We start from the raw sequence: 56,266 nt of genomic DNA on the forward strand, positions 1-56,266 counted from the left end.
CCGAGGTGACGAGGGTCGTCCGAGCTACAGTGGGATGATCGCCACGACGTCGCACGCGATCCCCTGAATCCTCGACTGTCGGTTCCTCGGTGCTGCCCCACTTCCACCCGCTGAGCGAAGGTTTCACGTGAAACGATCCGACCCCGCCGGACTGACCGGAGGTTTCGACGCCTCGACCCCGCTCGCCCGCGAGATCGCGGACATGACGCGTCGGCGCGCGCTGCTCAACGCGCAGCCGCTGCCGAAGCCGGAGACGACCCGCGTCATCACGATCTCCAACCAGAAGGGCGGCGTCGGCAAGACCACGACCACCGTCAATCTCGCCGCGGGGCTCGCTCGGGGCGACGCGAAGGTCCTGGTCATCGACCTGGACCCGCAGGGCAATGCCTCGACGGCGCTCGGGATCGAGCACCGGGCCGAGACGGCGAGCGTCTACGACGTGATCGTGAACGACACGCCCCTCGCGGACGTCGTGCAGAAGAGCCCGGAGTTCGCCTCGCTCTACGGGGTTCCGGCAACGATTCACCTGGCCGGCGCCGAGATCGAGCTGGTCTCCCTCGTCGCGCGCGAGCAGCGGCTCCGCAGGGCGCTGGACCGGATGCTCAAGGGGATGGACGAGCCGTTCGACTACGTCTTCATCGACTGTCCGCCGTCGCTCGGGCTGCTGACGATCAACGCCTTCGTCGCCGCGCGCGAGGTGCTGATTCCGATCCAGTGCGAGTACTACGCGCTCGAGGGTCTCAGCCAGCTTCTGAAGAACATCGACCTGATCGAGCGGCACCTCAATCCGAACCTGGCGGTCTCGACGATCCTGCTGACGATGTTCGACGGGCGGACGAACCTGTCCAACCAGGTCGCGGCGGATGTGCGCGAGCACTTCCCGAAGGAGGTGCTGCGCGCCGTGATCCCGCGCAACGTGCGGATCTCGGAGGCGCCGTCCTACGGGCAGAGCGTGATCAGCTACGACCCGCAGTCGTCCGGCTCGCTTGCGTATCTCGAGGCGGCGGCGGAGATCGCCCGCCGCGGCGTACCCAAGACCCCGGCGGCGACGCCCGATGGAGAGGACCGCTGATGGCGACCAAGCGCACAGGACTCGGCCGGGGCATCGGCGCCCTGATCCCGGTCAGCGACGACACCCGCTCGCGGCCCGTCGACGTCTTCTTCCCGGATCAGGTCGGAGCGGCGAACGCCGAGGACGAGCTGCTGGAGGTTCCCGGCGCACGACTCGCGCAGCTGTCGCTGTCGGAGATCGTGCCGAACGCGGCGCAGCCCCGGTCGGTCTTCGATCAGGACGAGCTGGCCGAGCTGGTGCACAGCATCCGCGAGTTCGGCGTGCTGCAGCCGATCGTGGTGCGGCCTGTCACCGGGCGCAAGGGCGCGAAGTACGAGCTGGTGATGGGGGAGCGGCGCTTCCGCGCCTCCAAGGCCGCCGGCCTGAAGACCATCCCCGCGGTGGTCAAGGACACGGCCGATGAGAACATGCTCCGGGACGCGCTACTGGAGAACCTGCACCGGGCCGAGCTGAACCCGCTCGAGGAGGCGTCGGCGTACCAGCAGCTGCTGAGCGACTTCGGCATCACCCAGGAGGCACTGGCGACGCGCCTCGGGCGATCACGTCCGCAGATCTCGAACACGCTGCGGCTGCTGCGGCTTCCCGCCGATGTGCAGGCTCGAGTGGCGGCCGGCGTGCTCAGTGCGGGGCACGCGCGTGCGGTGCTGTCCGTGGAGACGTCGGAGCTCATGCGCCGGCTGGCGGACAAGATCGTCAACGAGGACCTGTCGGTGCGTGCCGCTGAGGCAGCTGCCGCGCAGATGAAGGCTCCGAAGACCACCGCGCGCGAGCCGGAAGAGGAGCAGGGCGGTCATGCCGGGCACCTCAGCACGGTGGCGGACCACCTCGGCGACCGGTTGAACACGCGGGTGAAGGTGACGCTGGGAGCCCGCAAGGGACAGGTGGTCATCGACTTCGCGACGATCCACGATCTGAACCGCATCCTGGCCGAGATCGGTGAGCCGACCGAGGTGTCGCTGGCGCCGTGAGGTGCGCGGCCGTTTCACGTGAAACGGCGTGAGTACGGGGTCGGGTCTCGATACGCCGCTGGCGCGGCTACTCGACCAGCATGGTGGTAGGACGCACATGCGAGGAGCGCTGACCTCTCCCTCAATCGGTTGCCCGAGAGCATGCACATGCTGGTCGAGCAGGCGCGTAGCGACCTATCGAGACCGAGCTATCAGTTGGAGCGGATGTTGCTGCTCGGCGGGAGGGTCTCGATACGCCGCCGGTGGCGGCTACTCGACCAGCATGTTGTTGCCGCCCGTGCTCGGGTGATCAGGACGCTCGGTCGGCGGAAGTCCGGGCAGGAGCCTGTCTGCTGGCGGATCACCGCGATCAGCGACATGTTGGTCGAGTAGGCGCAGCGCCGTATCGAGACCGAGCCCGCCGATGCTGGCGAACGTCGGACTCATGAACGGGGTCTCGATACGCCGCCGTGGCCGGCTACTCGACCAGCATGTTCGGGGCGGACGTCGCTGGTCAGGTGTTGGCGGGTCCAACCACCGCCTAAGGCGCTGGTAGCCACATGGTGGTCGAGTAGGCGCGGAGCGCCGTATCGAGGCCACACCCTCCGATGCTGGCCGTCATTGCACTGATGATCCTGGGTCTCGATACGCCGCCAAAGGCGGCTACTCGACCATCAAGCAGCGTTTCACGTGAAACGGCGGTGTGACCGATAGCCCGCGTATGACCGGAGCGGCGGGCACGGATGTTTCACGTGAAACGGAGGTCAGTGGGTGAGGGCCCGGCGGGCGAGGGTGGAGTAGACGTCGCCGAGGTAGCGGCCGGATGCCTCGATGGCCTGGGGGACGAGGGAGGTCTCAGTCATGCCGGGGAGGACGTTGGCGTCGAAGAACCAGGGGAGGCCGTCGGGGTCGACGATGAAGTCGATGCGGGACAGGTGGCGGAGGCCGAGCAGGTCGTGGACGGCGACCGCGACACGGGAGACCTCGGCGAGGGCCTCGTCCGGGAGGCGGGCCGGGGTGTAGAAGCGGGTCTCGCCCGCGTTGTAGCGGGCCTCGAAGGTGTACCGACCCGCGACCGGGGCGATCTCGACCGGGGGGAGGGCGAAGGGGCCGTCACCGAGGTCGAGGACACCGACGGAGACCTCAGTGCCGATGATCTGCTGCTCGATGAGCGCGACCTCGCCGTAGGTGTAGGCGTCGACCATCGCACGCGGAAGCTCGTCGGTCTCCGACACGATGCTCACGCCCTGGGCGGAGCCGCCCTGCGCCGGCTTGACGACGAGCGGGCCGGGGAGGTGCGCGCGGACCTGATCGAGGATGCCTGCGGCGCCGAGCTCGCGGAACGTCTCGCGGGGGAGGGTGATCGAGCGAGGAGTGGCGATGCCGGCCCGCGCGACGAGCGTCTTCGCCGTCGGCTTGAACCACGCGAGGCGGGCGGCGTCCGTGCGCGAGCCCACGTAGGGGAAGCCGGCCGCCTCGAGCAGGCCGAGCAGCGCGCCGTCCTCGCCGCTCGCTCCGTGGACCGCGGGCCAGATCACGTCGGGACGCTGGTCGAGCAGCGCCGTCAGGAGACCGGCATCCGGTTCGCGGTGGGTGACGCGGTGCCCCATGGCCGAGAGGCGGTCGGCGACGCGACGACCGGAGCGCAGTGAGACGTCGCGCTCGTGGCTGATACCGCCGCTGATCACGACGATGTCGAGGGTGCGGTCGAGGGTGGAGAAATCGGTCATGACCGGGCCTTCTGTCGTTCGTGGATCGCGGAGTCAGGAGATCTGGGGCGGGAGGACGGCGTCGCGTTGATCGACGCCGGAGCTTCTCCGCACTCGGGCGTCGGCGAAGGTGGAGAGCAGGTCGAGTTCGCCGTTGATGACCGTCGCGAGACGGCGGATGCCGTCGCCGATGCGCTCGGGAGTCGGGTAGCAGAAGGACAGCCGGATGTTCTGCCGGCCGTCGCCGTTGCCGAAGAAGGCCGTGCCGGGCGTGTAGGCGACCAGCTCCTTCACCGCGCGGGGGAGCATCGCCTTCGAGTCGAGCTCCTCGGGGAGGGTGACCCAGACGTAGAAGCCGCCGTTCGGATTCGTCCAGGTGAGACCGGGGAGGTGCGTCTCGAGCCCGCGGATCATCGCCTCCTTGCGCTCGCGGTAGACACCACGGAAGGTGTCGATCTGCGCGCGCCAGTCCGCCGTCGCCAGATACTGCGAGATCACGAGCTGGCTGAAGGACGACGGGCTGAGCACCGCTGCCTCGTTCGCGAGGATCAGCCGTTCGCGGATGGCGTGCGGCGCCAGCGCCCAGCCGATGCGGAAGCCGGGCGCCAGAGTCTTCGAGAAGGTGCCGAGGTAGATCACGCCGTCCTCCTCGAGGGAGCGCATCGCCTTCGGCGGCACGTCCTCGAAGTAGAGCAGACCGTAGGGGTTGTCCTCGAGCACGAGGATGCCCTCGCTCTTGCAGATCTCGAGGATCTCGACCCGCCGGTCCCAGCTCAGCGTGACTCCCGCCGGGTTGTGGAAGGTGGGGATCGTGTAGAGGAACTTGATCCGCTTGCCGGCGGCGCGCACGTGGGCGATGTGCTCGCGAAGCGCCTCGGGGATCAGTCCGTGCTCGTCCATCGCCACGTGCTCGATCTCGGCCTGGTACGAGCGGAAGATCACCATGGCGGTGACGTAGCTCGGGCCCTCGGAGAGGACGACGTCGCCCGGGTCGAGGAACAGCTTCGAGACGAGCTCGAGGGCGTGCTGCGAGCCGGTGGTCACCACGACGTCGTCCGCGCTGGCCGAGATGCCCTCGAGCGCCATCACCTCGAGGATCTGCTCGCGCAGCACCGGCACGCCCTGACCGGAGCCGTACTGCAGCGCGACGGGTCCCTGCTCGCGCATCACGGTCGCCATCGCGTCGGTGACGAGGTCCTGGGGGAGGGCGGAGACGAACGGCATGCCGCCGGCGAGCGAGACCACCTCGGGGCGGGAGGCGACGGCGAACAGTGCTCGGACCTCGCTGGCCGCGAGGCCGGCCGTGCGCTCAGCGTAGGAGTCGTACCAGGGGTCGAGGTTGGTGCCGGCGTTGATCACGGTGATGTCGCTCCGCTCGATGGACAGGGTCTCCGACCGTCAGCCGGATCGATCCAGACTACTCGGCGGGGTCCGGGAGGACCGGGGGAGCGGGACGCCACTGCGCGGCCCGTGGCCTGCCTTCTGCGGCCGTTTCACGTGAAACATGAGGAGCGGCCAGTAACGACGAAGCCCCCGCGCCACAGGGGCGCAGGGGCTTCGTCAGACGGTCGAACCGTCGGGAGTCGAACTCAGAGGAACGCGGCCAGGTCGGCCTCGAGGGCGGGCTTCGGCTTGGCGCCGATGACGGTCTTGACGACCTCGCCCTTCTGGTAGACCTTCATCGCCGGGATCGAGGTGATCTGGTACTTCGCGGCGATCTGCGGGTTCTCGTCGACGTTCAGCTTGACGATCTCGATCTTGTCGCCGTGCTCGGCCGAGATCTGGTCGAGGATCGGGGCGACCATGCGGCAGGGGCCGCACCACTCGGCCCAGAAGTCGACCAGGACGGTCTTCTCGGAGTCGAGGACATCGGCCTGGAACGATGCGTCGGTGACGCTCTTCGCGGTGGACATGACGATTTTCTCCTTCGTGAGCCGGCGGCGCCGACTCGAGTGCGGGTGGTGGGAGGGCTAGAGGGTGAGGAGCTCGGCGGCCGGGGTGCCCTCGGTGCTGGCGATGCCATCGGTGAGGGCGGCGAGGTAGTGCTCGGCGTCGAGGGCGGCGACGGTGCCCGACGCGGCGGCGGTGACGGCCTGACGGTAGGTCGGGTCGATCACGTCGCCGGCGGCGAAGACGCCCGCCACGGAGGTCTGCGACGAGCGGCCGGTGACGGCGATCGTGCCGTCGGTTGTCAGGTCGAGCTTGCCGTGGACGATGTGGGTGCGCGGGTCGTTGCCGATCGCGATGAACAGGCCGTCGAGCTCGAGCTTCGACTCGGTGCCGTCCACCGTGTTGCGCAGCTTGACGCCGTTCACGTGGTTCTCACCGGTGATGCCGGTGACCTCGGTGTTCCAGACGAACTCGATCTTCTCGTTGTCGCGGGCGCGCTTCTGCATGACCTTGGAGGCGCGGAGCGAGTCCTTGCGGTGGATGACGTAGACCTTCTCGGCGAACTTGGTGAGGAAGGTCGCCTCCTCCATCGCGGAGTCGCCGCCGCCGACGACGGCGATGGTCTTGCCCTTGAAGAAGAAGCCGTCGCAGGTGGCGCACCATGAGACACCGTGTCCCGAAAGGCGGTCCTCGTCGTGCAGGCCGAGCTTGCGGTACGCGGAGCCGGTGGCGACGACGACGGTCTTCGCCTCGATGCTCTCGCCGGAGCCGAGGTGGATCGTCTTGGTCTCTCCCTCGAGGTCGAGGGAGACGACGTCGTCGTAGAAGGTGTCCGCGCCGAACTTCTCGGCCTGCTTCTGCATGGCCGTCATCAGCTCCGGGCCGAGGACTCCGTCCGGGAAGCCGGGGAAGTTCTCGACGTCGGTGGTGTTCATCAGGTCGCCGCCGATCTCGACGGACGAGGCGACGACCACCGGGTGCAGATCGGCGCGCGCCGCGTAGATGGCGGCCGTCCAGCCTGCGGGGCCGGATCCGATGATGACGATGTCGCGCACGGCAACTCCTCGAGGTCTCTGCTGAGCGGGGCTGGACCGGCGGTCCGCCGGAGGGGGTGGTCTGCCCGGATCCGGTGCTGGGAGCGGATCCGCGGAGCCGGTCCCGCTCGCTCTGTCGTTCCCGGGCTCCAGGGGCTACAACACATCCTAGGCGGGGGCTATTCCGTGGCGTCCGGGGCACTCGGCCCGCGGTCAGGGTCGCCGATCGAGTCCCCGCGGTGCGGCTCAGAAAGCCGCGTTGACCGGCTCTTTCTCCGCCGAGCCTGCGGGAGTGCCGCGCTGCCCGATCGACCGGCGCGAGATCAGGACCGTCAGCCAGCCGGCCGAGGCGAAGACCGCCGTCATCGCGACGACGTAGAACACCACCGCGATCATCCCACCGGGGACGATCGGCGGGTCCGCCAGGCGCGGATCGAGGAAGGGGTACGGGTACCAGACCTGCTCGTGCTTCATCTGGTCGTAGACGAGGGGCGCCCGGATGATCGTGTAGACGAACCAGGCGACCGGGAAGGCGAGCAGCGCGGGGACCACGGCCCAGGAGAGGCGGCGCCGGCCGGGCGCGAAGAGCCAGTCGAGGATCAGCGCGAGCGGCGCCACGACGTGCATGACCTCGTTGGTCCAGTCCTGGCCGGCACCGGCGCCGGTGACCACCGTGCCGCGCAGGAGGAGGTTGTAGACCACTCCGATCACGACCATGTAGGTGACGACTCCGGCCCGCAGCCAGGCGAACCAGCGCGGTTCCGGCAGGGCGCCGCGAGCGAGGACGACGGCGCCGATCAGCAGGACGACGACTGCGAGCAGGCAGACCTCGACGGTGATGTAGCTGAAGAAGTTGGCGGCGAGGGTCGCGCGGTCGCGGAACCGGGCCTCGACCCAGAAGGCGTGGGAGTCGAGGAAGCTCACCGTGGTCGCGGTGAGGACGGCGGCCGCGACGAGCACGCGGAGGAGGACGAAGGTGGAGCGCATCGCGCCTTCCGGATCGGCGGGAGGGGGGAGGGGGGAGGCGGCTCTGCCGGAGGACGCCCCCACCTTTCCACGTCGCGCCCGGGGGCGCACCACCGGTCCGGTGACGTCCCAGTGTCGCGACGGGGGCTCTCAGGAACGCTCGGGCGTCCCGTGCGGCGTCAGCGCCCGAGGCGGCGGAGGAGCGGCGCGGCCATCGCGCGCAGCTCCGGGACGCGGAGGAGCCAGAGCACGCCGAAGTAGACGAGGGCCATGACGACGCCGGTGAGCACCATCGAGATGAGGGCCTGCGGCCAGCCCGCGGCCGGGTAGTCGTCAGCCTGGGCGAGGACGAACATCACCAGGACGCCGGCGCCGATCGAGGGGAGGGTCGCGGCGGCGTAGGTGGCGAAGCGGAGCACGATGCGCGTCCCTCCCCAGCCGCCGAGCTTCTTCCGGAGCATCAGGCACGCCATCAGCGCCTGGACGGCGACGCCCGCCGAGATCGAGAGCGCGACGAAGAACGCGGTCGAGTCGTCGGGGAGGAGGAAGGCGATCCCGCAGCCGACGACGATGATCGCGGTCTGCACCAGCGTGTAGAGGAACGGCGAGCGGCCGTCGTTGAGGGCGTAGAACCCGCGCTGCACGATCGCGAGCGTCGAGAACAGCGGCAGCACGATGACGTAGGCGGTGATGATCATGGCCATCTGCCCGGCGGCGACGGGATCGGTCGGCGCGAAGATCGTCGCGAAGGAGCGGGCGCAGACCACGAGGGCCGCCGTGGCGAAGAACAGGAAGAGCCCGACCACCCGGATCGAGGTGGAGATGTCGCTCCGGAAGTCCTTCATCTCGTTGCGCGAGGCGTGGCCGCTCATCTTCGTGTAGTACGCGGTGGCGATCGAGACGGCGATCACCGAGTGCGGGAGCATGAAGACGAGCCAGGCCTTCTGCAGCGCCGTGGCGGAGGCGTCCTCGCCCGAGGAGGCGCTCACGGTGTTGTTCTCGATGAAGCCTGCAGCGACCGTCAGGAGCAGGGTCGCGAAGGTCCAGACGGCGATCCTCCCGGCGCGGCCGAGGCCGACCCCGCGGACGCTGAAATCGGGTCGGTAGCGCAGACCGACCCGCTTCCAGAAGAAGACGAGCAGCATCGCCTGCAGTGCCACTCCGAGGGTCGCCGAGCCCGCCAGCACCGCGATCATCTCGGGCGACCACTCCGTCGCGGTACGGAGACCCTTGCCGTCGGAGCCGAAGAGCTGCTGGAAGGCGAGGAGCCCGCCGATGGCGACGACGTTGTTCACGACCGGGGTCCAGGTGAACGGACCGAAGGAGCCGCGCGCGTTGAGCACCTCGCCGAGGATCGTGTACAGCCCGTAGAAGAAGACCTGCGGCAGGCACCAGTAGGCGAAGGTGACGGCGAGGCGGGTCTGCTCCGGTCCGTACTGCGAGGCGTTCAGCTGGATCAGCAGGGGTGCGGCGAGCGTCGCGATCACGGCGGCGCCGAGGAGGACGAGGAGCGCGAGGGTCAGCAGCTTGTTGATGTAGCGCTGACCGCCGTCGGCCTGGAGACCGGCGCGCACGATCTGCGGCACGAGGACCGCGTTGAGCGCACCGCCCGCGATGATCGCGTAGATCGTGTTCGGGAGGCCGTTGGCGACGGTGAAGGCGTCGGCGCCCTGGCCGACGAGGCCGATCGTCTGGGTGAAGACCAGCGACATCACGAAGCCGAGGACCCGCGAGACCATCGTGCCGGAGGCGAGGACGGCGCTCGCGCGACCGAGGGAGAAGCTAGCCACGGGGATCCGTTCGGTCGTCGTCGAGGCCCGGCTGGACGGCGAGCGGGGCGTTGGGGTCCTCCTCGTCCTCCTCGGGGGTGTCGCCGCGGCGGCGCCGGCGGATGTTGCGGAGGATGCCCGCGCCGAAGACGAGGACGAGGAGGATGCCGACGCCCAGGGTGCCGACGGTCTCCCAATCGGCGCGGACGTTGGTGACGATGCCGGTGGGAGCGCCGATGGGCGTGCCGTCCTGGGACGTCAGCTGCATCCGGAGCTCGGTCTCGCCGTTGCCGACGCGTGCCTTCACGGGAATGAGGACGCGGCCCTGCGAGCGGGCGTCGATCGCCGTCGGCTCGACCGAGGACTCGTCGATGTCGAGGACGGCGTTCGAGGTCGAGGCCTGGATCCGGACCGTCACGGGCCACGGCAGGTCGTTGCGGACGTAGACCGGGATGCTGGAGTCGCGGGAGAGCTGGGTGACGCTGTCGGAGCTCTCGATGGCGACGGAGGAGAGCGTGGTGTCGGCCTGCTCGCGGCTGGCGGTGACCGCCTCCTGCCAGCCCGCCGTGTCCTCGCGCCAGGTCACGGCGAGCAGGGCGAGGAGGTCGTTGCGGCGCTTGCCGCTGAGCAGCTCCGGCTCGGTGAGCACGGCCGAGAACGACTCGACGCGGGCGGCCGCGGTCAGCAGGTCGGACACACCCTCGAGGCGCTGGTCCGACTCCGGGCTGTCGACGATCGTCGCGTCCTCGGTCGCCGGCGAGGTGAGGGCGGAGGCGAGGGACGAGCCCTCGGCCCAGGGCAGGGCGTCGACGGCGTCGAGCGTCTGCGCGAGGCGGACGCCGTCGATCGCTGCGCCGCGGTCGAGCGCGAGGACCACGGAGGGCGACTCGTCCTCCCGCTGCACCTGCGCGAGGTCGGCGGTGAGGTCGGCCGTGCTCGCGCGCCACTCCGAGTCGGTGCTCGCGCTGACGGCGGCGTCGAAGGCGGCGGAGAGGGCACTGTCGGCGACGATGACGTCGTGGTCGTCGATGGCCGCTCGGGTCGTCGTGGTGACGCCGTCCGGCAGCTCGAGATTGTCGGAGGAGACGACCGTGCGGGTCATGCCGCCGGTGGCATACACGCCGAGATCCGCCGCGCGGACGGTGCCGTCGTCCGGCCAGGCGATGCGGCCGACCGTCGGCGACCAGTCGAACGCGAGGAGCGACTCGGTCGTCGGGCGCTCGGGGAGGTCCTGGGCGGTCGAGTCGCCGGGAACCGCCGTCGGGGTCGGCGTCCCCGAGCTCGTCGGCGCGAACAGGGCGGGATCGAGCGCGTACTCGAACGAGGTCGGCGCCAGGAGCGTGGACAGGCCGGACTGCGCCTGGGCGGCGACGTCCGCATCCGCGTAGGGCAGGGCGAAGACCTCGTTCGGCACCGACTCGAGCCGGTCCAGCCAGGCGGTCGCCGACTCCGGTGCCGTGTCGCCGAGGACCCGGATCGACGCGAGGATGCGCGGATCCACTCCGATGGTCACGGCGCGGCCGTCGACGGTGTCGAGCTGGCGCGAGAGCGTGCCGGTGGTCTGGGTGTAGTCCTGCAGCGTCTCGGCGGAGAGCAGGCCGTCTGCGGTGTCGGGAACAGTGAGCGGCACGAGGACGCTGACGCCGGTCTCCTGCTCGCTGGGGAAGCCGGTCGAGAGCTCGACGACGCCTCGGGCGGTCGCGACGGTGCCACCGGGGCTGGTGACGGTCACCGAGATCGCGTGGGTGCCGAACGCCTCCGGGTCGCGGATCGAGTCCGTGGAGAAGGGGAGCGAGGCCGCGGGGACGGTGACGCCGACCTGGGCGGAGCTGGAGGGGAGCAGTCGCACGTCGGCGCCGTCGCCGGTGCTCGTGCCCTCGTCCTCGGACTCGCCGTCGAGCCACTCGGCGAGCTCGGCCCGGGAGTCGAGGGTGTCCTCGTCGATCGCGACCTCGACGCGCGCGCCGTCGATCGACTCGGTGGTGCCGTTGCGCACGGAGATCGCGAGCTGGAGGTCGTCGCCGGGGAGGAGGACGCCGTCGTTCGCCGCGCCGACCGTCGCCGTGACGGTGGCCTGCCCGGACTCGAGGGCCGTGCGCTCAGCGGCGTCCGCCGCCGCGGGGAGGGCGCCGCCGAGGAGCGCGATCGACAGCGCAGCGGCACCGGCGGAGCGGAGCAGCTGCGGGACCGCTCGCCGAGGGCGGGGGCGATCGGAGGGGGTGAGGTCGCGCCGACGCATCGAACTCACTCGGCCTCCATGGGGGTGATTCTACGGGCAGGCCCTCGGGCGGCCGTCTGCCGGGCCGCGTGATGCGCTGCGGAGTCGCTCAGGAGCCGTAACCGGTCGAGGCGGTTGCACTCCGGCGCGCACCGCGGCCCGGTCACGCCTCCCCGGTAGGATCTGCCGGATGCACAGCGTCCAGACCGCCCTCGAGACCCTCCGAGCTCTCGCGGCGACACCGACGGTGGCCCGGCTCGCGGAGGCGTTCGCCGCGCAGGGCCACGAGCTCGCGCTGGTCGGCGGCCCCGTCCGCGACGCCTTCCTGGGCCACGGCGTGCACGACCTCGACTTCACCACCTCGGCGCGGCCGGACGACATCGTGCGGATCGTCGCTCCGATCGCCGAGGCGCACTGGGACATCGGCCGGGCGTTCGGCACGATCGGCGCGCGGATCGCCGGCGAGACGGTGGAGATCACCACCTACCGCAGCGACAGCTACGACGGGGTCAGCCGCAAGCCCGAGGTCGAGTTCGGCGACAGCCTCGAGGGCGACCTCGTGCGCCGCGACTTCACCGTCAACGCGATGGCGCTGCGGCTGCCCGAGATCGTGCTGGTCGACCCGGCCGGGGGAGTGGAGGACCTGCTCGCCGGCCGGCTGCGCACTCCGGCCGCCGCCGACCTCTCCTTCGGCGACGACCCGCTGCGGATGCTGCGCGCCGCGCGGTTCACCTCGCAGCTCGGCTTCCGGACGACCGACGAGGTCGAGTGGGCGATGGCCGAGCTGGCCCCGCGGATCGAGGACGTCTCCGCGGAGCGGATCCAGGAGGAGCTGCGGAAGCTCCTCGCGACCGCCTCGCCGCGGGCCGGGCTCGAGCTGCTCGTCGACACCGGTCTGGCCGGTTACTTCCTCCCCGAGCTGCCGGCCCTGCGCCTGGAGCAGGACGAGCACCACCACCACAAGGACGTCTACGTGCACAGCCTCACGGTGCTGGAGCAGGCGATCGCGCTGGAGGGGCAGCGGAACCCCGGCGCGGCGCCGGACGTCACCCTCCGCATCGCGGCGCTGCTGCACGACATCGGCAAGCCGGCGACGCGGCGGCTGGAGCCGGGCGGAGCGGTCAGCTTCTACCACCACGACCTCGTCGGCTCGAAGCTGGCGATCAAGCGGCTGCGCTCGCTGAAGTTCGACAAGCAGACCATCGCGGACGTCGCCCGGTTGATCGAGCTGCACCTGCGCTTCTTCGGCTACACCGAGGGCGCCTGGACCGACTCGGCCGTCCGCCGCTACGTCACCGACGCCGGCCCGCTGCTCGAGCGGCTGCACATCCTGACCCGGGCCGACGTGACGACCCGCAACACCCGCAAGGCCGACCGGCTCGCGCACGCCTACGACGACCTGGAGCAGCGGATCGCGGAGCTCGCCGAGAAGGAGGAGCTCGCCTCGAAGCGGCCCGACCTCGACGGCACGCAGATCATGGCGATCCTGGAGCTGCCGCCGGGGCGCGAGGTGGGGCTGGCGTACAAGTTCCTGCTCGAGCTGCGACTCGAGGAGGGACCGCTCGGCGAGGAGGAGGCCGCCCGGCGGCTGAAGGAGTGGTGGGCGGCGCGCTGAGCGTCGTCGCGCGGGATCGGGAGCCGATCAGTCCCGGTCCGTGAGAACGGACTGCCAGTCGCGCGGCACCCGGTCCGCCGGTCCGGGCGTCGACTGGTCGGCGGGGTGGCTCTGCGGGTCGGCGAGACGCGGGCCGTCGGCGTAGTCGTCCGTCCGGTAGTCCCAGAACCACTCCTCGCCGGGCTCGAAGCTCCGGATGACCGAGTGGCCGGTCTCGTGGAAGTGCGCGGTCGCGTGCCGGTTCAGCGAGTCGTCGCAGCAGCCGATGTGCCCGCAGAGCGCGCAGCGGCGCAGGTGCAGCCACCACGAGCCGGACTGCTCGCACTCGACGCAGCCGCGGCCGCTCGGTGGGACGGAGGGGTCGATCGTCTGCTGCGTCGTCATGCGCTCAGCTTGTCCCTCCGCGCCGTCCGGCACCAGATCCGTCCCGTCCTCCGGACGACCGTCTGAACGGTTCTCGAACTTCGGAGCGATCCCTCCGTGTCGCGACGCGGCGGGCCTATCGTGGAGCCACTTCTCCCCTGCTTCGGGGAGGAGCGCACGCTGACGTCGACTCGGGCGTGCCCCGGGCCGACCCGAGCACGGAGGTACGACCATGCCGTATGTGACCACGGACGACGACGTCGAGATCTACTACAAGGACTGGGGATCCGCGGACGCGCAGCCGATCGTGTTCCACCACGGCTGGCCGCTGTCCTCGGACGACTGGGACGCGCAGCTCCTCTTCTTCCACGCGCACGGCTACCGCGTGATCGCGACCGACCGCCGGGGCCACGGGCGGTCGGCCCAGGTCGGCACCGGACACGACATGGACCACTACGCCAGCGACGTCGACGCCGTGGTGCGGCACCTCGACCTGCACGACGCGGTCCACATCGGCCACTCCACCGGCGGCGGCCAGGTCGCGCGCTACGTCGCGCAGTACGGCCAGCCGCAGGGCCGCGTGGCGAAGGCGGTCCTCGTCTCCTCCGTGCCGCCGCTGATGGTGCAGACGGAGGCGAACCCCGAGGGCACACCGATGAGCGTCTTCGACGGGTTCCGCGAGGCGCTCGCCGCGAACCGCGCCGAGTTCTTCCAGGCCGTCGCGTCGGGTCCGTTCTACGGCTTCAACCGCGACGGCGCGGAGGTCTCGCAGCCGGTGATCGACAACTGGTGGCGCCAGGGGATGACGGGCAGTGCGCTCGCGCACTACGAGGGCATCACGGCGTTCTCGGAGACGGACCAGACGGAGGACCTGAAGGCGATCACCGTCCCGGTCCTCGTGCTGCAGGGCGACGACGACCAGGTCGTGCCGTACCAGGACGCGGCGCTGAAGCAGCACGAGCTGCTGCAGGACTCGACGCTGAAGATCTACGAGGGCTACCCGCACGGCATGCTGACCACCCACGCCGACGTGCTCAACCCGGACCTGCTGGCGTTCATCCAGCGGTAGCGCGTCCCGGTGACGGCGGGATCCGGCGGGCGACCGCGGATCCCGCCGGATCGGCCCTGGGCTCGGAGCCCCGCGGATGGTAGGGTCGTCAGGTTGTCCATGACCAGACGCACTCGCGTCCGCGGGAGTGGGCAGATGCTACATACCCTCCTGTCACGGAAATACCGTGGCCGTTCAGTCCGAAGGAGGTGGGTTAGTGACGCATCAGTACGAACTCATGGTCATCCTGGATCCCGAGATCGATGAGCGCACCGTCGCTCCGAGTCTCGACAAGTTCCTCAACGTCATCCGCACCGATGGTGGATCCATCGACAAGGTCGACGTCTGGGGCCGCCGTCGTCTGGCGTACGAGATCAACAAGAAGTCCGAGGGCATCTACGCCATCGTCGACTTCACGTCGACCTCGGCCGCCGCGAACGAGCTCGACCGTCAGCTGAAGCTGTCGGAGGCCGTCATGCGCACCAAGGTGCTCCGCGCCGAAGAGGGCATCGCCCAGGTCGCCGCCGCCAAGAAGCTCGCCGACGAGAAGGCCGCCCGCAAGGCTGCCAAGGCTCCGGCCGCTCCCAAGGCGTAACGCTGATGGCCGGCGAGACGATCATCACCGTGGTGGGGAACCTCACCGCCGACCCCGAGCTGCGCTACACGCAGGGCGGGCTCGCGGTCGCGAACTTCACCATCGCCTCCACGCCGCGCACCTTCGACCGTCAGGCGAACGACTGGAAGGACGGCGAAGCGCTGTTCCTCCGGGCCTCCGTCTGGCGCGAGTTCGCCGAGAACGTCGCGGGGACGCTGACCAAGGGAAGCCGTGTCGTCGCGACCGGCCGCCTGAAGCAGCGCTCCTACGAGACGAAGGAAGGCGAGAAGCGCACCAGCATCGAGCTCGAGATCGACGAGATCGGCCCCTCGCTGCGCTACGCGACCGCTCAGGTCACGCGCGCGGCCGGTGGCGGCGGTGGACGCGGTCAGGTCGGCGGCGGCGGTGGCAACCAGGGCGCGAGCCAGGGCGGCTTCGGCGGCGGCAACGGCGGCAACCAGGGGGGCTCCGGCGGAAACGGCGGCGGCAACCGCGGTGGCGGCCAGGCCGAGGAGCCGTGGGCGCCCAGCGCTCCGGCCGGTGGCGACGTGTGGAGCACGCCGGGCAGCTACAACGACGAGACGCCGTTCTGAGCCTCCGGCTCGAGCGCGCCCTCACCTGAATCACGCGTCCCCGCCCCGAGAGGGGTGCCGACGGACGCGAACCAGAATCTAAGGAAACCACTATGGCTGGAAAGAGCAGCGGCGACCGCCGCAAGCCGATCCGCGGCAAGGGCGCGAAGAACGCGGCCCCCGCGAAGTCGGTCCGCGTGGGCGTCATCGACTACAAGGACGTCCCGACCCTTCGCAAGTTCATCTCCGAGCGCGGCAAGATCCGCGCCCGTCGCATCACCGGCGTCTCCGTCCAGGAGCAGCGCCTCATCGCCCGCGCCGTCAAGAACGCCCGCGAGATGGCGCTCCTGCCCTACGCCGGCAGCGGAAGGTAGGTAGAAGATGTCCAAGGTCATCCTGACCCACGAGGTCGACGGGCTCGGCTCCGCCGGCGACGTCGTCGACGTGAAGAACGGGTTCGCCCGCAACTACCTCATCCCGCAGGGCTTCGGCGTCGCGTGGACCCGCGGTGGCGAGAAGCAGGTCGAGCAGATCAAGTCGGCGCGAGCCGCTCGTGAGCACAAGACCATCGAGGAGGCTCAGCACACGAAGCAGGTCCTCGAGGCCAACCGCGTGAAGCTGACCGTCAAGGCCGGCAAGGACGGGCGCCTCTTCGGCTCCGTCAAGACCTCCGACATCGCGACTGCGGTGGCGGCGGCCGGCTACGGCGAGCTCGACAAGCGCAAGATCGTGATCTCGAACGCGATCAAGAACGTCGGCGAGCACGAGGCCGTGGTGCGTCTGCGCGACGACATCCAGGCCACCGTGAAGCTGCAGGTGGTCGCGGCCAAGTAAGGCCGCGAGAACGCCGCGGAGGGCGGTGCGACGGGACTTCACGGTCCCCTCGCACCGCCCTTCGTCGTTGCGGTTCTCCACAGCTCCATCCACATACACCCTCGCGGGAGGGCAACCTTCAATGTGGTCTGGAGACTCTTTTCCCCACACACCTGTGGAAAGAAGGAAAAGCCTGGTCAGGACGCCGAAAAAACTTGTCCGACAGTCGAGTTCCCACAGGGTTCTCCACATGTTGCCCACAGCGGCCGCGGCGTTTCCCGCTCGTTCTCCACAGTTCTCTCCACAGGGTGGTTTGACCCCGGCGGCGGGCGGTCCGTAGTGTGGCGCAGCGCCCCGCGAGGGGAGCGGGGCGGGCGCCGAGCGTCCGCTGTCGGAGGTCGGGCGTAGACCTGTTCCCGGCACTCGCGACAGACGGCTCGACCGTGTCGCCACCCGTTCCGCGAGGCACCCGACAGGAGGAGGCGAAGGCATGACGATCGCGCACCTGGCGGTTCCCGGCTCGGACGGACGAGACGGGCGGGACTCCCGAGGGGACTCCCCGCGCAGCAACGAGCGCACGCCCCCGCACGACCTGCTCGCGGAGCAGTCGGCGCTCGGCGGCATGCTGCTCTCGAAGGACGCCGTCGCCGACGTGGTGGAGAGCGTCAAGGCGACCGACTTCTACATCCCCAAGCACGAGATCGTCTTCGAGGCGATCCTGGCGCTCTACTCGCACGGCGAGCCGACCGACGTCATCGCCGTCACCGACGAGCTGACCAAGCAGGGCGAGCTGCAGCGCGCCGGCGGCGCCGACTACCTGCACTCGCTCACCGCGATGGTGCCGACCGCGGCGAACGCGGGCTACTACGCGTCGATCGTGGCCGAGCGCGCGCTGCTGCGCCGCCTGGTCGAGGCGGGCACCCGCATCGCGCAGATGGGCTACCAGGGCGAGGGCGAGGTGCTCGACCTCGTCAACACGGCGCAGGCCGAGATCTACAACGTCACCGGGTCCGAGACGGCGGAGGACTACGTCCCGCTGACCGACGCGGTGACCGTCGCCATCGACGAGATCGAGGCCGCGGCGCACAAGGACGGCGCCTTCACCGGTGTGCCGACCGGCTTCGCCGACCTGGACGACCTCACCAACGGCTTCCACCCCGGCCAGATGATCATCGTCGCGGCGCGACCGGCGCTGGGCAAGTCGACGCTCGCGCTCGACTTCGCCCGCGCCGCCGCGATCAAGCACAACATGGCGACCATCTTCTTCTCGCTCGAGATGGGGCGCAGCGAGATCGCGATGCGCCTGCTCTCGGCCGAGGCGTCCGTTCCGCTGCAGCACATGCGCAAGGGCACGGTCGACCAGCGCGATTGGACGACCATCGCCTCCACCCGTGGCCGCATCAACGACGCTCCGCTCTACATCGACGACTCGCCGAACCTCACGCTCGTCGAGATCCGCGCGAAGTGCCGGCGGCTCAAGCAGCGCATCGGCCTGAAGATGGTCGTCATCGACTACCTCCAGCTGATGACCTCGGGCAAGAAGGTCGAGAGCCGCCAGCAGGAGGTCTCCGAGTTCTCGCGTGCACTGAAGCTGCTCGCGAAGGAGCTGCAGGTGCCGGTCATCGCGCTGTCGCAGCTGAACCGTGGACCGGAGCAGCGCGCCGACAAGCTGCCCGCCATCTCCGACCTCCGCGAGTCCGGCTCGATCGAGCAGGACGCCGACATGGTGATCCTGCTGCACCGCGAGAGCGCCTACGAGAAGGACAACCCGCGCGCGGGCGAGGCCGATCTCATCGTCGCCAAGCACCGCAACGGTCCGACCCGGACGGTGACCGTGGGCTTCCACGGCCACTTCTCCCGCTTCGCGGACATCCCGGCGGTCTGACGCTCGTGGCTGCACAGGATCCGGTCGAGGAGGTCGCGCTCGACGGGGAGAGCATCCGGCTCGGGCAGTTCCTGAAGTTCGCGGGGATCCTCGACTCCGGGGGCGAGGTGAAGGAGGCCGTCGCGGACGGCTTCGTCAGCGTGAACGGCGAGGTGGACCGGCGGCGGGGGCGGCAGCTGGTGGTCGGCGACGTCGTGGAGTTCGGCGGGCGCCGGTTCCGCGTCGGGGCGTAGGACTCGTCCGGACGTCTCCTCGTCCGGACGTCTCCTCTTCCGGGCGCCGCGGGTGCGTGGCTAGCATCGGGGCGTGCGACGCCGGAGTCGCACTGGTCAGGAGGCTCCGATGGGGTTCGTCAGCTACGGGATGCTCGTGTCGATCGACGGGTTCGTCGCGGCGGCGGACGGCGACATCTCCGGGTTCCCCGCGCCCGGGCCCGCGCTGCACCGGGTCTTCAACGAGGGGCAGCGGGCCGCCGCGCTGTCGGTCTACGGCAGCCGGATGTGGCGGATGATGGCGTACTGGGGCCGCCCCGATCCGGAGTGGGACGAGGTCGCCGAGGACTTCGCGCAGGCGTGGATCGAGACTCCGAAGGTCGTCTTCTCGTCGACGGTGACGGAGGTGCCCGAGGGCGTGACGCTGATCGCCTCCGACGCGGTCGACGCGTTCCGGCGGATCAAGGCCGAGACCGACGGTGCGATCGAGGTGAGCGGGCCGACGCTGGCCGCCTCGCTCGGCGCGGCCGGGCTGATCGACGAGTACCGGCTCTACGTGCAGCCGTTCGTGCTGGGCGGCGGGACGCCGTACTTCGCTGCGGGGTTCCGACCGGAGCTGCGCTTCCTCGGCAGCGAGCCGCTGCCGGAGGGCGCGGTGCTGACGCGCTACGCGCCGCGTTGACGGGCAGCGGCAGCATCTTGCTGCGTCGGACGCCAAGGACTCGACGTTCCGCGCCGGTACCGGTCCGACAGTCCGCGCCGCGTGGGCACCTGGTAAAGTCGAACCAATCGACCCCCTCCCAAGCCTCTCCTTGAAGCTCAAATGGGAGGGGCCTTTTTTATGGGTATCGGGGTACTGCAGTGGCTCTGAAGCCGAGCCTTTCGTGGGCGCAGCAGGTTCAGTTGCTTCGCCAGCGCGACCTCGCCATCGGTGACCCAGCGGCCTGCGAGAGATTCCTAGCGGCGCAGAACTACTACCGGTTCTCCGGCTATGCAAGGTATTTTCAGCGCGCCCCACAGGACGGCGACGACATGTTCGTCCAGGACACCTCCTTCGAAGGGATCCGGAGGATCTACGACGCAGACGAAGAGCTGAGGCAGTCGCTCAGCGCGCAGCTCGCGCACGCCGAGATCCTCCTCCGCAGCCACACCGCTCATGTCATCGCCGATCGACACGGCCCCTACAGGTCGTATCTCTCGGCCGCTTTCTACTCGGATGCTCCCTCTGTGGAGCCGACCGCGGAGGCGTGCCTCCGAGACGTCGAACGCAGTCGGGAGAGGCATATTCTGCGGTTCACAGCGAACACTCGCGAGGTGGGGACTGCACGCTTCGATGCGCTGCCGATCTGGTCCGCAGTCGACGCTTGGTCGTTCGGCACGCTGTCGAAGTGCATCGAACGCGGTGATTCCGGGTCGTTGGCCGGCGCAGTCGCCTCGAGCCTCGGCGTCGCTCAGGCGGGATTCGCGTACCGAGTGCGGGCGCTCGTGTATCTCCGCAACAGGTGTGCTCACCACAGTCGGCTGTGGAACCACTCGATCATCGACGCCGGACCGACGCCGAACAACGTCCGGACGAAGGCGAAGCGTCTGGCCGGGCAGTTCGATCCGAGATCCGTGCTCGACGTCGTCGCGTCGCTTGATGACATCCTCCTTCGAGGTGCAGGCGCCGTAGCCATCCTTCCGTCGCTCTTCGTCGAGCACTCACCACACGAGCCCTTCTGGCGGGGACTCCGCGCGCCGCAGACCACTCACGATCAGCACGACCACATCCCCTGAGGAGACGGGTCGAAGCGCAGCGCCGATGGCCCGTCGGAAGACACGGCGTCTAGCCGAGGGTCGGACGTGCGGTCTCGCCGGCGCGGGGGTCCGCGTCGATCAGCTCTCCGTAGCGCTCGAGCTCGATCTGCTGCAGGGTCTTCCCCCGGGTCTGCGGGGCCCAGATCGCACCGACGGCGAGGGCGATCAGCAGCAGCGCGATCATGACGAGACCGACCACCGGGACGCCGCGGGCGGCGAGCACCGTCGGGAAGTAGGAGCTGAGCATCCCGACAGCGACGCGGGCGGCGAAGAACAGGACCCCCTGCGCGCTCGCGCGGTACGGGGTGGCGAACAGCTCGCTCGCCCACAGGCTGTAGAACGCCTGCGCGCCGATGCCCGCGGAGACTCCCCAGCAGACCGCGAACAGCAGGAGGACCGGGAGCGTGACCTCGGCGAACACGAGCAGGACCCACGCGACGATCCCCAGGGCCGCACCGGCGGTGTAGAGCAGCCTGCGGCTCACCCGGTCTCCGAATCGCATGAAGCCCAGCCAGGTCGCGAGGACGGTGAAGCTCCAGAGCAGCACCTGGAGCAGGTTCTGGGCGACGGGGTCGGCGACTCCCGCCGTGGCGTAGACCCGGGGCATGAAGATCCCCATCTGACCGGCGCACACCCCCCAGAATCCGTAGATCCCGAAGAGGAAGACCAGGGCCCTGACGTTCGTCGGCCTCGAGAGCAGCTCCCGGAGGCCGCGACGCGGTGCGCGGGTCCGCAGTGCGCTGCTGTTCGACTCCTTCCAGAGGACCGACTCGTGGAGTCCCTGGCGGATCCACCAGACGACGAACGCGACAAGGAACAGGTGGACGAAGACGAGTCGACTGCCCAGCAGGCCCAGGGGTGCGAGCACGGTCGCCAGCGTGAAGCCGACGACCGGCCCCATCGACCAGGCCAGCTGCGCCGTGCCGACGTGCTTCGCGCGCCGGCCGGCCGGTGCCTCCTCAGCGATGTACGTCCAGGACGCCGGGACGCCGGCGCCGACCGCGATCCCCGTGAGGACGAAGGCGGCTCCCAGTATCCAGACGTCGAAGGCGAACGCCGCCAGCAGGATCCCGACCATGTAGAGGATCAGGTCGTAGGTGTAGATGAACTTGCGGCCGTAGCGGTCGCAGAGCGGTCCGCCGATCAGAGCGCCGACCGCGGCTCCGAACGCGTTCGCGCTGACGGCCGCGAGCAGGCCGACGGCCGTGTCGTCGATGCCGAACTCCGCCTGCCAGAAACCGAGGCTGGTGGCGATCGCGATGATCGAGCCGGCCTCGATGTAGTTCGACATCGCCACCGAGACGGTGGCCTTCCAGCCGGTGGTGGAGGTCGCTCCGAGACGTGCCATTGGACTGTTCTCCCTTGAACGAGGTGGTCGTGCGGTGTGGATGGACTCCGAGGTCAGAGCCGGACCCGGCGGAAGGCCACGCCGAGGATGTCGGCGGCGGCCTGGAGGTCGCGTGCGCGGTGGCCGATGCACAGCGCCCAGTGGTGGTCGACGCCCGAAGCGCTCCACTCGTCGACCCAGAGCCCCGGATCGCCGCCGAAGTCGACGCGGGACGTGGTGTTGCCGATCCGCAGCAGGGGGCCGGGCACCACGGTGCCCTCGGAGGCGACGAAGACGTACGAGCCGTCGCGCTCCTGACCGAGGCCGAAGACGGTCACCGGGCCGGGGCGGACGTCGAGCTCGACCGAGACGCCCCAGCCGCGCTTGCCGTGGAAGACGCCGAGGCCGCGCAGCAGCGGTTCGCCGGACGAGATCGCGAGGTGCGCGGGTCCGTCGTGGCCCATCTCGACCACGCCGTCGAGGAAGTTCAGGCCCTGGATCTCGGTGAAGGAGCCGCCGGCTCCGAGGCGCTGGGCGATCAGCATCGCGAGCGACGCGCGGAGCTCGTACTCGCCCGCGACCGGGACACCGCGGGCCGTGAGCAGCGATGCGCCCAGGATCATGCCGGCGCCGAGTCGCTCGTGCTGCTCGCCGTTCAGGCCGCGGTGATAGTAGGCGAGCGAGTCGAGCCGGAAGTCCTCGATCAGCCGGTCGAGGCCCACTGAGACCTTCGCGGCCCAGGAGAAGTCCTCCTCGTCGACGGTGTCGTCGACCGTGAAGACGCGCTGTGCCAGCTGCAGGCGCTCCTCCACCTCGGTGTCGGTCACCGCTTCGACACGGACGCGCAGGTCGTCGAACTCGAGGACCTCGACGTGCGAGCCGAAGGTCGTCGAGACCGTGGTGAGGTCGGTCGAGACGTCGAGCATCCCCGGATAGAGGTGCCCCATGAGGCCGTGCCTGCCGTGGCGCAGCGCGGCGCGCACGTGAGCGGCGCCGATCCAGCGGCCGATGCGCTCCCACGCGCTCTCGTCGCGCAGGTGGCCGGAGACGGAGCGGAACGGGATGCCGGCGCGGCGGAACACGTTGCCCATCTCGGGTACGGAGCACTGCCCGCAGTAGGCGAGCCACTCCCCGGTGCCGAAGCTCTCGTGGTCCATCGCCGCCGTGGGCTGGAGGTCGATGATCAGGACGGGAGCGCCGGACCGCTGCGCGATCGGCAGGACCATCGACGCGGTGAGGTAGGTGGTGAGGAAGACCACGAGGAGATCGGGATCAGCCCGGCGCAGCGCCTCCGCCGCCGAGGCCGCGCCGTGGGCGTCGCTGATGAAGCCGGCGTCGGTCACCTCGACGTCGAGCTCCGCCAGGCGGTCGGAGACGTAGCGGGCCGACTCCTGCAGCTGGGGCAGGAGGGCGGGGAACTGGGGCCAGTAGGCCCCCAGCCCGCCGGCGACGAGTCCGACGCGGGTCCGCCGACGGACGGTCTCGGGAAGCAGCTCTGCGACTCGCGCGCGCTCTGCGGACATGGTGCGAACTCCTGTGGTCGACGTGGAACGGACGGGTGGGCGGCGGCCGGGCCTTGCTTCTGCGGGTGCGGAGCGGGCTCTTCGTGGAACGTTTCACCACGGTAGGGGCCCAGTGCTCTGCTGGAGCGACCGTCACCGCCGGGTGGCGCGTTCCGACCACTGCGTGGATGGGAGTCCGCGGAGTGCGGGGCCGACCGGCGGCGGCGCGTGGGAGGCTCGGATCGAGTCATCAGCAGGGGAGCGGGCGTGGAGACGGCGGAGTCCCGCCGGGCACCATCCGCCTCCGAGGAGTCAGGAGCGCGCGCATGCAGGTCGGAACGCACGTCGAGTCGGTTCAAAGGTCGCCTCGCGACGGGACGGAGGGGCTCGCATGAAGGTGGGAGTTCATTTCATGAACTTCACGCTGCCGGGGGGCAGTGCCGGGATCGCGCCGATCCTCGGGGCCACGGCGCGGACGGCGGAGGACGTCGGCTGCGAATGGTTCACGCTGATGGACCACTACTTCCAGATGGAGCAGTTCGCGACGAGCGAGGATCCGATGCTCGAGGGGTACACCTCGCTCGGATTCGTCGCAGGGCGGACGGAGCGGCTGCGGCTGGGGCTGCTCGTGACGGGCGTGACCTACCGGCACCCGGGACTGCTGGCGAAGATCGTGACGACGCTCGACGTGCTGTCGGGCGGGCGGGCGATGCTCGGGATCGGCGCGGCCTGGTACGAGCGGGAGCACCTCGGGCTCGGCGTGCCGTACCCGGCGCTGAAGGAGCGGTTCGAGCGGCTCGAGGAGACGCTGCAGATCTGCAAGCAGATGTGGAGCGAGAACGACGGGCCGTACACGGGGAAGCACTTCCAGCTGGCGGAGACGCTGAACCACCCGGAGCCGATCCAGCGGCCGGGTCCGCCGATCCTGATCGGGGGCAGCGGAGAGAAGAAGACGCTGCGTCTGGTCGCGGAGTACGGCGACGCCTGCAACCTGTTCGCGATCGGCGCGGAGGGGATCGCCCACAAGCTCGACGTGCTGCGTCGCCACTGCGACGACCTCGGGCGCGACTACGACGCGATCACGAAGACGATCATCGGCGGCGGCGACCCGGTCGGCGACCCGGACGGGTTCGTGCGGGCGATGGAGGAGTACGCGGCGCTCGGGATCTCGCTGGTCGAGCTCGCGCCGCAGGGGCCGGACCCGGAGGCGTACGTGGCGCGGCTGGGCGAGGGCGTCGTGGGGCGGCTGGCGGCGATCGGCTGAGGGCGCGGGGTGGGTCTCGATACGCCGCTGCGCGGCTACTCGACCAGCATGAAGGGGCGCCGCGCGGCTGGTCGACCGGCATGAAAGGGGCGCTGCGCGGTCGGTCGACCGGCAGGGAGGGGAGCTGCTCGCACAACATCAGCTGAGAGCACCCGGCCTCCGCTGTCAGCGGAGGGACCCCTGTCTCAGCTGATGTTGTGCGCGTCGGCGGCGGCAGAACGTCAGCCGAGGACGTGCGTCGTCGCCGAGGGGCGCTGAGAGTTACTCCCGGCTGATGTTCTGCGTCCGGATCGGGTGCATGGTCTGCAGGTCCGAACTGTCGGGCACGCCCCATGCTGATCGAGTAGCCCGTGGAGCGGGCGTATCGAGAGCCGGCAGCGCCAGAAGGACGAGTCTGCAGACCTGGCCTTCATTGGACGGTGGGTCTCGATACGCCGCTGCGCGGCTACTCGACCAGCATGAAGGGGCCGCTGCGCAGCTGCTCGACCAGCAGGTCTGCGGGCGACTCTTCCCAGTGGATCCGGTGTCAGGGGGCGGGGGTGCAGCCGCAGGTCTCGCCGAGGACGAGGGTGGTCGGCAGGCGGACGTGGCGGACGGGGGCGTCGGCGAGGGTCTCGTCGAGGAGCTCGAAGGCGATGCGGGCCATCTCGCGGACGGGGACGGCGACGGTGGTGACGCGGACGCCGCCGAGCAGTGCCTCGCGGATGCCGTCGAAGCCGACGATCGCGAGCTCGGCCGGGACGCGGATCCCCTCCTGGGAGGCGGCGCGGAGGAGGGCGAGGGCGTGCTCGTCGGTGGTGGCGAAGACAGCCCGCGGGCGCTCGGTGCGCAGGATCGTGCGGAGGGCGGCCTCGGCCGAGACGCGGTCCATCGGCACGCGGTGCAGGCGGCCTGCGGCGCCTCCCCTCGCCTCTGCCCAGAAGCGGGCGCGGAGGCCCGAGGGGCCGAAGTCGTCGGGGCCGGTGACGCAGTGCACGTCCGCGTGGCCGTGGGAGAGCAGGTGCTCGACCGCGGCTCGCACGCCCTGCTCGTCGTCGAAGACGACGCTCGGCTCGGTGTCGGTGGGAGCCGCGGAGTGCAGGAAGACGCGCGGGGCGGTGTCGGCGGTGCTGGCGGGATCGATGGTGATCAGGAGGATGCCGGCGGTGCGCAGGTCGGCGAAGGTGCGCTCGTAGCCGCGCTCCACCTCCGGGTCGTACTCGGTGTTGCCGAGGAGGGTCAGCAGCGAGCGGCGGCGGGCCTCGTGCTCGATCTCGCGCGCCAGCTCGCCGAAGAAGGCGTTGGAGGAGTCGGGGACGAGCAGGCCGACCAGATTCGAGCGGCCGACGCTGAGCGCCTCGGCGAGGGTGTTGCGGCGGAAGCCGAGCTCGGTGATGGCGGTCTCGACGCGGGCGCGGAGCTCGGGGGAGACGGGGCGCGGGCCGTTGTTGACGACGTAGCTGACGACGGTGGCGGAGGTGCCGGCCGAGCGGGCCACATCGGCGAGGGTGGGGCGCCGGGGGCGGGCTGACATCCGGTCAGCTTATGGGAGGGGGGTGGGGGGATCTCGATACGCCCGCTGCGCGGGCTACTCGATCAGCATGATGTGCGCGTGATGCTCGGTCGGGATGAGGGGCGGGCTGCTCGGTCGGGATGAGGGGGCGGCTGCTCGGTCGGGATGAGGGGTGGGGCGTTCTTGGTGGTCGAGTAGCGCGGAGCGCGTATCGAGACCGGGGGTCTGCAGAGGGGCGGATCTCGATACGCCCGCTGCGCGGGCTACTCGATCAGCATGAAGGGGGCCGCTGGGCGGGTGGTGCGATCGGCAGGGGAGGGGCGCCCGCTGCGCGGGTGCTCAATCGGTGGGGGCGCCCGCAGCGCGGGTGCTCGATGGCGAGGAGCGGGCGGGGCGGCCTGGAATGTTTCACATGGGCGTAATAAACGGGCGGGTGGAGGAAACAGGGCGCGACTATGGTCACGCTAACCGCTTAGAATCGCCGACTCCCCTGGAGCGTCATGCACGCCACCCTCACCCCGTTGCGCCGCGCCGCGCTGCCCGCGACGGCGGCCGACGCGTCCGGTGACTCCCGGGTCGTCCGAGCGCTGACCCGCACCGCGTGGGCGCAGGCCGTGCTCCGCGCGGTCGCCGCGGCCTCCAACCTCTCGTTCGCGCACACCCGGGTCGCCGTGCTCGGGACCGGGCCGCTCGCCGTCGAGCTGGCGACCAGGACCGCCGCGACGGGTGCTCGCGTGATCGTCGTCGGCGACGACCCGATCGCGCTGGTCGAGATCACCCAGCTCGGGCTGACGGTGCAGACGGCGGACTCGGCGGACCTGCGGGATGCGACGATCGCCTTCGCGACGGGCGAGCTCCGCGCGCCGGTCGCCCCGGCGCTGCTCGGCACCGGCGGTCCGCTGCTCCTGGTCGACGCGGGGGAGGAGCGGCCGGCCGTGACCGCGGTCACCGACCCCTCCTCCGGCCGCCCCGGGATCGACCGGATCGCGGACGCCGGGCGCGAGCTCTTCCTACTCGTGGCGCGCGACGTCGCCGACGGCTCGGCCCGCCGCACCCGGGAGCAGCTGTCCGCGCGCTTCGCGGCCGCTGTCGAGGCCGCCCGTGAGCAGGACCCGTCGCCCGACCTGCACGAGCGCGCCGACCGTGCCCTCGCGCTGGAGCTGCTCCGATGACCGCGCCGATCCGGGACCCCTCGCTCTGGCGGCAGGGGCAGGACAAGATCGACTGGGCCGCGCGCTTCATGCCGGTGACCCGCGGGATCGCCGGACAGCTCCGCGAGAGCGGCACCGTGCGGGGCCTGCGGATCGGGCTGGTGCTCGTGCTCGAGCCCAAGACGGCGACGCTCGCGCTCGAGCTGGCGGCGGCCGGCGCCGACGTCAGCGTGATGTGCGGCGCCTCCAACACCCACGACGACACCGCGGCCGCCCTGCAGCACGCGGGGATCGCGGTCTTCGCCCGCTCGGACGCGAGCGCCGCCGACGACCGGGCGTTCGCGCTCGGACTGCTCGACCGGCGCCCGGACATCCTGGTCGACGACGGCTCGTCGGTCACCCGGCTCGCGCACACCGACCGGCCCGCGGTCTTCGAGACCCTGCGCGGCGCGACGGAGGAGACCACGAGCGGCCTGCGCCCGCTCCGGGTGATGGAGCGCGAGGGCGCGCTGCGGATCCCGGTGCTCGCGGTCAACGACGCGCGCTGCAAGACGCTCTTCGACAACCGGCACGGCACCGGGCAGTCGACGCTGCTGACCATGCTCGACCTGCTCGCGACTCCGCTCGACCGCGCGCACGTCGTCGTCGCCGGCTTCGGGCCGGTCGGCCGCGGGGTCGCCCAGCACGCCCGCGCGCTCGGCGCCCGCGTGACGATCGCGGAGGTCGACCCGGTCCGCGCGCTCGAGGCGGTCTTCGCCGGCTACGACGTCGACGCGCTGGAGTCGGCGGCCGGCAGCGCCGACCTGCTGATCTCGGCGACGGGCATCGCGCACACCATCGACGTGGAGCACCTGCTCGCCCTGCCGGAGGGGGCGGCCGTGGCCGTCTCGGGCGGCGTCGCGCAGGAGATCGCGATCGACGCGGCGCTCGCCGCGGGCGCGACCCGGCGGAGCATCGGCCACGCGCTGGAGAGCTTCACGCTGCCCAACGGCCGCTCGATCGTCGTGCTCGACGACGGCGGCTGCATCAACTGCACCGCCGGTGAGGGGAACCCGATCGAGATCATGGACCTGTCCTTCGGCGTCCAGGTGGCCGCCGTCGACCTGCTCGCGCGGGAGGCGGGGAGCCTCGCTCCCGCTGTGCACCTGCTCCCGCCCGAGGTCGACGACCGGGTCGCCCGCGCCAAGCTCGACGCGCTCGGTCTGCGGATCGACGCGCCGAGCAGCGCCCAGCGCGACTTCCTCGGCAGCTGGACCTCGACCGGCCGCCGGGCCGCGCCGCAGCGGGACGGAGCGCGCTCGTGACCGAGCTGCTGCGCCTCGAGGGCGTCGGAGTGACCTACCGCAATGCGGAGCAGCCCTCGCTGGTCGACGCGAGCTTCTCGGTGTCGAGCGGCGAGGTCGTGCTGGTCGCGGGTCCGTCCGGCTGCGGCAAGAGCACGCTGCTGCGGGTGCTGAACGGACTGGTGCCGCGCTCCTACCGCGCCGAGGTGACCGGGCGGATCGAGGTCGAGGGGCGGGACGCGACTCCGCTGGCCCTGCGCGACATCTCGGAGGTCGTCGGCACGCTGCTGCAGGATCCGGGCAAGCAGGTGGTCGGGCACAGCGTGCTCGCCGAGATCGCCTTCGGGCTGGAGAACCGCGGGACGCCTCCCGCCGAGATCCGTGAGCGCGCGCACCGGGTCGCCGAGCGACTCGGGCTGACCGCGCTGCTCTCGACGCCGCCGCACGAGCTCTCCGGCGGGCAGCTGCAGCTCGTCGCCTTCGCGGGGATCCTCGTGCTCGACCCACGGGTCATCGTCATCGACGAGCCGCTGGCCAACCTCGATCCCGACGCGGCGGACGTGCTGCTGCGGGCGGTGCGCGCCTACGTCGACGGCGGCGGGGCTGCCGTGATCGTCGAGCACCGCGTCGACGAGGTGCTCGCGCTCGAGCCGGACCGCGTCGTCTACCTGGAGGAGGGGCGGGTCGTCTACTCGGGCGGTGTCGCCGGCTTCCTCGAGGTCGCGTCGCCGGAGTCGGTGAAGCTGCCGTTCGAGGCGCTGCTCGCCGGCGCCGCGGGGGAGGAGTCGCCCGAGGAGGAGGCGCGTCCGGCCCCGGCCGGTGCCGCCCGCCTGCACTTCGACGGCGCCGAGCTCGGCTACGGCGCGCGGACGATCGTGGCCGCCGTGGACCGCCGCTTCCACGCGGGCGAGCGGGTGGCGATCCTCGGCCGGAACGGCGCCGGCAAGTCGACGCTGATGCGCGCGGCGGTCGGCCTGGTCGCGCCGACCCGCGGCCGCGTCCTGCTCGACGACCGGCCGGTGCACGAGCTGACCGCGGCCGAGCTCGTCTCGACCTGCGGCTACCTCTTCCAGAACCCGGGCCAGGCGCTCTTCAGCGAGACGGTCGAGGCGGAGCTGGCCTTCGGGCCGCGCAATCTCGGGGTGCCGGCGGAGGAGATCCCCGCGATCGCCGACGCCGCGCTGCGCGCCGTGTCGCTCGACGACGTGCCGGGGATCCTGCAGCGGCCGCCGCGCACGCTCTCCTTCGGGCAGCAGCGCCGGCTCGCGGTCGCGCTCGCCCTCACGCTGCGGCCGCGGACGCTGATCCTCGACGAGCCGACGGCGGGGCAGGACGAGCGCTCCTCCCGCCACTTCCTCGACGCGGTCTGGGCGATCGACGGGATCGACAGCGTGTACTTCATCACCCACGACGTCGACATGGCGCTCGCCCGAGCCGACCGCGTGGTGGTCGTCGACGGCGGCGGGATCGTCGCCGACGCCAGCCCCGCCGAGGTCGTGCACGACGCGGCGCTCTGGCACGGCCCGGGCGTCGACCCCGGCCACTCCCGCGCGGTGCTGCGCGAGACCGACTTCGTGCGCGCCGCCCGGCGCCACGGACCCGCGAGCGGCCGCCTCCCGCGCCCGCTCGACCTCGCCCGGCGCCTCCGCCGTGCGCAGCAAGGCCCCGGCAGCACCCCCGACGCCGGACGCACCGCCGATCCCCGCAGCTCCTCTCCCTCCCTCGAAAGGACACACCCGTGACCGCCACCACCTCCACCGCCGCGAAGACCGGCCCCTGGGCCGTCTCCTCCCGCACGATCGTCTTCGGCGCCGTCGGCGCCGCCCTCTACGGCGCGCTCGGCGCCCTGAGCTTCGTGATCCCCGGGACGATGATCTCGATCCGCCCCGCGATCGCGATCATCCCCTTCGTGGGCCTGCGCTTCGGACCGGTCGCCGGCTTCTTCACCGGCGCCGTCGGCAACGCGATCGTCGACCAGATCATGGGCTACGGCTTCCTCACCTACTGGAACTGGAGCATCGCGAACGGCCTCGTCGGCCTGCTCGCCGGACTGATCGGCTACTACGCGAAGGAGCCGCGCACCACCGGCCGCCAGCTCGTCTGGGCCGCCGCCATCGCGGTCGCCGCGGTCGTCGTCGGACTGCTCTTCACCGCCACCGACTTCCTGTTCCTCGGCCAGACCTTCCAGTACTGGTTCTTCGGCTCCTACCTCCTGGCGATCCTCGCCACCGGCATCACCGCGGTGATCCTGGTGCCCGTGCTCGACCGGGTCTGGAAGCCGCTGCAGAACCTCGCCGGACGCTGACGGGCGCCCGGGATGGAGGTCTCGCCTCGATACCTCGGCGGTGACTCCTTCCTCGGCCGCCGGGATCCGCGCGTGCTGATCCTGGTGCCGGTGATGTTCGTCGTCACGGCCAGCCAGGTGCGCGATCTGCGCTGCATGGCGGCGCTTGCCGTGGTCGCCTTCGCGTACTACCTCAGCGCGCGGATCCCGTTCCGCGAGGTCCGCTCGAACTGGGCCGTCGTGGCCGTGTTCGTGCTGGTCTTCGCGGGGATCAACGGGCTCATCGTCGGCGCGACCGGCAGCGGCGAGCCGGAGGCCGGCGCGACGCTGTTCACGGTGCCGGTCGTCGGGCTGGCGATCACGGAGGGGGCGGTGTCGTACGCGGTCAACCTGCTGCTGCGCTTCCTCACGCTGGTCGCGGTCGGGTTCCCGCTCGCGTTCGCCATCCGCCCGGGAGACCTCGCGGTCGCGTTCGCGCGGCTCGGGGTACCGGCGCGCTTCGCCTACGGGATCGACCTGACCTTCAAGTTCCTGCCCAGCGCGGCCTCGAACCTGCAGGAGACGGCCGCGGCCCAGCGGCTGCGCGGCTACGAGCGGACGCAGACCCGCAATCCGATCCGGCGCCTGCGCGAGGTGGCGCCGCTGATGGTGCCGGTCACCATCACCTCGTTCGTGGACGCGGAGGACACGGTGGACGCCCTCGATCTGCGCGGCTTCGGGACGCGCAAGCGCACCTGGCTGCGGGAGATCCGGTACACGCCGGTCGACTGGGCGGTGACGGGCGGCGCGGTGCTGCTGGCGGTCGCGGCGAGCACGGCGAGTCTCTCGGGACTGATGCCGTCGGCGTGGATCCCGTGAGCGGCGCGGTGTCGCTCGGGCGCGAGAGCGCCGGGAGCTCGACCTCGGTGCTCACCGTGCACAGCTCGCCGTGGGTGCTGCCCGTGGCGGGCGAGCCGGTGCGCGACGGGGCGGTCGCCGTGCGCGGCGAGCGGATCGTGGCGGTCGGGGCGCGGGACGAGGTGCTGGAGGGGCTCCGCGACGAGTCGCCCGCAGTGCGGGAGTGGCCGGGCGCGATCGTCCCGGGCCTCGTCAACGCGCACTCGCACCTGCAGTACACCTGCATGTCCGCGGTCGGCCGGGGCCGGTACGCCGGCTTCGAGGACTGGTCGCGCGCCTTCCAGGAGGTCTACGAGCAGCCGCACGACTGGGGCGCCTCGGCGGCCGCCGGGCTCGAGATCGCGGTCTCGACCGGGACGACGGCGATCGCCGACATCGTCACCGACCTCGACGCGCTGCGCGTGCTCGAGGACGGCCGGGTGCACGGGATCGCCTACTGGGAGCTGATGAGCCTCCTCGAGGACGACTGGCGCGGCAGCGGGCGGGCGATCACCGCCGAGCTGGTGCGCACCTCCGGCGTGACGCGGATCGGGCTCTCGCCGCACGCGCCGTACTCGCTGGACACCCCGGTGCTGAGCGACCTGACCGGGCTCTCGCAGGAGCTCGGCGTGCGCCGGCACCTGCACCTGGCCGAGTCGGCCTGGGAGGCGGAGTACACGATGCACGGCCGCGGCGACCTGGCGGAGCAGTGGCGCCGCTGGGGCTACGACGGCTTCCACCTGCTGCGCAACGGCGGCAGCGCGCTGCGGCCGGTGGCGTACGCGGAGACGATCGGGGCGCTCGGCGACGACGTGCACATCGCGCACGGGATCTACGTGGACGCGGACGATCGCGCGACGCTGCGGCGCACCGGCACCTCCGTCGCGCTGTGTCCGCGCTCGAACGCGGTGATCGGGCTCGACGAGGCGCCGGTCGCGGACTACCTGCGCGAGGGGAACGCGATCGCGGTCGGGACGGACTCGCTGTCGTCGACGCCGTCGCTGGACCTGCTCGGGGACGTGGCCGAGCTGTGCCGGATCGCGCGGGCGCAGGGGTACGCGGGGCGGGATCTGCACGCGCGGCTGCTGGCCGCCGCCACGCTCGGCGGCGCGGTGGCGATGGGGGCGGCGGAGTCGTTCGGCACGCTGGTGCCGGGGGCGCTCGCCGACCTCGCGGTCCTGGGCGTGTCGGGCTCTTCTTCCGACGACGTGCTCGCCGCCGTCGTCGAAGCCGGCGAGGGGACCGCCCTCGCCACGATCATCTCCGGGGAGGTCCGATGGCAGGCGCGGAGCTGAGCGGGTTCGTCGACCGGCTGAGCGTCGACGGGCGGGTGCTCGAGCGGGTGCGGCGGCCGGCGCTCGCCGAGTCGCTGGGGCTGGAGCCGCATCCCGAGGGCGGCTGGTACCGGCGGACGTGGGAGTCGCCCGAGCGGCTGACGCTCGTCGGCGCGGACGGCTCGGTGCGGGAGCGGCCGGCGGCGACGCTGATCGTCTTCCTGCTGCCGGCGGGCGAGGCGTCGGCCTGGCACCGGGTGTCGTCGGCGGAGACCTGGATCTGGAACGGGCCCGGCCGGGTGGCGCTGCAGTACGGCGGGCTCGGCGAGGAGCCGGAGGACGGCGAGACGGTCGTACTCGGCTCCGCGTTCGAGGGGCTGCCGGTGCAGGCGCTGGTGCCGGCCGACGTCTGGCAGCGGACGCTGCCGTCGGCGGAGGACGCGGTGGTGAGCTGCCTGGTGTCGCCGGGCTTCGACTTCGCGGACTTCTCGATGCCGGAGTAGCGGCGGGCGGGTCTCGAGAGGCCGCCGGAGGCGGCTACTCGACCAGCACGGAAGGGGGCACTGCGGGGCTGCTCGACCAGCATGGGCGTGCGCATCCGCGGCTGGACTGCTCGACACGTCGGGAGGCATCGATTCCGTCAGCAGTGACGTGAACGCGTCATCGTTGTGCTTCAAGCGCCCGGAATTTCGCTGCGCGAAGTGGGGGCACCACCGTGGTGTGCAGGTACGCCGATGCCGACTGCGGCGGCGGTCGTACCTCGACACCACGGGAGATGCACATATGACGAACGACGACTCCCTCCCACAGACGCCCAGCGGTGAGGGCGCGGTGCACCGGCGGGCGCTCGTCGCCGGAGGGATCTGGACGGTGCCCGTCATCGCCCTGGCGACGGCGGCTCCGGCCGCATCGGCGTCTCCTGCGCCCTGCCCGTCGGTCACCGATCCTGCTCAGTGGCGGCGCTACGACAACGGCTACGGCTATCACGGGGCGTCCGGCATCGAGGAGAAGAACGGCGCCGTCTTCTTCTACCAGCAGGCGGACGATTCGGGCTCCGCCGAGGGGTTCAACCTGGAGGTCTGGTGGGGAGCCAGGCTGCCGGTCGTCGCGGGGACCACCTACACCTTCCTCTACCGGGCCGGTGGCTCGTACGCACAGACCGGCGACGACAGGACTCGCGGTCCGCAGTACGCCCGGCTCGAGATCGACGACGTGCCCATCTCGCCGAACTACAGCACCGACACGAGTCAGTACGGCGACGTGCAGCTGACCAAGGACTTCTCGTTCGTCGACTACTCCACCCGGTGGACGGCGAACACCACGGGATCGGTCCAGCTCATGTGGCACTTCATCGTTCCCGGACGAAAAGGAGTGAGGACCGACGCGAACGACGACATCCGCATCACGCTGCCGATGATCGCCTGCTCGTAGAGGCGCCGAGCAGCCCGTGGGGCGGGCCCCTCCATGCTGATCGAGTAGCCCGTGCAGCGGGCGTATCGAGATCCACCGCGGCCTGGAGGGTGGGTCTCGATACGCCGCGTTCCGCGGCTACTCGACCAGCATGAGGCGCGCGGCCTGCGGCTGATCGACCGGCATGAAGCGCGCGGCCTGCGGCCGGTCGGCGGGGATGGAGCGCGCGTTCCGTGGCTGGTCGACCAGCAGGGGTGCGCGGAGCGGGCGGGTATCGTGAGCCGCATCATGCCCGTCGACTCCGCCCTTGAGGCCTCCGGCTCCGGCAGACGCCTGCAGCGCCGGGTCGCCGAGGGGCTCGGGCGGGAGATCGCGTCGGGGGTCCGGGCGGCGGACTCGCAGATCGTGCCCGAGGAGATCGGCCGCCGGTACGACGTGTCGCGCACGGTGGTGCGCGAGGCCTTCCGTGCTCTCGAGGCCCGCGGGATGATCCGCGCTCGCCCGCGCGCGGGGACGCAGGTCCAGCCGGAGAGCTCGTGGAACCTCCTCGATCCGGATGTGATCCAGTGGCGGGCGGCCGGGCCGGCGAGCGAGACGCAGCTGCAGGAGCTCCTCCTGCTGCGCGAGGCGGTCGAACCGGCCGCGGCCCGGCTCTTCGCGGCGAGCGGCCGGACCGCCCGGCAGCAGGAGCTGTCGGCCGCGGCGGCGGAGCTGGCCCTCGCGGCCGAGGCGCGATCGCTGCCCCGGTTCACGAGCGCGGATCAGAGCTTCCACCGGATCCTGGTCGAGGGGTCGGGCAACGCGGTGCTCGCCCAGCTGCTCGGCACCCTCGCCGCCGCGCTCGACAGCAGATACGGCAGCGGCGTTCCGACCTTCACCGCCGCGACCGATCGTGCGGTCGACCAGCATCGGCGGCTCGCGGAGGCGATCGCCGCCGGGGACGCCGATCTCGCGGAGAGCGCGGCGCGCACGCTCGTCCGCGACACCGCCGAGGAGATCCGGGCGACGGCGAGCAGCCGAGGGACGGCCTGAGCCGAAGCGGTCAGTGGTGCCCTCGGGCGCCGGCGTCGATCACTCCGCGGCTGCGAGGCCCTCGTACGCGCGGCTGGGGATCTGCGTGGCGAGCTTGCCGCCGCTGACGTCGACGAGCGTGCCGGTGATGTAGCTCGCGGCGTCGCTGGAGAGGAAGCAGAGCAGGTCGGCGATGTCGTCGGGCGTTCCCCAGCGGCGCAGGCTCAGCGTGTCGAGGAGCCGCGCCTTCGCCGCCTCCGGCATGTCCGCGAAGCCGTTCATCGCGGTGGGGATCATGCCCGGCGCGTAGGCGTTGACGGTGATGCCCCACGGCCCGAGCTCGCCGGCGAGGACCCGGGTGAACTGCACGACGGCCGCCTTCGAGGCTCCGTAGGCGGCGGCGCCGATGCTCGGGACGATCGCGGCGAACGAGGCGGCGTTGATGATGCGGCCGCGGCCGCGCTCCTTCATCACGGGGATGACGGCCTGCGAGACGAGGAAGGTGCCGCGGACGTTCACGTCGAACGCGGCGTCCCAGCGCGACGGATCGAGGGTCTCGACGGTGCCCTCGACGTTGATGCCGGCGTTGTTCACCAGGACGTCGACGTGGCCGAACCGCTCGACCACCGCGTCGATCGCCGCCCGCACCGACGCCGGGTCCGTGACGTCGCAGACGATCTGCTGCGCGTCGCCCGAGGGGGAGGGGAAGGCCAGGTCGAGGGCGGCGACCCGCGCGCCCTCCGCCAGGAAGCGGTCGACGATCGCGCGGCCGATGCCGCGCCCGCCTCCGGTGACCACGACGACCAGACCGGTGAGATCGATGAGCACGGCAGCCTCCTATTAGTATGATTAATCGATCGTCACCGTAGCATCGAAGGGCTGCCCCATGGACACCGAAGTCGCTCGCAGAGTCGCCTGGATCACGGGAGCCGGCTCCGGGATCGGGGCCGCGTCGGCCGAGCGCCTGGCGGCGTCGGGCTGGACGGTGGCGCTCAGCGGGAGGTCACGCGAGCGCCTCGACGCCGTCGCCGAGCGGATCGGCAGTGCCGGCGGGGACGCCCTCGTCGTCCCCCTCGACGTGAGCGACGGGGAGGCGGTGCCCGCCGCCCGGGACGCGGTGCTGGCAGCGACCGGCCGGATCGACGCGCTGGTCCTGTCGGCCGGGCTCAACTCCCCGCGGCGGACCTGGGGGGACCAGCGGCTGAGCGAGCTCGAGGAGATCGTGCGCACCAACCTGCTGGGGCCGGTGGGCGTCATCGACGCGGCGCTGCCCGAGCTGAGGGCGCACGCCGGCGCGGTCGTGCTGGTCTCCTCGTACTCGGCCTGGGCGTTCGCCCCTATCGCGGGGGTCGGCTACAGCGCGAGCAAGAAGGCGCTGGCCGAGATCGCCCGCACGCTGAACGCGCAGGAGGCCGCCTCCGGGATCCGCGCCTGCCACCTCTGCCCCGGCGACGTCGCGACGGACTTCCTCCGCCACCGGCCGCAGGTCCCGGATGATGAGGCCCGCGCCCGGATGCTCGCGCCGGACGACGTGGCCCGCGCGGTCGAGTTCGTCCTCGACTCGCCGGCCCACGTCCGCATCGACGAGCTCGTGATCTCGCCGGTGTCGCAGCGCTGACGGGCTCCGTGCCTTCGTCGGCGACCGCTGGACGGTCGCGTTCGTGCCGGGCTGTGCCCGCGCGTCCGCGGACGGCCGACCCTGCTACTTCGGAGTCGGCTGCGTCTTCGGCTGGGCGGGAGACGCAGCCGACTTCCCGACGGAAGCACTGCTGCGGGTGACGTACCGGCCAGTGGTCGGGCTGATCCGCGCGCCGCTGACTCGGAAGCCGCCGTTGCCGAGGCTCTGGAACGAGTTGCTGCTGCTGTTCGTCATCGCTGTCTCCTTGTCCTTCGTTGATCGTAGTTGCGCGAGGCGGCTCACACGAGGGAGTCGCTCAGCCGTTCGCTCCACGCGTTCGCGATGTCGAGCACCTGGTCGAACCACATCGCCTTCGACGTGGAGAACGCCTCCGCGGTGCCGGGAAGGCCGACGCTCAGCACCGCGGTCGCGATGTCCGGCAGACCCGCGAAGGACACCCTGATCGGAAGGGCGAGCACCGTGCCCCAGCGATTCGTTCCGGCCGGGTCGAGATTCTGGAACACGATGCTCTCCGCACCGAGGGTCCGGCCGGCGACCCAGGCGCTGTCGTGTCCGCTCGGCACGAGGCGGATGTCGGACGTTGCTCGATAGGTCCGGTCCTGGGAGGCGTACCGTCCGACGCTGCCCGCTCCGTCCGCGAGCCACAGGCTGACGCCGAGCTGCTCGACGTCGAAGGCGTCGCGCAGCGTCCGCGCGTCGTCGTCCAGTGCGTCGGAGTACTCCGGCTGGCGGACGTCGAAGCCGTCGACGTGGAGATCCCAGAGCGCGGTCGCCCGCTGCTGCGGCGAGCGGTACCGAGGTCGATGCAGATGACGGAGCTCGCGGATGATCTGCGCGGCATCGGTGAAGTCCTCGAGAAGGATCGGCTGCAGTCCGGCAGCTCTCCACTGCCCGGCGAGGGCGCTCTTGATCTCGTCGAATCGCTCTCTCGAGACGCCGAAGGCCTGGCGCGCGAGAAGCACCAGCGCCGCGTTGCCGTCAGGCGAGTCGGCAAGAGCGACGTGGAGCCAGCGCCGGACGTCCGGATCTCGGTAGGACGTTCCGGCGATGACGATGGCGCCGTCCTGCGCTGCCTTCTTGAGCAAGCGCTGCTGCCAGCAGTCCTGGTCGCCGAGCAGCTCGTTGTAGTCGGACAGGGTCAGGACGACGCCCTCGCTCCGCGAAGGGGAGGCGATTCCGTGCAGGTGGTGCACGACGTACGCGGTCGAGGACTCGTCGTCGTCGACGCGACCCTCCGCGGTTCCTTCGATGTCGATGGCGTCCTCGAGGAGGACGTCGAAGTTCAACGTCGCCACCGTGGTCTCGTCGGTTCTCCCGTCGAGGGCGTGGCCGGCAGCCGCGAGATGCAGCGACGAGGGCGACAGATCCTGCAGCCCTTGGTAGAGCGCGGCCCTGACGCGCTGGTCCCACCGGTCCAGAGTGCTCTTCGCGGCTTCGGCGACGAGGAGTGGGTCCTGCCGCTGCACGAGCTCCTGCGCGGCGGACTCCGAGGAGACGGCCCCGCTCTTCAGGAGGAGCCGAACGGCGAGCTCGTCCCACCCGGGCAGCCCCGATGACGTCGACGCACCGGCACCGAGCAGCAGGGTGACATGCCGATCGACGCCGGAGTCTCGGAACGGAGCCAGGACATCCGCGTTCAGGTCGGGGGCGCTCACCAGCGCATGATGCCATGCGGGTCAGCTGCGCCCGGCAGCCAGGCGCGACACGTTCTGATCGGTCGGGGGGGCGGGTCTCGATACGACCCTGCGGGGCTACTCGACCAGCATGAACAGACCCGCTCGACCAGCATGAACAAGCCCGCTCGACCAGCAAGGACGGGGCTGCTCGACCTGCAGGAAGAGGCCTGCCCGACCGGATGCGTGCTGGTCGAGCAGCCGCGGGACGCGGCGTATCGAGACCCGGCGTCAGCCGGAGGACTCGCGGGGGACGAGGCGCACGGGCATCGAGCGGACGCCGGGCGTCGCGCGGCCGTGGATGGCGTGGGAGAGCTCCTCGGCGGCGGCGCGGCCGAGGGCCTCGAGCTGCATGTCGATGCTGGTGAGCGGGGGGCGGGCGGCCTCGACGAGGAGGTCCCAGTTGTCGAAGCCGACGACGGCGACGTCGCGCGGCACCGGGTGGCCGCTCTCGCGCAGGTGGTCGAGGGCGCCGCGGGCGATCTGATCGCTCGCGCAGATGATCGCGTCGAGATCGGGGTGCGCGGCGAGCAGCGACTCGGCGCACTGCCGGCCCCAGCTCTCCGACCACTGGCCGTAGAGCACGTCGCCGCCGACCAGCGGGAGGCCCGCCTCCGTCAGCGCGCGCTCGACGCCGCGGGCGCGGTCGTGCGCGGCGGTGTAGCTGGGCTCGCCGTTGATCAGCGCGATGCGCGTGCGACCGCGCTCGATCAGGTGGCGGGCCGCGAGCACGCCGGCGAGCGTGTTGTCGGGCGTGAACGAGGAGTCGCGCTCGTCCTCGGAGGGCGCGTAGGCGTAGACGACCGGGACGGGGATCGTCGGGGTGATCGACGGGCGCGGGTTGGTCGTCCGGCCGAGCACGACGATCCCGTCGACGCGCTTGGCCAGCAGGTTCTTGATGTGGTGCTGCTCGCGGATCGAGTCGCCGCGGGCGTCGCAGAGGAACACCGAGGTGGAGCCGGCGCCGAACGCGTCCTCGGCGCCGAGCAGCACGGGCAGCACGAAGCGGTTGTCGAGGTCGTTGGTGAGCATCCCGATCGTGCCGGTGCGGCGCGAGTTGAGGGCCTGCGCGAACGGGTTCGGCGTGAAGGAGAGGGCGGCGGCGGCGTCGAGCACCTTCTGGCGGGTCTCGGCACGGACCTGGTCGCGGCCGTTCAGCGCCTTCGACGCGGTGGCGATCGAGACGCCGGCCTCGCGGGCGACGTCGGTCAGCGTGATGGTGCCCGTGGGCTTGCGCGGCGCGATGACGTCCTCCTTCCGCGGGACGCCGGTGCGCCCTGGACGATCCTCGCACAGGATCCCTCGAACCGAAAACACCGAAAATGCGACAACTCTTGACTCGACCTTCCCGCCGTGTCTACTTTGAACCCGCAGAAAGTAGTTTCGGTCCGGCGCTCGCCGAGACCGGCCAGCACCACCCGTCAACGACGAAGGGAACATCCGCGATGAAGAGGAAGCACACTCGGGGCCTCGCCGCCGCCGTCCTGCTCGGGACCGCAGCCGCAGCACTGACCGGCTGCGCGGGAGGCTCGGGAGGCGACTCCTCCGCCGCCGGCGGCACCTACACCTTCTGGGACCCGTACCCCCAGTTCGACGAGTCGTCCGACTGGGCGAAGCTCATCGACTCCTGCGGCGCCGAGGCCGGCGTCACCGTCGAGCGCACCGGCTACGACACCACCGACCTGACCAACAAGGCGCTCCTCGCCGGGCAGCAGGGCAGCTCGCCGGACATCCTGCTCGTCGACAACCCGGTCGTCTCCACGCTCGCCGAGTCGGGCATCCTGACCACCACCGCCGAGAACGGCCTCGAGACCGGCGACATCGACGCCAACATCCTGGCCGCGGGCGAGGTCGGCGGCGACACCTTCGGCGTCCCGATCGGCGCGAACACGCTGGCGCTGTACTACAACAAGACCGTGCTGGCCACGGCCGGCGTCGACGTCTCCTCGATCACCGACTGGGCCAGCCTCACCGCCGCGCTCGAGAAGGTCACCGCCTCGGGCGGCAAGGGCATCACGTTCTCGGGCATCGGCACCGAGGAGGGCACCTTCCAGTTCCTGCCCTGGTTCTGGGGCTCCGGTGCCGAGCTGACCGAGCTCGACTCGGACGCCGCCGTGGACGCGGTCTCGCTCTGGACCGACTGGCTGGAGAAGGGCTACGCGCCCAACTCCGTGATCGGCAACACCCAGACCACCAGCTGGCAGGAGTTCGAGACCGGCGAGTACGCCTTCGGCGAGAACGGCACCTGGCAGCTCGCGAACGCCAAGGCCTCCGGCATCGACTACGGCATCCTCACCATCCCCGCGAAGGACGGCGGCTCGGCCCCCGCGCCGACCGGCGGCGAGTTCCTCACCCTGCCCGTGCAGAAGGACGAGGCGCGCTACGAGACGTCGACCGCGATCGCCGAGTGCCTCACCTCGACGGACAACCTGGTGACGACCGACGACACGCTGTCGTACATCGCCCCGACGGCCGCGGCGCAGGAGGCGCAGGTCGCCGGGAACGCCGACCTCGCGCCGTGGGTCGAGGCCGTCCAGGCCGCGAAGGGCCGCACCTCGGACGACCTCGGGACGAAGTACCCGAAGATCTCCGAGCAGCTCTGGTCCGCGGTGCAGACCGCGCTGAGCGGCTCGCAGTCGCCGTCCGACGCGCTGAAGGCGGCGCAGTCGGCGGCCGAGTCCGCGACGCAGTGATGAGCGGTGTGGTCGGCATGACGCGGCCGGCGGGGCGGGTCTCGATACGCCGCTTGCAGCGGCTACTCGACCAGCATGCGGGGGACGACCGCCGGGCTGGGGCGGCTCTTGCTGATCGAGTAGGCCGCGCAGCGGGCGTATCGAGATCCGCCCGCATCAGAAGGGTGGTCTGCAGAACCGAGGTTCTTGCGGTGGTGGGTCTCGATACGCCCCTGCGGGGCCACTCGACCAGCATGCGGGGCGCGATGCGGGGCTACTCGACCAGCATGTGGGAGGAACGATGACGACGGCCACTGAGACGGGGCGGCTGCTGCGCCGCGAGGCCGAGCCCGGGGTCGCGGCCGTCGCGGCCCCGGCGCCCAGGCGGCGGCGGCCGGGCGGGCAGCTCGCGGCGTGGGCGTTCCTCGCCCCGCTCGTCGTCTACCTGCTCGTGTTCTACGCCTTCCCGCTCTACCGCAACCTCGAGCTGAGCCTGAAGGACTACACGGTCCGCTCCTTCGTCCAGGGCAACGCCCCGTTCGTCTGGTTCGACAACTACGTGCAGGTCTTCCGCGACCCGACCTTCGGCCCCGCGCTGCTGCACACCGCGGTCTTCACGGGCGTCTCGCTCATCTTCCAGTTCACGCTGGGGCTGGCGCTCGCGGTCTTCTTCTACCGGCGCTTCCCGCTCGCGAGCACGCTCCGGGCGCTGTTCCTGGTGCCGTGGCTGCTGCCGCTGATCGTCTCGGCGTCGACCTGGTCGTGGATGCTGAACAGCGACTCCGGCATCGTCAACGCGTTCCTCGAGTCGTTCGGGATCGGGCAGATCAACTGGCTGACCTCGCCGTCGACCTCGCTGATCGCGGTGCTGATCGCCAACATCTGGATCGGCATCCCGTTCAACCTGGTGATCCTCTACTCCGGGCTGCAGAACATCTCGCAGGACCTCTACGAGGCGGCCTCGCTCGACGGCGCGACCGGCGCCCAGCAGTTCTGGCGGATCACGCTGCCGCTGCTGCGCCCGGTGTCGGCGATCACGATCCTGCTCGGCCTCGTCTACACGCTGAAGGTGTTCGACATCATCTGGATCATGACGAAGGGCGGGCCGGCCGACTCGTCGACGACCCTGGCGACCTGGACCTACCAGCTCGGCTTCGGGTCGATGCTGCCCGACTTCGGCCCGGCGGCGGCGGTCGGCAACCTGCTGATCATCCTCGCGCTGGTCTTCGGCCTGATCTACATCCGCGTCCAGCGGAAGCAGGCCGACGCATGAGCGCCCGGCGCCCCTGGTGGCTGACCCTCGTGGGCGTGCTGCTCACCGCGGTCATGCTGTTCCCGGTCTACTGGATGATCAACGTCTCGCTCACGCAGACCGGGTCGATGCGGAAGGATCCGCCGGACTGGTTCCCGTTCGCGCCCACCTTCTCGGGCTACCAGGCCGTGCTGAGCGAGCAGCTGCCGTACCTCGGCACCAGCCTGGTCGTCGGGCTCGGCACGGTGCTGCTGACCGTGGCGATCGCCGCTCCGGCCGCGTACTCGCTCGCGAAGCTGCGGCCGCGCGGCGGGCAGGGGCTCTCGTTCGTCCTGCTGATCGCGCAGATGATCCCGGCGATCATCATGGCGATGGGCTTCTACGCCATCTACCTCAACCTGGGTCTCTTGAACTCGATCCCCGGGCTGATCGTGGCCGACTCGACCATCGCGGTGCCGTTCGGCGTGCTGATCTTCACCGCGTTCATGTCCGGCATCCCCGACGAGCTGACTCAGGCCGCGCGGATGGACGGCGCGAGCGCCTGGCGCACCTTCACCTCGGTGATCATGCCGATCAGCCGCAACTCCGTCGTCACGGTGTCGCTCTTCGCGTTCCTCTGGGCCTGGTCGGACTTCATCTTCGCGTCGACCCTCGACAGCGGCGGGAAGCTCCAGCCGATCACGCTCGGCATCTACAAGTACATCGGCAACAACAACCAGGAGTGGAACTCGATCATGGCGACCGCCGTGGTCGCCTCGCTCCCGGCCGCCCTGCTCCTCGTCGTCGCTCAGCGGTACGTCTCGGCGGGTGTCACCGCCGGTGCCGTCAAGGACTGACCCTCTTCCTCCTAGGAGATCCTCGTGACCCTGACCACCACCGTCGCCCTCGGCGGCCCCGTCGCCCCGACCGCGGGCGCGCTCCGGCCGCTGCGCCAGGACGAGATCCGGCTGACCGGCGGCTTCTGGCAGCACTACCAGCGGCTCGGCGCGGACGCCGTGATCGGCCACTGCCTGAGCTGGATCGAGCGGGTCGGCTGGGCCGGCAACTTCGACCGCGCGGCGAACGGCACGATCTCCTCGGCGGCAGGCGGCGACCTCCATGCGGGCATCGAGTTCGTCGACTCGGAGGTCTACAAGCTGCTCGAGGCGATGGCCTGGGAGCTGGGCCGCTCCGATGATCCGGAGCTCGCCGCGCAGTACGAGGCGCTGGTGCTGCGGGTCGCGGGGGCCCAGGACGAGGACGGCTACCTGCACACGAGCTTCGGCCGGCCGGGGCAGCGGGCGCGCTACTCCGACCTGGAGTGGGGGCACGAGCTGTACTGCTTCGGCCACCTGATCCAGGCCGCCGTGGCGCGGCTGCGCACCGGGCACGACGACCTGCTGCCGGCCGTGGCGCGACGCCTCGCCGACCACGTGATCGAGGTGTTCGGGGCGGAGGGACGTGCCGCGGTCTGCGGGCATCCCGAGATCGAGCCGGCGCTCGCCGAGCTGGCGCGGGCGACCGGCGACGGGCGGTACCTGGAGCAGGCGCGGCTGTTCGTCGAGCGGCGCGGGACGGGGACGCTCGGTCCGATCGCCTTCGGGCCCGAGTACTTCCAGGACGACCTGCCGGTGCGCTCGGCCGAGGTGCTGCGCGGGCACGCGGTGCGGGCGCTGTACCTCTCCGCGGGGGCGCTCGACGTCGCCGTGGAGACGGGCGACGCGGAGCTCGAGGCCGCGGTGCAGCGGCAGTGGGAGGCGACGGTCGCGCGCCGGACCTACCTGACCGGCGGGATGGGCTCGCACCACCAGGACGAGGCGTTCGGCGCCGACTTCGAGCTGCCGCCGGACCGCGCCTACGCCGAGACCTGCGCGGCGATCGCGTCGAACATGCTGTCGTGGCGCCTGCTGCTGCGCTCGGACGACGCGGCCTACGCGGATCTGATGGAGCGGACGCTGCTGAACGCGGTGCTGCCCGCGACGCGCGAGGACGGGCGCGCCTTCTTCTACACGAACACGCTGCAGCAGCGGGTCGACGGGGTGGCGCCGGACGAGAGCGTCGAGACCGACCGGGCGCAGTCGAGCCTGCGGGCGCCGTGGTTCTGGGTGTCCTGCTGTCCGACGAACACGGCGCGGACCCTCGCGAGCGTCGAGCTGAGCTTTGCGACGGCGACGGACGACGGGGTGCAGTTGCACCAGTACGGGGCGTACCGGGTGACGACGGGCGAGGTGTCGCTCGAGGTGGAGACCGCGTATCCGGAGGACGGCGAGATCGCGGTACGGATCCTCGCGGACGCGGAGTTCGCGCTGACGCTGCGGATCCCGCCGTTCGCGCGCGGGACGGCGCTGCTCGACGGGCAGGCGGTGGACGCGGGGCTGTCGACGGTGACGGTGCGGCGGGCGTTCGCGGCCGGCGACGTCGTGCGGCTGTCGCTGCCGATGCCGGCGCGCTTCGTGACGCCGCACCCGCGGATCGACGCGGTGCGCGGCCAGGTCGCGGTGGAGCGCGGGCCGTTCGTGCTGGCGCTGGAGTCGCTCGAGCTGCCGGAGGGTCTCGACACCGAGCACGTGGCGGTGGACGCCGAGGTCTCGCCGGTCGCTGTCGGCGACGGCGCCCGGGTGGCGCTCGTGCGCCGCGACGCCCCGGCGTCCGCGTGGCCCTACTCCGTGCCGGCGGAGCTCGGCGAGCGCTTCACCGCCGAGTTCCACCCCTACTACCGCTGGGCGAACCGCGGCCCCTCCACGATGCGCATCTGGACGCCCACCCTCTGACGCGCCTGCCGCGAGATGCCACTTGTGCACGCCTTTCACGGCGTGTCGCGTGCACAAGTGGCATCTCGCGGAGGGGGTCAGTGCTCGCGGCGGGAGGGGACGTCGGCCGGGGTCTCCAAGGGGGCGTCCTGGACGGTGGCGCGGTCGGACTTGGAGCGGTCGCCGCGGGTCTTCAGGAGGCTGGCGATCGTGGCGACGGCGATCGTCGAGCCGATGAAGGTGAGCGAGAACCAGATCGGGATCTCGGGGACCCAGAGCAGGGGCTCGCCGCCGTTGATGAACGGGACCTCGTTGACGTGCAGGGCGTGGAAGACGAGCTTCACGGCGATGAAGCCGAGGATGACGGCCAGGCCCTGGCTGAGGTAGACGAGGCGCTCGAGCAGACCGCCGATCAGGAAGAACAGCTGGCGCAGGCCCATCAGCGCGAAGGCGTTCGCGGTGAAGACGATGTAGGCCTCGTTGGTCAGTCCGTAGATGGCGGGGATCGAGTCGAGCGCGAAGACGAGGTCGATGAAGCCGATGGCGACGATGGTCAGCAGCATCGGGGTGACGAAGCGGCGGCCGTCCTTCTTCACCGTCAGCTTGTCGCCGTGGTACTCGTCGGTGACGGGGAGGACGCGGCGCACCAGGCGCATGAAGGCGTTGTTCGAGGGGTCGCCGTGGTCGCCCTTGATCTGCTGGTAGGCCAGCACGAAGAGCAGGGCGCCGAAGAGGTAGAAGACCCAGGAGAAGTTCTCGATCAGGGCCGCGCCGACCGCGATGAAGCCGCCGCGCATGATCAGCGCGATGACGATGCCGATCATCAGCACCTTCTGCTGGTACATCTTCGGCACCGCGAACCCGGTCATGATGATCAGGAAGAGGAAGAGGTTGTCGAGCGACAGCGCCTTCTCGGTGAGATAGCCGGCGAAGTACTCGCCGCCGTAGCGCCAATCGGCGACGAAGCCGATCCCGACGCCGAACAGCAGTGCGAGGCCGATGTAGAAGGCCGACCAGCGGGCGGACTCGCCGATGGTCGGCTCGTGCGGCTTCCGCACGTGCGCGAAGAACTCGTAGACGAAGAAGGCGATCGTCACGGCGATGGTGATCAGCCAGATGACGGGTGTGATCTGCACGGGGGTGCTCCAAGAGGGTCGGTCGATGAGGGACCAAGGTCTCCTCCACTCCGGCCGCGACCTCTCGGAGGTGGTGGCGGAGCCGATGGCCCGGGACGCTCATTCGCGTCCGTCATGACGGGCTCACCGCAGTCGGGAGTACTCCCCTTGCTGTCTGCGATTCTACTCAGGTAGTGCGATCGCGAGGCTGGGAGAGTACCGACACGTCGCTTCTGGATCCATCCGGCTCTATATTGGATCCAGCGGCAGGGTGCCGCGCGAGAGGCGGCGCATGGCCATCCAGACGGTCCTCGGCCCGGTCGAGGCGGCGGAACTCGGCGTCGTGTCGATGCACGAGCATCTGCTGACCGACGCGAGCGCGCTGCAGCGGCCCGGCGTCGAGGCGCTCGATCCGGACGCCCCGGTCACCGCCGAGCTCGCGGCCGCCCTGCGCTGGAGCCAGCTCGCGCTCGCCGACAACCTCCGCCTCGACGACGTCGAGCTGCTCGCGGACGAGCTGCGCGTGGGAGCGTCGGCCGGTCTCGCCCTGGCCGTCGACCTCAGCTCGCTCGGCTTCGGGCCCGACCATGCGCGCCTGCCCGCCCTGTCCGGGCAGGCGGGCGTCGCGATCGTCGCCGGCTACGGCGCCTACCTCCCGCGGCTGCAGCCCGAGTGGTACCTCGCGCTCGACGTCGACGGCCGCACCGAGCTCTTCACCCGCGCGCTGACGGAGGCGATCCCCGGCTCGACCTACCGCGCGGGACTGCTCGGCCTGATGGGCACGACCGGCGCCTTCGCGACTCCCGACGGAGAGCAGGAGCGGATCAGCCTCACCGCCGCGGCCCGCGCGGCCGCCGCCACCGGCTCCGCGATCACCGTCCGGCTCGCCGCCGACGCCCGCAACGGACTCGAGGTGCTCGCGCACGTCGTCGCCGAGGGAGTGGATCCCTCCCGCGTCGTGTTCAGCACGGTCGACGAGTTCCTCGACCTGCCCTACCTCCGCGATCTCGGCCGGGCCGGCGCCGTGCTGGAGCTCTGCTTCGGCAACGAGGGCGCGCACGTCGGCCGGATCCGCAACGCGAGCGACCCGCAGCGCCTGGATGCGCTGCTGGAGCTGCTCGGCACCGACCCCGGCATCCGCTGGGTGCTCGGCCACAGCACCTGGACGAAGGGCCAGCTGCGCCGCTTCGGCGGGCACGGCTTCGACCACCTCGGCGCGCGCGTCCTGCCGGGGCTCCGCGCGCTCGGCGTCGCCGACGACGTGCTGCGGCGAATGAGCGTCGAGGAGCCGGCGCGGCTGCTCGACCGGCCGTGACCGACCGGCCCTGACCGACCATCCCGCCCCCTCGGCCCCGACGACTCCGGCCCCACCCGGCCCCCCGATGAGCCCCGATGAGAGAGACGCAGACCCCATGAGAGACACCCTCGCCCCGCTCGCGCCGATCGAGCCCTTCCTCGTCGACGGCGCGTGGCTCGCTCCCGAGGGCGCGGAGCTGCTCGACGTCGTCGACCCCGCCACGGAGGAGCTGCTCACCCGCGTCCCGCAGGCCGGCCCCGCCGAGATCGAGGCGGCCGTCACCGCCGCCCGCCGCGCGCACGACGACGCGCGCTGGAGCGGGATGAGCCCGCACGACCGCAGCCGCATCCTGAACCGCATCGCCGACCTGATCGAGGAGCGCCTCGAGGAGCTCGCGGTGCTCGAGACCCGCGACAACGGCAAGCCGATCGAGCGCTCGCGCGCCGACACCGCGACCTCGGCCCGCGTCTTCCGCTACTACGCCGGCGCCCCGTCGCGGCTGACCGGAACGGTCGTGCCCGTCGACGCGCAGCACCACGTCTACACGACGCTCGAGCCGGTCGGAGTCGCGGCGCTGATCCTGCCGTGGAACTTCCCGATCATGACGGCGAGCTTCAAGCTGGCGCCGGCGCTCGCCGCGGGCTGCACCGTGGTCGTGAAGCCGGCGGAGCAGACTCCGCTGACGATGCTGCGCCTCGCGGCACTCTGCGAGGAGGCGGGCGTCCCCGCGGGAGTCGTCAACGTGCTCACCGGCGACGGCCGGGTCGGCGCGGCGCTCACCGAGCACCCGCTGGTCAGCAAGGTCTCCTTCACCGGCAGCACCGAGGTCGGCCGGAAGGTGATGCGCGCCGCGAGCGAGGACTTCACCCGCTTGACTCTGGAACTGGGCGGCAAGAGCCCGAACATCGTGTTCGAGGACGCCGACCTGGACGCCGTCGTGCTGACCGCGATGCGCGCGTCGTTCGGCCACTCCGGCCAGATGTGCACGGCGGGCAGCCGGTTGCTGGTGCAGCGCTCGATCCTCGAGGAGACGACGGAGCGGCTGACCGCGGCTGTGCGGAGGGTCGCGCTCGGCGACGGGCTGGCCGGCGGCGTGACCGTCGGGCCGCTCGTGTCCGAGGAGCAGCGGCAGCAGGTGCTCGGCTACATCGCGCAGGGCGAGGCGGAGGGCGCGGTCGTCGCGGTGGGCGGCGGCGTGCCGGACCGGCCGGGCTACTACGTCGAGCCGACGCTCTTCACCGGCGTCACGAACACGATGACCATCGCGCGCGAGGAGATCTTCGGGCCGGTCGTCGGCATCATCCCGTTCGAGGACGAGGACGAGGCGGTGTCCCTCGCCAACGACCAGACCTACGGGCTCGCCGCCGGAGTGTGGACGAACGACCTGGCGCGGGCGCACCGGATGGGTCGGCGGCTGCGTGCGGGGACGGTGTGGGTCAACACGTACAACCTGTTCGACCCGGCGCTGTCGTTCGGCGGCGTGGGGGAGTCCGGGATGGGGCGCGACCTGGGCGAGGAGGCGCTGCGCTCGTTCTGCGAGCTGAAGAGCGTGGTCATCGCGCTCTGAGCCCGGCGCCGGTTCGATCTGCAGGCGATCCGCGCGGCAACGCGGTTTCCGCCGCGCCCGTGCGTCTCGTGCCGGCGTGATCGCCTGCAGATCGGACAGAACCCCTCCGGAAGGGTGCCGGGCCGGTGTGCAGGTGCTCCTCCGTTGTGCAGGTGCCCGCGCGTTGTGCAGGTGCTCCTCTGTTGTGCAGGTGATTCGGCGGGGAAGCCACTCAACGGGGCGAGGGCGGCAGGCAGGAGGGGCGGATCGCCTGCAGATCGGACAGCAGCCCTCCGCAGTGCAGGTGCCCGTCCGTTCTGCAGGTGCGCGTCCGTTGTGCAGGTGATGTGGCGGGGAAGCCGCTTACCGGCGCGAGGGCGGGAGGCAGGACGGGCGGATCGCCTGCAGATCGGACGGGGTAGTGCCGGGTTGCGGCGTCAGATCCAGCCGTTCTCGCGGGCTTCGATCACGGCGCGCTGACGGGTGTCGACGTCGAGCTTGCGCAGGATCGACGAGACGTGGTTGCGCACGGTGCCCGCGGACAGGTGCAGGGCCTTGCCGATCTCGCCCGTGGTCTCGCCGCGGGAGCCGGCGCTCAGCACGTCCAGCTCGCGGTCGGTGAGCGGGCTGCGCGTGGTCGCGAGGGCGTCGGCGGCGATCTCGGGATCCACGTAGCGGCGGCCGGCGGCGACCTGGCGGATCACCTCCGCCACGTCCTCCACCCGCCGCGACTTGGGCAGGAAGCCACTGACGCCGACGGCCAGCGCGCGGCGCAGCACGCCGGGCCGCGCGTGCCGGGTGACCACGACGACCCGGGTCGCCGAGACGCGGCGCAGTCGCTCCGCCGCCTCGATGCCGTCCATGCCGGGCATCTCGACGTCGAAGAGGCAGACGTCGGGCTCGAGGCGCACGGCCTCGGCGACCGCCTCCGCGCCGTCGCGGCACTCGCCGACGATCTCGAGGTCGGGCTCGAGCCGGAGCAGCGCGGCCAGGGCGGTGCGGATCATGTCCTCGTCGTCGGCGAGGAGCACCCGGATCACGCGGCACCGCCGGGCAGGCGCGCGTCGAGCTCGAAGGAGCGGCGCGCGGTGCGGGTGCTCAGCGTGCCGCCGGCCCGCTCGATCCGCTCGGTCATGCCGAGGACGCCGGAGCCGGTGCCGGCCTCGACGCCCTCTGACTCCGCCCCCTCCGGCACGTCGTTCACGGCCTGGAACCGCCACGACTCCGCCTCGCGCGCCAGCCGCAGCCGAGCCGACTCGCCGCCGCCGTGCTTCAGGATGTTGGTCGTGCTCTCGCGGACCACCGGCCCGAGCACGTCGGCGGGGGCGCGGTCCGCGTCGGGATCGACGGCCAGCTCGACCCGCAGACCCGCCGAGCGGAGCAGGTCGGCGGCGTTGGCGAGCTCGTCGGCGAGCGAGACGCTGCGGAAGCGCGTCGCCAGCTCGCGGGTGCCGGTGCGCGCGCCGTCGACCGAGCGCTGAGCGGCGCGGAGCTGCTCCAGAGCGCCGTCCGGATCGTCGCGGAGCAGCCGCTCGGCGAGCTCGAGCTGCAGGGCGATCACCTGCAGATGGTGTCCCTGGAGGTCGTGCACGTCGCCGGCGAGGATCAGCCGCTCCTGCGCGGCCGCGAGGCGGCCCTCCGCCACCCGCGCGCGATCGAGCTCGCGGACGATGTCCCACCACCAGAGCATGCTGACGATCGCGAGGGGCAGCGCGGCCGCGAACGCGAACAGGACCGGCGCGGCACCCGGTGCGAGCGAGAGCGGCGCGGTGCCCGACGCCCGATCATGCTCGAGCCAGGCGCTGACGGCGAGCAGCACGGTGAGGAACGTGGTGACCCGCCAGCGGATCCCGCGCGGCCAGGGCAGCAGCACGACGAGCACGAACGCGAGCGAGAGCGGGAGGGTGGGGCTGCCCGTCGCCAGTCCGGTCGCCGCGGCGCCGACGAGACCGAGGGCCTGGAGTCCGAGGGTGGCGGGGCCGAGGCGCGCCGGGGCGTCCCGGTCGGCCCGGCGGTAGCGCTGTGCGGAGTCGGTGAAGACCGCCGCCCAGAGCGCGGCGCCGAGGAGGTAGCCGACCACCCGCCACGGCGATGCGTCGCCGACCAGCTGCGGCACCAGCCAGACGAACAGCACCGCGAGCACGAACGAGCCGGCCGAGAGCAGCGTGTACCACCAGGTCGCGGCGACGCCCTTGCCCGAGGGTGGAGCGGCGGTCGTCTCGGCGGGAGGGAGCAGCGCGGTCGGCATGCGGCCAGGGTACGACCATGACAGTTGTCACCCCCCGGGCGGCCGTTCCTCCCGACCGGCGGTGACGGGAGGGCACTGCCGGGCACCCCCTGCGCCGGGCTGGGATGGACTCGTCCCGATCGACGGGGCAGCGGTTCAGCCGTTCAGCCAGAAGGAGACACCGCCATGTCGACCATCGTCAGCGACGCGATCCTCGGATTCCAGGGCCTCATCCAGGACGTCCCCGACCTCGTCCAGCCGCTCGTGGTGGCGCTCGCCGGAGCCGTGCCGTTCATCGAGGGCGAAGGGGCCGCGACGATCGGCATCATCGGCGGGATCCACCCGGTGGTCGCCGCGGTGTCGGCCGCCGCGGGCAACTTCCTCTGCGTGGCGCTGCTCGTGCTGCTCGGCGCGGGCGTCCGCTCGGCGATCACCGGTGGGAAGCCGCGGAGGCGCGCCACGGCCCGCCGCGAGAAGTTCCAGCGCGCGTTCACCCGCTACGGCGTCCCCGGCGTGAGCCTGCTCGGCCCGCTGCTACTGCCGACCCACTTCACCGCAGTGATGCTCGCCGGCGCCGGCGTCGCGAAGGGCCGCGTCCTGCTCTGGCAGGGCATCGCGATCGCGCTGTGGACGACGGTGCTCACGGTGATCGTGTCGCTCGCGATCGGCGGCGCGGGGCTGGCATGAGGGGTGGGGCGGCGTCCCCTTCATGGTCGTGCACGTGGATCTCGATACGCCCGCTGCGCGGGCTACTCGATCAGCATGAGATAGGGAGCAGCCGGAGGCTGCGATGCCTTCCGTCAGACGCCCGCCACATGCTGGTCGAGTAGCCGCGCAGCGGCGTATCGAGACCCGCCGTCGTCCGCAGGGCGGGTCTGCAGACTCCTGTTCTGACGGTGGTGGATCTCGATACGCCCGCTGTGCGGGCTACTCGATCAGCATGGAGTTCCCCGCTCTGACGAGGTGGCCTCTCCTGGTCAGCACGGAGCTCCCCGCATTGACGAGGTGGCCTCTCCTGGTCAGCAGGGAGCTCCCCGCTCACCAGGTGATCTCTGCTCGGAGCCCTCGGCGAGGATTCCGCGCCTGGGTCGGCAGCTCGTGCGGCGATTCCGGCACCCTCGTCACGTCTCCTCGCCGAGGAGGAGAAGAGGAGGGACGGAGCTGTGTGCGTCGAAGAAGTCGGACCGGTCGAGGCCGTGTGGGCCTTCGTGAACGCCTACGACGAATGGGCCCAGCGGGGCTACACGCGGAGGATTCCGGAGGAGCTGGCGAACGCGGTGACTGAGAAGGGGCTTCCGGGTCTCGACTCGGATGCGCGCTGGTACTCGCGGGGGAAGGTGAGGCAGGTCGGGAGCATGGTCGTCTCCGAGGTGGAACTGCTGTCGTACTCGAGCTCCGACGCCGTCGTCGGGGCGCTCCTCGACACGACGGGCATCCGCGTCCTCGCCAACGGCAAGGAGACGTTCCGCAGCACCGAGCAGGCGGATCTGATCCACCGCGTGCGGATCGGCCTGGTCTTCGACGGCCGCTGGCGGATCGACGTGATCGACACGGTGGAGTAGCGGCTCTTCCGCTCCGCAGAAGTTGTCGTAGCGGGTGGTCGAGTACGACAACTCCTGGAGTGTGGGACGAGGTCTGCCGGCATCTCCGGCGAGGTAGGTCTCGATACGCCGCCCTTCGGCCGGCTACTCGACCAGCATGATGCGCGTCCGGCCGAGCAGCCCGCGCGGCGGCCCTCCATGCTGATCGAGTAGCCCGCACAGCGGGCGTATCGAGATCCACCGTCGTCAGCACCAGAGCCGCAGACCCCGCCTGCAGGCGGACGCCTCGCCGCTCAGTTCAGGATCTCGCCGCGCGGGTCGTCGCGCAGCTCGGCGAGGCGCGTGCGCCACGCGCGCAGTGCCTCCGGGGTCAGCCGGGTCCAGTCGTGCACCTCGCGGACGACGCGGAGCGGCTCGACGCTGCGGTACGAGCGCGTCGGATTCCCCGGGAACTTCTTGTCCGTGACGTTCGGGTCGTCCTCGAACGACCCTGTCGGCTCCACCTCGTAGACCCGCGGCTCCGCCTCCCCGGGCGCGAGCTCGGCTGCGAGCCCCGCGCCGTCCAGCAGCGCCGTGAAGTACACGTGGTTCATGACGACCTCGGGCCGGTAGTTCGAGCGCCGCCCCGCCACCAGCAGATCGCCGACCCGCAGGTCCGCCTTCGTCCCGTGGAAGAACGGCCCGCTCTCGTCCGCAGCACTCATGCGCAGGACCCTACTCCCGGGCACGATGCCGGCGATCCGTCGCGGACGGCTCCCTCTCCGCGCGGGAGGCAGCCGTTCCTGACGGATCGCCGAAGCCGCAGGGTCAGGGGAGCGTCAGCTCGCCCTGGTTGAGGACGCGGGGGTGGAAGTAGGCGCTCTGGATGGCGGCGTTCGTGTTGCTGCCGCGCAGCTGCTCCGACCAGATCATGAAGTACGACCAGCGCGTCCGGCTCTGCAGCAGCGACGCGTCCGGCACCTTCCCCCTCTCGGCAGTCGCGATCGGCGGGAAGCCTCTGCACAGGAGTTGTCGTACCGGGCGGTCGAGTACGACAACTTCTGGACAGGGGATGCCGGCAGCGGGCCCGCGCGTCCGCCCGCGCCCCGACGACGGCCCCCGCGCAGGCGCCGCTCGGTACTGTGGAACGGTTCCCCGCACCACCCGCCCCCGCCCGAAGGAGCCCCCATGCCCACCACTGTGAGCGGCGTCATCGCCCGGTCGAAGGGGGCTCCCGTCGAGCTCGTCGACATCGTCGTCCCCGATCCCGGACCCGGCGAGGCCATCGTCGACATCGAGACCTGCGGTGTCTGCCACACCGACTACCACTACCGCGAGGGCGGGATCAGCGACGACTTCCCGTTCCTGCTCGGCCACGAGGCCGCGGGCCGGGTCAGCGCGATCGGCGAGGGCGTCACCCACGTCGCGGTCGGCGACTTCGTCGTGCTCAACTGGCGCGCCGTCTGCGGCGAGTGCCGCGCCTGCGTCCGCGCGGAGCCCTGGTACTGCTTCAACACCTTCAACGCGACGCAGAAGATGACCCTCACGGACGGCACCGAGCTCAGCCCCGCGCTGGGCATCGGCGCCTTCGCCGAGAAGACGCTCGTGCACGCCAAGCAGTGCACGAAGGTCGACCCGGCCGCCGACCCCGCCGCCGTCGGCCTGCTGGGCTGCGGCATCATGGCGGGCCTCGGCGCCGCGATGAACACCGGCAACGTCACCCGCGGCGACTCCGTGGCCGTCATCGGCTGCGGCGGAGTCGGCACCGCGGCCGTCGTCGGCGCGAAGCTGGCCGGCGCGAGCACGATCATCGCCATCGACCGCGACCCGAAGAAGCTCGTCAAGGCCGAGGAGCTCGGCGCCACCCACGCGATCGACTCGAGCGGACTCGACGAGGACGGCGTCGTCGCCGCCGTGCAGGCGCTGACCGACGGCTTCGGTGCCGACGTCGTGATCGACGCGGTCGGCCGCCCCGAGACCTGGCGCCAGGCGTTCTACGCCCGCGACCTCGCCGGCACCGTCGTCCTGGTCGGCGTGCCGACCCCGGAGATGACCCTCGAGATCCCGCTGCTCGACGTCTTCGGCCGCGGCGGCTCGCTGAAGTCGAGCTGGTACGGCGACTGCCTGCCCGAGCGCGACTTCCCGATGCTCACCGACCTGTATCTGCAGGGCCGGCTGCCGCTCGACGAGTTCGTCACCGAGCGGATCGGCATCCGCGACATCGAGCAGGCCTTCACCACGATGGCCGGCGGCGACGTGCTCCGCTCGGTGGTGGTGCTCTGATGGCCGCCCGCATCGACCACCTCGTCACCAGCGGCACCTTCGCCCTCGACGGCGGCACCTGGGACGTGGACAACAACGTCTGGATCGTCGGCGACGACACGGAGTGCGTCGTGATCGACGCGGCGCACGACGCGGAGGCGATCCTCGCGGCCGTCGGCGACCGCACGCTGCGCGCGGTGCTGCTCACGCACGCGCACACCGACCACATCGACGCGGTCGCCGCGCTGCTGGAGTCCGTCGACGTGCCGGTGCTGCTGCACGAGGGCGACCGCGTGCTCTGGGACGCGTTCTACCCCGACTCCGCCCCCAGTGGCGTGCTCGAGGACGGCCAGCGGATCAGCGTCGGCGGCACCGAGCTGGAGGTGCGGCACACGCCGGGGCACACGCCCGGCGCCGTCTGCTTCGTCGCCGCCGAGCTGGGCACGGTCTTCACCGGGGACACGCTGTTCGAGGGCGGACCGGGCGCGACCGGCCGCTCCTACAGCTCCTTCCCGACCATCATCGACTCGATCACCGATCGGCTGCTGACCCTGCCGGACGACACGGTCGTCCGCACGGGGCACGGCCCCACGACGACGATCGGCACCGAGAAGCCGGATCGCGAGGCGTGGATCGCGCGCGGTCACTGACGCGGCGCTCGCGCCTTTCGGCGGAGCGGGCGCCCTCACGCTGATCGAGGAGCCCGCGGAGCGGGCGTATCGAGATACACCCTCCGAACGGTGTGGGTCTCGATACGCCGCGTTCCGCGGCTACTCGACCAGCATGGCTCAGCGTGGTCGCTCGCCTGCTGACCGAGCGGCCCTCCCATGCTGATCGAGTAGCCCGCGGAGCGGGCGTTTCGAGATCCGACGCCGTCAGCAGGTGAGTCTGCAGACCCGCCCTGTTGAGAACGGTGGGTCTCGATACGCCGCGTTCCGCGGCTACTCGACCAGCA

General features: G+C 71.2%; 55 protein-coding genes (1 of these 55 only partly in view). 34 read left to right on the forward strand and 21 right to left on the reverse strand.

The features are described 5' to 3' along the window. From rsmG to EDF45_RS11090, 3 genes are all read left to right on the forward strand, one after another. Window positions 1-38: the end of a 16S rRNA (guanine(527)-N(7))-methyltransferase RsmG gene (gene rsmG, locus EDF45_RS11080; RefSeq protein ID WP_123736148.1), read on the forward strand. It extends 592 nt beyond the left edge of the window; 38 of the gene's 630 nt are visible here — the last part of the coding sequence; its start codon lies beyond the left edge, outside the window; its stop codon occupies window positions 36-38. 164 nt (window positions 39-202) lie between these two features. Beyond that, window positions 203-1,072 (forward strand): ParA family protein, encoded by an 870-nt coding sequence (locus tag EDF45_RS11085; protein ID WP_123706250.1) that lies wholly within the window; start codon window positions 203-205, stop codon window positions 1,070-1,072. Continuing rightward, window positions 1,072-2,040 (forward strand): ParB/RepB/Spo0J family partition protein, encoded by a 969-nt coding sequence (locus EDF45_RS11090; RefSeq protein ID WP_123736147.1) that lies wholly within the window; start codon window positions 1,072-1,074, stop codon window positions 2,038-2,040. Before EDF45_RS11085 ends, EDF45_RS11090 begins: the two co-directional genes overlap by 1 nt. Before the next feature lie 249 nt (window positions 2,041-2,289). Here the strand turns inward: EDF45_RS11090 and EDF45_RS21240 are convergent, their stop codons facing one another. From EDF45_RS21240 to EDF45_RS11130, 8 genes are all read right to left on the reverse strand, one after another. After that, window positions 2,290-2,466 carry a hypothetical protein gene (locus tag EDF45_RS21240; protein ID WP_185020151.1) on the reverse strand — a complete coding sequence of 59 codons (177 nt, stop codon included), beginning with the start codon at window positions 2,464-2,466 and terminating at the stop codon, window positions 2,290-2,292. 317 nt (window positions 2,467-2,783) lie between these two features. Further along, window positions 2,784-3,749: a D-alanine--D-alanine ligase gene (locus EDF45_RS11100; protein WP_123736145.1), complete on the reverse strand. Its 966-nt coding sequence runs from the start codon at window positions 3,747-3,749 to the stop codon at window positions 2,784-2,786. Window positions 3,750-3,782: 33 nt separating this feature from the next. After that, on the reverse strand, window positions 3,783-5,084 hold the full coding sequence (locus tag EDF45_RS11105) for a PLP-dependent aminotransferase family protein (protein ID WP_185020159.1): 1,302 nt from the start codon (window positions 5,082-5,084) through the stop codon (window positions 3,783-3,785). A gap of 233 nt (window positions 5,085-5,317) precedes the next feature. Next, the gene (gene trxA, locus EDF45_RS11110; RefSeq protein WP_123447267.1) at window positions 5,318-5,641 is read right to left on the reverse strand and encodes a thioredoxin; all 324 of its coding nucleotides are present in this window, start codon (window positions 5,639-5,641) and stop codon (window positions 5,318-5,320) included. Between the two features lie 57 nt (window positions 5,642-5,698). Further along, window positions 5,699-6,673 (reverse strand): thioredoxin-disulfide reductase, encoded by a 975-nt coding sequence (gene trxB / locus EDF45_RS11115; RefSeq protein ID WP_123736143.1) that lies wholly within the window; start codon window positions 6,671-6,673, stop codon window positions 5,699-5,701. Between the two features lie 225 nt (window positions 6,674-6,898). Continuing rightward, a complete protein-coding gene (locus EDF45_RS11120; RefSeq protein ID WP_123736142.1) occupies window positions 6,899-7,639 on the reverse strand; it encodes a Pr6Pr family membrane protein in 741 nt (246 codons plus the stop codon). Between the two features lie 158 nt (window positions 7,640-7,797). Beyond that, window positions 7,798-9,408 carry a murein biosynthesis integral membrane protein MurJ gene (gene murJ / locus EDF45_RS11125; protein ID WP_260312168.1) on the reverse strand — a complete coding sequence of 537 codons (1,611 nt, stop codon included), beginning with the start codon at window positions 9,406-9,408 and terminating at the stop codon, window positions 7,798-7,800. Continuing rightward, window positions 9,401-11,626: a DUF6049 family protein gene (locus tag EDF45_RS11130; RefSeq protein WP_123736141.1), complete on the reverse strand. Its 2,226-nt coding sequence runs from the start codon at window positions 11,624-11,626 to the stop codon at window positions 9,401-9,403. Before EDF45_RS11130 ends, murJ begins: the two co-directional genes overlap by 8 nt. A gap of 169 nt (window positions 11,627-11,795) precedes the next feature. Between EDF45_RS11130 and EDF45_RS11135 the strand changes: the two genes are divergently transcribed. Next, complete coding sequence (locus EDF45_RS11135) at window positions 11,796-13,220, forward strand: CCA tRNA nucleotidyltransferase (protein ID WP_123736140.1); 1,425 nt, start codon at window positions 11,796-11,798, stop codon at window positions 13,218-13,220. Between the two features lie 27 nt (window positions 13,221-13,247). Here EDF45_RS11135 and EDF45_RS11140 read toward each other — a convergent pair whose 3' ends face one another. Then, window positions 13,248-13,604 carry a UBP-type zinc finger domain-containing protein gene (locus EDF45_RS11140; RefSeq protein ID WP_123736139.1) on the reverse strand — a complete coding sequence of 119 codons (357 nt, stop codon included), beginning with the start codon at window positions 13,602-13,604 and terminating at the stop codon, window positions 13,248-13,250. Window positions 13,605-13,815: 211 nt separating this feature from the next. Here EDF45_RS11140 and EDF45_RS11145 point away from each other — a divergent pair, with 211 nt between their 5' ends. The 9 genes from EDF45_RS11145 (at window position 13,816) to EDF45_RS11185 (ending at window position 20,484) form a co-directional block, all read left to right on the forward strand. Then, window positions 13,816-14,652 (forward strand): alpha/beta fold hydrolase, encoded by an 837-nt coding sequence (locus EDF45_RS11145; RefSeq protein ID WP_123736138.1) that lies wholly within the window; start codon window positions 13,816-13,818, stop codon window positions 14,650-14,652. A gap of 196 nt (window positions 14,653-14,848) precedes the next feature. After that, on the forward strand, window positions 14,849-15,226 hold the full coding sequence (rpsF, locus tag EDF45_RS11150) for a 30S ribosomal protein S6 (RefSeq protein ID WP_123447279.1): 378 nt from the start codon (window positions 14,849-14,851) through the stop codon (window positions 15,224-15,226). Window positions 15,227-15,231: 5 nt separating this feature from the next. Beyond that, window positions 15,232-15,819: a single-stranded DNA-binding protein gene (locus tag EDF45_RS11155; protein WP_123706126.1), complete on the forward strand. Its 588-nt coding sequence runs from the start codon at window positions 15,232-15,234 to the stop codon at window positions 15,817-15,819. Window positions 15,820-15,911: 92 nt separating this feature from the next. After that, window positions 15,912-16,172: a 30S ribosomal protein S18 gene (gene rpsR / locus EDF45_RS11160; protein ID WP_056039813.1), complete on the forward strand. Its 261-nt coding sequence runs from the start codon at window positions 15,912-15,914 to the stop codon at window positions 16,170-16,172. Window positions 16,173-16,179: 7 nt separating this feature from the next. Beyond that, complete coding sequence (gene rplI / locus EDF45_RS11165; RefSeq protein ID WP_123447282.1) at window positions 16,180-16,632, forward strand: 50S ribosomal protein L9; 453 nt, start codon at window positions 16,180-16,182, stop codon at window positions 16,630-16,632. Between the two features lie 469 nt (window positions 16,633-17,101). After that, the gene (dnaB, locus tag EDF45_RS11170) at window positions 17,102-18,496 is read left to right on the forward strand and encodes a replicative DNA helicase (RefSeq protein ID WP_123447283.1); all 1,395 of its coding nucleotides are present in this window, start codon (window positions 17,102-17,104) and stop codon (window positions 18,494-18,496) included. A 5-nt stretch (window positions 18,497-18,501) separates the two neighbouring features. Beyond that, window positions 18,502-18,729: an RNA-binding S4 domain-containing protein gene (locus EDF45_RS11175; RefSeq protein WP_123736137.1), complete on the forward strand. Its 228-nt coding sequence runs from the start codon at window positions 18,502-18,504 to the stop codon at window positions 18,727-18,729. A 109-nt stretch (window positions 18,730-18,838) separates the two neighbouring features. Beyond that, window positions 18,839-19,390 carry a dihydrofolate reductase family protein gene (locus EDF45_RS11180; RefSeq protein WP_123736136.1) on the forward strand — a complete coding sequence of 184 codons (552 nt, stop codon included), beginning with the start codon at window positions 18,839-18,841 and terminating at the stop codon, window positions 19,388-19,390. 179 nt (window positions 19,391-19,569) lie between these two features. Continuing rightward, on the forward strand, window positions 19,570-20,484 hold the full coding sequence (locus EDF45_RS11185) for an Abi family protein (RefSeq protein WP_260312167.1): 915 nt from the start codon (window positions 19,570-19,572) through the stop codon (window positions 20,482-20,484). Between the two features lie 49 nt (window positions 20,485-20,533). On the opposite strand, the gene EDF45_RS11190 is transcribed toward EDF45_RS11185, so the two are convergent. Both EDF45_RS11190 and EDF45_RS11195 read right to left on the reverse strand, forming a co-directional pair. Further along, complete coding sequence (locus tag EDF45_RS11190; RefSeq protein ID WP_123736135.1) at window positions 20,534-21,853, reverse strand: MFS transporter; 1,320 nt, start codon at window positions 21,851-21,853, stop codon at window positions 20,534-20,536. Window positions 21,854-21,906: 53 nt separating this feature from the next. Next, window positions 21,907-23,355, reverse strand: coding sequence for an L-fucose/L-arabinose isomerase family protein (locus EDF45_RS11195; RefSeq protein ID WP_123736134.1), 1,449 nt, complete (start codon window positions 23,353-23,355; stop codon window positions 21,907-21,909). A gap of 370 nt (window positions 23,356-23,725) precedes the next feature. Here EDF45_RS11195 and EDF45_RS11200 point away from each other — a divergent pair, with 370 nt between their 5' ends. Then, window positions 23,726-24,598: an LLM class F420-dependent oxidoreductase gene (locus EDF45_RS11200; protein WP_123736133.1), complete on the forward strand. Its 873-nt coding sequence runs from the start codon at window positions 23,726-23,728 to the stop codon at window positions 24,596-24,598. A 526-nt stretch (window positions 24,599-25,124) separates the two neighbouring features. Here the strand turns inward: EDF45_RS11200 and EDF45_RS11205 are convergent. After that, a complete protein-coding gene (locus tag EDF45_RS11205) occupies window positions 25,125-26,111 on the reverse strand; it encodes a LacI family DNA-binding transcriptional regulator (RefSeq protein ID WP_123736132.1) in 987 nt (328 codons plus the stop codon). Window positions 26,112-26,590: 479 nt separating this feature from the next. Between EDF45_RS11205 and EDF45_RS11210 the strand changes: the two genes are divergently transcribed. From EDF45_RS11210 to EDF45_RS11250, 9 genes are all read left to right on the forward strand, one after another. Then, window positions 26,591-27,262 (forward strand): hypothetical protein, encoded by a 672-nt coding sequence (locus EDF45_RS11210; protein WP_123736131.1) that lies wholly within the window; start codon window positions 26,591-26,593, stop codon window positions 27,260-27,262. Further along, the gene (locus EDF45_RS11215; RefSeq protein WP_123736130.1) at window positions 27,259-28,545 is read left to right on the forward strand and encodes an adenosylhomocysteinase; all 1,287 of its coding nucleotides are present in this window, start codon (window positions 27,259-27,261) and stop codon (window positions 28,543-28,545) included. The genes EDF45_RS11210 and EDF45_RS11215 overlap by 4 nt, the downstream gene beginning before the upstream one ends. Continuing rightward, complete coding sequence (locus tag EDF45_RS11220) at window positions 28,542-30,266, forward strand: ABC transporter ATP-binding protein (RefSeq protein WP_123736129.1); 1,725 nt, start codon at window positions 28,542-28,544, stop codon at window positions 30,264-30,266. Before EDF45_RS11215 ends, EDF45_RS11220 begins: the two co-directional genes overlap by 4 nt. Then, window positions 30,263-30,829: an ECF transporter S component gene (locus tag EDF45_RS11225; protein WP_123447291.1), complete on the forward strand. Its 567-nt coding sequence runs from the start codon at window positions 30,263-30,265 to the stop codon at window positions 30,827-30,829. Before EDF45_RS11220 ends, EDF45_RS11225 begins: the two co-directional genes overlap by 4 nt. Before the next feature lie 12 nt (window positions 30,830-30,841). Then, window positions 30,842-31,666: an energy-coupling factor transporter transmembrane protein EcfT gene (locus EDF45_RS11230; RefSeq protein WP_123736127.1), complete on the forward strand. Its 825-nt coding sequence runs from the start codon at window positions 30,842-30,844 to the stop codon at window positions 31,664-31,666. Beyond that, complete coding sequence (locus EDF45_RS11235; RefSeq protein WP_311316339.1) at window positions 31,654-32,979, forward strand: amidohydrolase family protein; 1,326 nt, start codon at window positions 31,654-31,656, stop codon at window positions 32,977-32,979. The genes EDF45_RS11230 and EDF45_RS11235 overlap by 13 nt, the downstream gene beginning before the upstream one ends. After that, window positions 32,961-33,461 (forward strand): cupin domain-containing protein, encoded by a 501-nt coding sequence (locus EDF45_RS11240; RefSeq protein WP_123736126.1) that lies wholly within the window; start codon window positions 32,961-32,963, stop codon window positions 33,459-33,461. The genes EDF45_RS11235 and EDF45_RS11240 overlap by 19 nt, the downstream gene beginning before the upstream one ends. Before the next feature lie 280 nt (window positions 33,462-33,741). After that, window positions 33,742-34,389, forward strand: a complete 648-nt coding sequence (locus EDF45_RS11245) for a hypothetical protein (protein ID WP_123736125.1) — start codon at window positions 33,742-33,744, stop codon at window positions 34,387-34,389. Window positions 34,390-34,644: 255 nt separating this feature from the next. Then, window positions 34,645-35,400, forward strand: coding sequence for a FadR/GntR family transcriptional regulator (locus tag EDF45_RS11250; RefSeq protein WP_123736124.1), 756 nt, complete (start codon window positions 34,645-34,647; stop codon window positions 35,398-35,400). A 39-nt stretch (window positions 35,401-35,439) separates the two neighbouring features. Here EDF45_RS11250 and EDF45_RS11255 read toward each other — a convergent pair whose 3' ends face one another. Beyond that, window positions 35,440-36,207, reverse strand: a complete 768-nt coding sequence (locus EDF45_RS11255; protein WP_123736123.1) for an SDR family NAD(P)-dependent oxidoreductase — start codon at window positions 36,205-36,207, stop codon at window positions 35,440-35,442. 58 nt (window positions 36,208-36,265) lie between these two features. Here EDF45_RS11255 and EDF45_RS11260 point away from each other — a divergent pair, with 58 nt between their 5' ends. Next, the gene (locus EDF45_RS11260) at window positions 36,266-36,997 is read left to right on the forward strand and encodes an SDR family oxidoreductase (protein ID WP_123736122.1); all 732 of its coding nucleotides are present in this window, start codon (window positions 36,266-36,268) and stop codon (window positions 36,995-36,997) included. 84 nt (window positions 36,998-37,081) lie between these two features. Here the strand turns inward: EDF45_RS11260 and EDF45_RS21245 are convergent, their stop codons facing one another. From EDF45_RS21245 to EDF45_RS11270, 3 genes are all read right to left on the reverse strand, one after another. Next, window positions 37,082-37,252 (reverse strand): hypothetical protein, encoded by a 171-nt coding sequence (locus tag EDF45_RS21245; protein ID WP_159423922.1) that lies wholly within the window; start codon window positions 37,250-37,252, stop codon window positions 37,082-37,084. Window positions 37,253-37,296: 44 nt separating this feature from the next. Further along, window positions 37,297-38,673 (reverse strand): SIR2 family protein, encoded by a 1,377-nt coding sequence (locus EDF45_RS11265; RefSeq protein ID WP_123736121.1) that lies wholly within the window; start codon window positions 38,671-38,673, stop codon window positions 37,297-37,299. Window positions 38,674-38,922: 249 nt separating this feature from the next. Then, entirely contained in the window at window positions 38,923-40,008 is a 1,086-nt protein-coding gene (locus tag EDF45_RS11270) for a LacI family DNA-binding transcriptional regulator (RefSeq protein ID WP_308197779.1), read from the reverse strand. Between the two features lie 128 nt (window positions 40,009-40,136). Between EDF45_RS11270 and EDF45_RS11275 the strand changes: the two genes are divergently transcribed. The 4 genes from EDF45_RS11275 (at window position 40,137) to EDF45_RS11290 (ending at window position 45,365) form a co-directional block, all read left to right on the forward strand. Next, the gene (locus EDF45_RS11275; RefSeq protein ID WP_123736119.1) at window positions 40,137-41,384 is read left to right on the forward strand and encodes an extracellular solute-binding protein; all 1,248 of its coding nucleotides are present in this window, start codon (window positions 40,137-40,139) and stop codon (window positions 41,382-41,384) included. A 280-nt stretch (window positions 41,385-41,664) separates the two neighbouring features. Next, window positions 41,665-42,636, forward strand: coding sequence for a carbohydrate ABC transporter permease (locus EDF45_RS11280; RefSeq protein WP_123736118.1), 972 nt, complete (start codon window positions 41,665-41,667; stop codon window positions 42,634-42,636). Next, window positions 42,633-43,451 carry a carbohydrate ABC transporter permease gene (locus tag EDF45_RS11285; protein WP_123736117.1) on the forward strand — a complete coding sequence of 273 codons (819 nt, stop codon included), beginning with the start codon at window positions 42,633-42,635 and terminating at the stop codon, window positions 43,449-43,451. Before EDF45_RS11280 ends, EDF45_RS11285 begins: the two co-directional genes overlap by 4 nt. Before the next feature lie 24 nt (window positions 43,452-43,475). After that, entirely contained in the window at window positions 43,476-45,365 is a 1,890-nt protein-coding gene (locus EDF45_RS11290) for a glycoside hydrolase family 127 protein (RefSeq protein ID WP_123736116.1), read from the forward strand. A gap of 77 nt (window positions 45,366-45,442) precedes the next feature. Here EDF45_RS11290 and EDF45_RS11295 read toward each other — a convergent pair whose 3' ends face one another. Beyond that, the gene (locus EDF45_RS11295; RefSeq protein ID WP_123706155.1) at window positions 45,443-46,480 is read right to left on the reverse strand and encodes a TerC family protein; all 1,038 of its coding nucleotides are present in this window, start codon (window positions 46,478-46,480) and stop codon (window positions 45,443-45,445) included. Window positions 46,481-46,751: 271 nt separating this feature from the next. On the opposite strand from EDF45_RS11295, the gene EDF45_RS11300 reads away from it, so the two are divergent. Together EDF45_RS11300 and EDF45_RS11305 are read left to right on the forward strand one after the other, a co-directional pair. Continuing rightward, the gene (locus tag EDF45_RS11300) at window positions 46,752-47,774 is read left to right on the forward strand and encodes a phosphotriesterase (RefSeq protein WP_123736115.1); all 1,023 of its coding nucleotides are present in this window, start codon (window positions 46,752-46,754) and stop codon (window positions 47,772-47,774) included. Window positions 47,775-47,871: 97 nt separating this feature from the next. Then, complete coding sequence (locus EDF45_RS11305) at window positions 47,872-49,323, forward strand: aldehyde dehydrogenase (protein ID WP_123736114.1); 1,452 nt, start codon at window positions 47,872-47,874, stop codon at window positions 49,321-49,323. Window positions 49,324-49,739: 416 nt separating this feature from the next. Here the strand turns inward: EDF45_RS11305 and EDF45_RS11310 are convergent, their stop codons facing one another. Both EDF45_RS11310 and EDF45_RS21585 read right to left on the reverse strand, forming a co-directional pair. Beyond that, window positions 49,740-50,342, reverse strand: a complete 603-nt coding sequence (locus EDF45_RS11310; RefSeq protein WP_123447307.1) for a response regulator transcription factor — start codon at window positions 50,340-50,342, stop codon at window positions 49,740-49,742. Then, window positions 50,339-51,550 carry a histidine kinase gene (locus tag EDF45_RS21585; protein WP_221181109.1) on the reverse strand — a complete coding sequence of 404 codons (1,212 nt, stop codon included), beginning with the start codon at window positions 51,548-51,550 and terminating at the stop codon, window positions 50,339-50,341. Before EDF45_RS21585 ends, EDF45_RS11310 begins: the two co-directional genes overlap by 4 nt. A 165-nt stretch (window positions 51,551-51,715) precedes the next feature. Here EDF45_RS21585 and EDF45_RS11320 point away from each other — a divergent pair, with 165 nt between their 5' ends. Together EDF45_RS11320 and EDF45_RS11325 are read left to right on the forward strand one after the other, a co-directional pair. Then, window positions 51,716-52,216 (forward strand): small multidrug efflux protein, encoded by a 501-nt coding sequence (locus tag EDF45_RS11320; protein ID WP_123736113.1) that lies wholly within the window; start codon window positions 51,716-51,718, stop codon window positions 52,214-52,216. Window positions 52,217-52,692: 476 nt separating this feature from the next. After that, entirely contained in the window at window positions 52,693-53,091 is a 399-nt protein-coding gene (locus EDF45_RS11325) for a hypothetical protein (RefSeq protein ID WP_123736112.1), read from the forward strand. 272 nt (window positions 53,092-53,363) lie between these two features. On the opposite strand, the gene arr is transcribed toward EDF45_RS11325, so the two are convergent. Next, complete coding sequence (gene arr / locus EDF45_RS11330; protein WP_123736111.1) at window positions 53,364-53,774, reverse strand: NAD(+)--rifampin ADP-ribosyltransferase; 411 nt, start codon at window positions 53,772-53,774, stop codon at window positions 53,364-53,366. 103 nt (window positions 53,775-53,877) lie between these two features. Beyond that, a complete protein-coding gene (locus tag EDF45_RS11335; RefSeq protein WP_221181108.1) occupies window positions 53,878-54,030 on the reverse strand; it encodes a hypothetical protein in 153 nt (50 codons plus the stop codon). Between the two features lie 207 nt (window positions 54,031-54,237). On the opposite strand from EDF45_RS11335, the gene EDF45_RS11340 reads away from it, so the two are divergent. Next, window positions 54,238-55,332 (forward strand): S-(hydroxymethyl)mycothiol dehydrogenase, encoded by a 1,095-nt coding sequence (locus tag EDF45_RS11340; protein WP_123736110.1) that lies wholly within the window; start codon window positions 54,238-54,240, stop codon window positions 55,330-55,332. Further along, window positions 55,332-55,961: an MBL fold metallo-hydrolase gene (locus tag EDF45_RS11345; RefSeq protein WP_123736109.1), complete on the forward strand. Its 630-nt coding sequence runs from the start codon at window positions 55,332-55,334 to the stop codon at window positions 55,959-55,961. The genes EDF45_RS11340 and EDF45_RS11345 overlap by 1 nt, the downstream gene beginning before the upstream one ends. Window positions 55,962-56,266: the final 305 nt, after the last annotated feature.

The sequence above is a fragment of the Rathayibacter sp. PhB186 genome (assembly GCF_003751825.1).
Taxonomy (GTDB): Bacteria; Actinomycetota; Actinomycetes; order Actinomycetales; family Microbacteriaceae; genus Rathayibacter; species Rathayibacter festucae.

Coding starts and splice junctions, on each gene's coding strand:
- EDF45_RS11085 (WP_123706250.1), top strand. CDS start 203: ATGACGCGTCGGCGCGCGCTGCTCAACGCGCAGCCGCTGCCGAAGCCG.
- EDF45_RS11090 (WP_123736147.1), top strand. CDS start 1,072: ATGGCGACCAAGCGCACAGGACTCGGCCGGGGCATCGGCGCCCTGATC.
- EDF45_RS21240 (WP_185020151.1), bottom strand. CDS start 2,466: ATGAGTCCGACGTTCGCCAGCATCGGCGGGCTCGGTCTCGATACGGCG.
- EDF45_RS11100 (WP_123736145.1), bottom strand. CDS start 3,749: ATGACCGATTTCTCCACCCTCGACCGCACCCTCGACATCGTCGTGATC.
- trxA (WP_123447267.1), bottom strand. CDS start 5,641: ATGTCCACCGCGAAGAGCGTCACCGACGCATCGTTCCAGGCCGATGTC.
- EDF45_RS11120 (WP_123736142.1), bottom strand. CDS start 7,639: ATGCGCTCCACCTTCGTCCTCCTCCGCGTGCTCGTCGCGGCCGCCGTC.
- EDF45_RS11130 (WP_123736141.1), bottom strand. CDS start 11,626: ATGCGTCGGCGCGACCTCACCCCCTCCGATCGCCCCCGCCCTCGGCGA.
- EDF45_RS11135 (WP_123736140.1), top strand. CDS start 11,796: ATGCACAGCGTCCAGACCGCCCTCGAGACCCTCCGAGCTCTCGCGGCG.
- EDF45_RS11140 (WP_123736139.1), bottom strand. CDS start 13,604: ATGACGACGCAGCAGACGATCGACCCCTCCGTCCCACCGAGCGGCCGC.
- EDF45_RS11145 (WP_123736138.1), top strand. CDS start 13,816: ATGCCGTATGTGACCACGGACGACGACGTCGAGATCTACTACAAGGAC.
- EDF45_RS11155 (WP_123706126.1), top strand. CDS start 15,232: ATGGCCGGCGAGACGATCATCACCGTGGTGGGGAACCTCACCGCCGAC.
- rpsR (WP_056039813.1), top strand. CDS start 15,912: ATGGCTGGAAAGAGCAGCGGCGACCGCCGCAAGCCGATCCGCGGCAAG.
- rplI (WP_123447282.1), top strand. CDS start 16,180: ATGTCCAAGGTCATCCTGACCCACGAGGTCGACGGGCTCGGCTCCGCC.
- dnaB (WP_123447283.1), top strand. CDS start 17,102: ATGACGATCGCGCACCTGGCGGTTCCCGGCTCGGACGGACGAGACGGG.
- EDF45_RS11180 (WP_123736136.1), top strand. CDS start 18,839: ATGGGGTTCGTCAGCTACGGGATGCTCGTGTCGATCGACGGGTTCGTC.
- EDF45_RS11190 (WP_123736135.1), bottom strand. CDS start 21,853: ATGGCACGTCTCGGAGCGACCTCCACCACCGGCTGGAAGGCCACCGTC.
- EDF45_RS11195 (WP_123736134.1), bottom strand. CDS start 23,355: ATGTCCGCAGAGCGCGCGCGAGTCGCAGAGCTGCTTCCCGAGACCGTC.
- EDF45_RS11200 (WP_123736133.1), top strand. CDS start 23,726: ATGAAGGTGGGAGTTCATTTCATGAACTTCACGCTGCCGGGGGGCAGT.
- EDF45_RS11205 (WP_123736132.1), bottom strand. CDS start 26,111: ATGTCAGCCCGCCCCCGGCGCCCCACCCTCGCCGATGTGGCCCGCTCG.
- EDF45_RS11210 (WP_123736131.1), top strand. CDS start 26,591: ATGCACGCCACCCTCACCCCGTTGCGCCGCGCCGCGCTGCCCGCGACG.
- EDF45_RS11215 (WP_123736130.1), top strand. CDS start 27,259: ATGACCGCGCCGATCCGGGACCCCTCGCTCTGGCGGCAGGGGCAGGAC.
- EDF45_RS11230 (WP_123736127.1), top strand. CDS start 30,842: ATGGAGGTCTCGCCTCGATACCTCGGCGGTGACTCCTTCCTCGGCCGC.
- EDF45_RS11240 (WP_123736126.1), top strand. CDS start 32,961: ATGGCAGGCGCGGAGCTGAGCGGGTTCGTCGACCGGCTGAGCGTCGAC.
- EDF45_RS11245 (WP_123736125.1), top strand. CDS start 33,742: ATGACGAACGACGACTCCCTCCCACAGACGCCCAGCGGTGAGGGCGCG.
- EDF45_RS11260 (WP_123736122.1), top strand. CDS start 36,266: ATGGACACCGAAGTCGCTCGCAGAGTCGCCTGGATCACGGGAGCCGGC.
- EDF45_RS21245 (WP_159423922.1), bottom strand. CDS start 37,252: ATGACGAACAGCAGCAGCAACTCGTTCCAGAGCCTCGGCAACGGCGGC.
- EDF45_RS11275 (WP_123736119.1), top strand. CDS start 40,137: ATGAAGAGGAAGCACACTCGGGGCCTCGCCGCCGCCGTCCTGCTCGGG.
- EDF45_RS11280 (WP_123736118.1), top strand. CDS start 41,665: ATGACGACGGCCACTGAGACGGGGCGGCTGCTGCGCCGCGAGGCCGAG.
- EDF45_RS11285 (WP_123736117.1), top strand. CDS start 42,633: ATGAGCGCCCGGCGCCCCTGGTGGCTGACCCTCGTGGGCGTGCTGCTC.
- EDF45_RS11300 (WP_123736115.1), top strand. CDS start 46,752: ATGGCCATCCAGACGGTCCTCGGCCCGGTCGAGGCGGCGGAACTCGGC.
- EDF45_RS11305 (WP_123736114.1), top strand. CDS start 47,872: ATGAGAGACACCCTCGCCCCGCTCGCGCCGATCGAGCCCTTCCTCGTC.
- EDF45_RS21585 (WP_221181109.1), bottom strand. CDS start 51,550: ATGCCGACCGCGCTGCTCCCTCCCGCCGAGACGACCGCCGCTCCACCC.
- EDF45_RS11320 (WP_123736113.1), top strand. CDS start 51,716: ATGTCGACCATCGTCAGCGACGCGATCCTCGGATTCCAGGGCCTCATC.
- arr (WP_123736111.1), bottom strand. CDS start 53,774: ATGAGTGCTGCGGACGAGAGCGGGCCGTTCTTCCACGGGACGAAGGCG.
- EDF45_RS11340 (WP_123736110.1), top strand. CDS start 54,238: ATGCCCACCACTGTGAGCGGCGTCATCGCCCGGTCGAAGGGGGCTCCC.
- EDF45_RS11345 (WP_123736109.1), top strand. CDS start 55,332: ATGGCCGCCCGCATCGACCACCTCGTCACCAGCGGCACCTTCGCCCTC.